General features: G+C 69.6%; 52 protein-coding genes, 2 tRNA genes and 1 pseudogene (1 of these 55 cut by a window edge). 13 read left to right on the top strand and 42 right to left on the bottom strand.

What is annotated here, in order from left to right:
- The 3 genes from ACWDOP_RS07120 to ACWDOP_RS07110 all read right to left on the bottom strand — a co-directional run.
- Positions 1 to 1308 carry the 5' portion of an ethanolamine ammonia-lyase subunit EutB gene (locus ACWDOP_RS07120; protein WP_456344332.1) on the bottom strand. The gene continues 105 nt to the left of window position 1, outside the view, so 1308 of the gene's 1413 nt are visible here — the first part of the coding sequence; it begins with the start codon at positions 1306 to 1308; its stop codon lies beyond the left edge, outside the window.
- Positions 1305 to 2732, bottom strand: coding sequence for an ethanolamine permease (eat, locus tag ACWDOP_RS07115; protein ID WP_456344331.1), 1428 nt, complete (start codon positions 2730 to 2732; stop codon positions 1305 to 1307). Before eat ends, ACWDOP_RS07120 begins: the two co-directional genes overlap by 4 nt.
- Positions 2733 to 2843: 111 nt before the next feature.
- On the bottom strand, positions 2844 to 3563 hold the full coding sequence (locus ACWDOP_RS07110) for a DUF6875 domain-containing protein (protein ID WP_456344330.1): 720 nt from the start codon (positions 3561 to 3563) through the stop codon (positions 2844 to 2846).
- A gap of 205 nt (positions 3564 to 3768) precedes the next feature.
- Here ACWDOP_RS07110 and ACWDOP_RS07105 point away from each other — a divergent pair, with 205 nt between their 5' ends.
- Entirely contained in the window at positions 3769 to 4203 is a 435-nt protein-coding gene (locus ACWDOP_RS07105; protein WP_454203462.1) for an XRE family transcriptional regulator, read from the top strand.
- Between the two features lie 9 nt (positions 4204 to 4212).
- Here ACWDOP_RS07105 and ACWDOP_RS07100 read toward each other — a convergent pair whose 3' ends face one another.
- The 6 genes from ACWDOP_RS07100 to cynS all read right to left on the bottom strand — a co-directional run bounded on the left by ACWDOP_RS07100 (position 4213) and on the right by cynS (position 9306).
- A complete protein-coding gene (locus tag ACWDOP_RS07100; protein ID WP_456344329.1) occupies positions 4213 to 5232 on the bottom strand; it encodes a hypothetical protein in 1020 nt (339 codons plus the stop codon).
- Between the two features lie 4 nt (positions 5233 to 5236).
- A complete protein-coding gene (locus ACWDOP_RS07095; protein WP_456344328.1) occupies positions 5237 to 5707 on the bottom strand; it encodes a hypothetical protein in 471 nt (156 codons plus the stop codon).
- Between the two features lie 113 nt (positions 5708 to 5820).
- Complete coding sequence (locus ACWDOP_RS07090) at positions 5821 to 6639, bottom strand: ABC transporter ATP-binding protein (RefSeq protein WP_454203465.1); 819 nt, start codon at positions 6637 to 6639, stop codon at positions 5821 to 5823.
- Between the two features lie 30 nt (positions 6640 to 6669).
- Positions 6670 to 7560, bottom strand: a complete 891-nt coding sequence (locus ACWDOP_RS07085; RefSeq protein ID WP_456344327.1) for an ABC transporter permease — start codon at positions 7558 to 7560, stop codon at positions 6670 to 6672.
- On the bottom strand, positions 7557 to 8807 hold the full coding sequence (locus ACWDOP_RS07080; protein ID WP_456344326.1) for an ABC transporter substrate-binding protein: 1251 nt from the start codon (positions 8805 to 8807) through the stop codon (positions 7557 to 7559). Before ACWDOP_RS07080 ends, ACWDOP_RS07085 begins: the two co-directional genes overlap by 4 nt.
- A 46-nt stretch (positions 8808 to 8853) precedes the next feature.
- Positions 8854 to 9306: a cyanase gene (gene cynS, locus ACWDOP_RS07075; RefSeq protein ID WP_456344325.1), complete on the bottom strand. Its 453-nt coding sequence runs from the start codon at positions 9304 to 9306 to the stop codon at positions 8854 to 8856.
- Between the two features lie 216 nt (positions 9307 to 9522).
- On the opposite strand from cynS, the gene ACWDOP_RS07070 reads away from it, so the two are divergent.
- The gene (locus ACWDOP_RS07070) at positions 9523 to 10266 is read left to right on the top strand and encodes a helix-turn-helix domain-containing protein (RefSeq protein ID WP_456344324.1); all 744 of its coding nucleotides are present in this window, start codon (positions 9523 to 9525) and stop codon (positions 10264 to 10266) included.
- Positions 10267 to 10318: 52 nt separating this feature from the next.
- Here the strand turns inward: ACWDOP_RS07070 and ACWDOP_RS07065 are convergent, their stop codons facing one another.
- From ACWDOP_RS07065 to ACWDOP_RS06980, 18 genes are all read right to left on the bottom strand, one after another.
- Positions 10319 to 12943, bottom strand: coding sequence for a DUF4132 domain-containing protein (locus ACWDOP_RS07065; RefSeq protein ID WP_456344323.1), 2625 nt, complete (start codon positions 12941 to 12943; stop codon positions 10319 to 10321).
- 126 nt (positions 12944 to 13069) lie between these two features.
- On the bottom strand, positions 13070 to 14236 hold the full coding sequence (locus ACWDOP_RS07060; RefSeq protein WP_456344322.1) for a glycosyltransferase: 1167 nt from the start codon (positions 14234 to 14236) through the stop codon (positions 13070 to 13072).
- Positions 14233 to 15597 carry a glutamate-1-semialdehyde 2,1-aminomutase gene (locus tag ACWDOP_RS07055; RefSeq protein ID WP_456344488.1) on the bottom strand — a complete coding sequence of 455 codons (1365 nt, stop codon included), beginning with the start codon at positions 15595 to 15597 and terminating at the stop codon, positions 14233 to 14235. The genes ACWDOP_RS07060 and ACWDOP_RS07055 overlap by 4 nt, the downstream gene beginning before the upstream one ends.
- A 26-nt stretch (positions 15598 to 15623) precedes the next feature.
- A complete protein-coding gene (locus ACWDOP_RS07050) occupies positions 15624 to 16181 on the bottom strand; it encodes a YdcF family protein (protein WP_456344321.1) in 558 nt (185 codons plus the stop codon).
- Positions 16178 to 17455 carry a GNAT family N-acetyltransferase gene (locus ACWDOP_RS07045; protein WP_456344320.1) on the bottom strand — a complete coding sequence of 426 codons (1278 nt, stop codon included), beginning with the start codon at positions 17453 to 17455 and terminating at the stop codon, positions 16178 to 16180. Before ACWDOP_RS07045 ends, ACWDOP_RS07050 begins: the two co-directional genes overlap by 4 nt.
- Before the next feature lie 7 nt (positions 17456 to 17462).
- Positions 17463 to 18794 carry a glycosyl hydrolase family 28-related protein gene (locus ACWDOP_RS07040; RefSeq protein WP_456344319.1) on the bottom strand — a complete coding sequence of 444 codons (1332 nt, stop codon included), beginning with the start codon at positions 18792 to 18794 and terminating at the stop codon, positions 17463 to 17465.
- A complete protein-coding gene (locus tag ACWDOP_RS07035) occupies positions 18791 to 20083 on the bottom strand; it encodes a Wzz/FepE/Etk N-terminal domain-containing protein (protein ID WP_456344318.1) in 1293 nt (430 codons plus the stop codon). Before ACWDOP_RS07035 ends, ACWDOP_RS07040 begins: the two co-directional genes overlap by 4 nt.
- A 3-nt stretch (positions 20084 to 20086) precedes the next feature.
- Positions 20087 to 21466, bottom strand: a complete 1380-nt coding sequence (locus ACWDOP_RS07030) for a hypothetical protein (protein ID WP_456344317.1) — start codon at positions 21464 to 21466, stop codon at positions 20087 to 20089.
- Between the two features lie 21 nt (positions 21467 to 21487).
- Entirely contained in the window at positions 21488 to 22492 is a 1005-nt protein-coding gene (locus ACWDOP_RS07025) for a CgeB family protein (RefSeq protein ID WP_454203478.1), read from the bottom strand.
- Positions 22489 to 23754 carry an oligosaccharide flippase family protein gene (locus ACWDOP_RS07020; RefSeq protein WP_456344487.1) on the bottom strand — a complete coding sequence of 422 codons (1266 nt, stop codon included), beginning with the start codon at positions 23752 to 23754 and terminating at the stop codon, positions 22489 to 22491. The genes ACWDOP_RS07025 and ACWDOP_RS07020 overlap by 4 nt, the downstream gene beginning before the upstream one ends.
- A 95-nt stretch (positions 23755 to 23849) precedes the next feature.
- Positions 23850 to 25022, bottom strand: coding sequence for a glycosyltransferase family 4 protein (locus ACWDOP_RS07015; RefSeq protein ID WP_456344316.1), 1173 nt, complete (start codon positions 25020 to 25022; stop codon positions 23850 to 23852).
- Entirely contained in the window at positions 25019 to 26086 is a 1068-nt protein-coding gene (locus tag ACWDOP_RS07010; protein WP_456344486.1) for a glycosyltransferase family 4 protein, read from the bottom strand. The genes ACWDOP_RS07015 and ACWDOP_RS07010 overlap by 4 nt, the downstream gene beginning before the upstream one ends.
- Positions 26087 to 26109: 23 nt before the next feature.
- The gene (locus ACWDOP_RS07005) at positions 26110 to 26946 is read right to left on the bottom strand and encodes a glycosyltransferase (RefSeq protein WP_456344315.1); all 837 of its coding nucleotides are present in this window, start codon (positions 26944 to 26946) and stop codon (positions 26110 to 26112) included.
- A 355-nt stretch (positions 26947 to 27301) separates the two neighbouring features.
- On the bottom strand, positions 27302 to 28444 hold the full coding sequence (locus tag ACWDOP_RS07000; RefSeq protein ID WP_456344485.1) for a class I SAM-dependent methyltransferase: 1143 nt from the start codon (positions 28442 to 28444) through the stop codon (positions 27302 to 27304).
- Between the two features lie 70 nt (positions 28445 to 28514).
- Positions 28515 to 29537, bottom strand: coding sequence for an NAD-dependent epimerase/dehydratase family protein (locus ACWDOP_RS06995; protein ID WP_456344314.1), 1023 nt, complete (start codon positions 29535 to 29537; stop codon positions 28515 to 28517).
- A gap of 2 nt (positions 29538 to 29539) precedes the next feature.
- Positions 29540 to 30190 (bottom strand): PIG-L deacetylase family protein, encoded by a 651-nt coding sequence (locus tag ACWDOP_RS06990; protein ID WP_456344313.1) that lies wholly within the window; start codon positions 30188 to 30190, stop codon positions 29540 to 29542.
- Positions 30187 to 30966 carry a glucose-1-phosphate cytidylyltransferase gene (locus ACWDOP_RS06985; protein WP_454203484.1) on the bottom strand — a complete coding sequence of 260 codons (780 nt, stop codon included), beginning with the start codon at positions 30964 to 30966 and terminating at the stop codon, positions 30187 to 30189. Before ACWDOP_RS06985 ends, ACWDOP_RS06990 begins: the two co-directional genes overlap by 4 nt.
- Positions 30963 to 32231, bottom strand: a complete 1269-nt coding sequence (locus ACWDOP_RS06980) for a class I SAM-dependent methyltransferase (RefSeq protein ID WP_456344312.1) — start codon at positions 32229 to 32231, stop codon at positions 30963 to 30965. Before ACWDOP_RS06980 ends, ACWDOP_RS06985 begins: the two co-directional genes overlap by 4 nt.
- Positions 32232 to 32657: 426 nt before the next feature.
- Between ACWDOP_RS06980 and ACWDOP_RS06975 the strand changes: the two genes are divergently transcribed.
- Positions 32658 to 34163 carry a sugar transferase gene (locus ACWDOP_RS06975; protein ID WP_456344311.1) on the top strand — a complete coding sequence of 502 codons (1506 nt, stop codon included), beginning with the start codon at positions 32658 to 32660 and terminating at the stop codon, positions 34161 to 34163.
- A gap of 199 nt (positions 34164 to 34362) precedes the next feature.
- Here the strand turns inward: ACWDOP_RS06975 and ACWDOP_RS06970 are convergent, their stop codons facing one another.
- Positions 34363 to 36006, bottom strand: a complete 1644-nt coding sequence (locus ACWDOP_RS06970) for an MFS transporter (protein WP_456344310.1) — start codon at positions 36004 to 36006, stop codon at positions 34363 to 34365.
- Between the two features lie 115 nt (positions 36007 to 36121).
- On the opposite strand from ACWDOP_RS06970, the gene ACWDOP_RS06965 reads away from it, so the two are divergent.
- Positions 36122 to 36625: a MarR family winged helix-turn-helix transcriptional regulator gene (locus ACWDOP_RS06965; RefSeq protein ID WP_456344309.1), complete on the top strand. Its 504-nt coding sequence runs from the start codon at positions 36122 to 36124 to the stop codon at positions 36623 to 36625.
- A 3-nt stretch (positions 36626 to 36628) separates the two neighbouring features.
- Here the strand turns inward: ACWDOP_RS06965 and ACWDOP_RS06960 are convergent, their stop codons facing one another.
- Positions 36629 to 37480 (bottom strand): alpha/beta fold hydrolase, encoded by an 852-nt coding sequence (locus ACWDOP_RS06960; RefSeq protein ID WP_456344308.1) that lies wholly within the window; start codon positions 37478 to 37480, stop codon positions 36629 to 36631.
- Positions 37481 to 37586: 106 nt separating this feature from the next.
- Here ACWDOP_RS06960 and ACWDOP_RS06955 point away from each other — a divergent pair, with 106 nt between their 5' ends.
- Positions 37587 to 38777: a PucR family transcriptional regulator gene (locus tag ACWDOP_RS06955; protein ID WP_456344307.1), complete on the top strand. Its 1191-nt coding sequence runs from the start codon at positions 37587 to 37589 to the stop codon at positions 38775 to 38777.
- Between the two features lie 91 nt (positions 38778 to 38868).
- On the opposite strand, the gene ACWDOP_RS06950 is transcribed toward ACWDOP_RS06955, so the two are convergent.
- From ACWDOP_RS06950 to ACWDOP_RS06930, 5 genes are all read right to left on the bottom strand, one after another.
- Positions 38869 to 39237 (bottom strand): VOC family protein, encoded by a 369-nt coding sequence (locus ACWDOP_RS06950; RefSeq protein WP_454203489.1) that lies wholly within the window; start codon positions 39235 to 39237, stop codon positions 38869 to 38871.
- Positions 39238 to 39307: 70 nt separating this feature from the next.
- Positions 39308 to 39748, bottom strand: a complete 441-nt coding sequence (locus ACWDOP_RS06945; RefSeq protein ID WP_456344306.1) for a hypothetical protein — start codon at positions 39746 to 39748, stop codon at positions 39308 to 39310.
- Positions 39749 to 40011: 263 nt separating this feature from the next.
- Positions 40012 to 41472, bottom strand: coding sequence for an MFS transporter (locus ACWDOP_RS06940; protein WP_456344305.1), 1461 nt, complete (start codon positions 41470 to 41472; stop codon positions 40012 to 40014).
- Positions 41473 to 41571: 99 nt separating this feature from the next.
- Positions 41572 to 42408, bottom strand: coding sequence for an SDR family oxidoreductase (locus tag ACWDOP_RS06935; protein WP_456344304.1), 837 nt, complete (start codon positions 42406 to 42408; stop codon positions 41572 to 41574).
- A 401-nt stretch (positions 42409 to 42809) separates the two neighbouring features.
- Positions 42810 to 42883: transfer RNA gene (locus ACWDOP_RS06930), tRNA-Met, on the bottom strand.
- Positions 42884 to 42969: 86 nt separating this feature from the next.
- On the opposite strand from ACWDOP_RS06930, the gene ACWDOP_RS06925 reads away from it, so the two are divergent.
- The 3 genes from ACWDOP_RS06925 to ACWDOP_RS06915 all read left to right on the top strand — a co-directional run bounded on the left by ACWDOP_RS06925 (position 42970) and on the right by ACWDOP_RS06915 (position 45898).
- Positions 42970 to 43974, top strand: coding sequence for an AraC family transcriptional regulator (locus ACWDOP_RS06925; protein ID WP_456344303.1), 1005 nt, complete (start codon positions 42970 to 42972; stop codon positions 43972 to 43974).
- Positions 43975 to 44122: 148 nt separating this feature from the next.
- Positions 44123 to 45244, top strand: coding sequence for an acyl-CoA dehydrogenase family protein (locus ACWDOP_RS06920; RefSeq protein ID WP_456344484.1), 1122 nt, complete (start codon positions 44123 to 44125; stop codon positions 45242 to 45244).
- Between the two features lie 159 nt (positions 45245 to 45403).
- Entirely contained in the window at positions 45404 to 45898 is a 495-nt protein-coding gene (locus tag ACWDOP_RS06915) for a Uma2 family endonuclease (protein WP_456344302.1), read from the top strand.
- A gap of 33 nt (positions 45899 to 45931) precedes the next feature.
- Here ACWDOP_RS06915 and ACWDOP_RS06910 read toward each other — a convergent pair whose 3' ends face one another.
- Entirely contained in the window at positions 45932 to 46486 is a 555-nt protein-coding gene (locus tag ACWDOP_RS06910; protein WP_456344301.1) for a potassium channel family protein, read from the bottom strand.
- A 72-nt stretch (positions 46487 to 46558) separates the two neighbouring features.
- Positions 46559 to 47737, bottom strand: a complete 1179-nt coding sequence (locus ACWDOP_RS06905; protein WP_456344300.1) for a Ca2+-dependent phosphoinositide-specific phospholipase C — start codon at positions 47735 to 47737, stop codon at positions 46559 to 46561.
- Between the two features lie 150 nt (positions 47738 to 47887).
- Here ACWDOP_RS06905 and ACWDOP_RS06900 point away from each other — a divergent pair, with 150 nt between their 5' ends.
- Positions 47888 to 48550 (top strand): SDR family oxidoreductase, encoded by a 663-nt coding sequence (locus ACWDOP_RS06900; protein ID WP_456344299.1) that lies wholly within the window; start codon positions 47888 to 47890, stop codon positions 48548 to 48550.
- A gap of 31 nt (positions 48551 to 48581) precedes the next feature.
- Complete coding sequence (locus ACWDOP_RS06895; RefSeq protein WP_456344298.1) at positions 48582 to 48722, top strand: hypothetical protein; 141 nt, start codon at positions 48582 to 48584, stop codon at positions 48720 to 48722.
- Between the two features lie 35 nt (positions 48723 to 48757).
- Here ACWDOP_RS06895 and ACWDOP_RS06890 read toward each other — a convergent pair whose 3' ends face one another.
- The 3 genes from ACWDOP_RS06890 to ACWDOP_RS06880 form a co-directional block, all read right to left on the bottom strand.
- Positions 48758 to 49291 (bottom strand): DUF779 domain-containing protein, encoded by a 534-nt coding sequence (locus ACWDOP_RS06890; protein ID WP_456344297.1) that lies wholly within the window; start codon positions 49289 to 49291, stop codon positions 48758 to 48760.
- Complete coding sequence (gene exaC, locus ACWDOP_RS06885; RefSeq protein ID WP_456344296.1) at positions 49291 to 50814, bottom strand: acetaldehyde dehydrogenase ExaC; 1524 nt, start codon at positions 50812 to 50814, stop codon at positions 49291 to 49293. Before exaC ends, ACWDOP_RS06890 begins: the two co-directional genes overlap by 1 nt.
- Positions 50815 to 50908: 94 nt before the next feature.
- The gene (locus tag ACWDOP_RS06880) at positions 50909 to 52138 is read right to left on the bottom strand and encodes a transcriptional regulator (protein ID WP_456344483.1); all 1230 of its coding nucleotides are present in this window, start codon (positions 52136 to 52138) and stop codon (positions 50909 to 50911) included.
- Between the two features lie 355 nt (positions 52139 to 52493).
- Between ACWDOP_RS06880 and ACWDOP_RS06875 the strand changes: the two genes are divergently transcribed.
- Positions 52494 to 52685: a hypothetical protein gene (locus ACWDOP_RS06875; RefSeq protein WP_456344295.1), complete on the top strand. Its 192-nt coding sequence runs from the start codon at positions 52494 to 52496 to the stop codon at positions 52683 to 52685.
- A gap of 11 nt (positions 52686 to 52696) precedes the next feature.
- On the opposite strand, the gene ACWDOP_RS06870 is transcribed toward ACWDOP_RS06875, so the two are convergent.
- Together ACWDOP_RS06870 and ACWDOP_RS06865 are read right to left on the bottom strand one after the other, a co-directional pair.
- Positions 52697 to 53782, bottom strand: a complete 1086-nt coding sequence (locus ACWDOP_RS06870) for an FAD-dependent monooxygenase (RefSeq protein ID WP_456344294.1) — start codon at positions 53780 to 53782, stop codon at positions 52697 to 52699.
- 563 nt (positions 53783 to 54345) lie between these two features.
- Positions 54346 to 54419 (bottom strand) — tRNA-Met (locus tag ACWDOP_RS06865).
- Positions 54420 to 54965: 546 nt separating this feature from the next.
- On the opposite strand from ACWDOP_RS06865, the gene ACWDOP_RS06860 reads away from it, so the two are divergent.
- Positions 54966 to 55502 carry a transglycosylase family protein gene (locus tag ACWDOP_RS06860; RefSeq protein WP_454203513.1) on the top strand — a complete coding sequence of 179 codons (537 nt, stop codon included), beginning with the start codon at positions 54966 to 54968 and terminating at the stop codon, positions 55500 to 55502.
- Between the two features lie 139 nt (positions 55503 to 55641).
- Here ACWDOP_RS06860 and ACWDOP_RS06855 read toward each other — a convergent pair whose 3' ends face one another.
- Positions 55642 to 56052, bottom strand: a complete 411-nt coding sequence (locus tag ACWDOP_RS06855; protein WP_456344293.1) for a hypothetical protein — start codon at positions 56050 to 56052, stop codon at positions 55642 to 55644.
- Between the two features lie 25 nt (positions 56053 to 56077).
- On the opposite strand from ACWDOP_RS06855, the pseudogene ACWDOP_RS06850 reads away from it, so the two are divergent.
- A pseudogene (locus ACWDOP_RS06850) lies at positions 56078 to 56167 on the top strand (cysteine dioxygenase); the annotation flags it as partial.

The following is a 56167-nucleotide window of genomic DNA, read 5'->3' as shown; positions in this document are numbered from 1 at the left end:
TTCCGGAGCGGGCCCGAGCCCCAGCACCTTTCGCGCGTAGAGCGCGTCGTGGTACGCCAGGCTCTGATAGCCGAGCATGACGTCGTCCGCGCCGGGCACCGCGATGACGAACGCGCAGCCCGCCGCGCCCAGCAGCGTGAGCAGGGTGTCCATGTCGTCCTGGTCCGCCTCGGCGTGATTGGTGTAGCAGACGTCCACGCCCATCGGCAGGCCGAGCAGCTTGCCGCAGAAGTGATCCTCCAGCCCCGCTCGAATGATCTGCTTGCCGTCGTAGAGGTATTCGGGCCCGATGAATCCGACCACCGTGTTGACCAGTAGCGGATCCAGGTCCCGGGCCACGGCGTACGCCCGGGCCTCGAGAGTCTGCTGATCCACCGGCAGCCCGCCGGCGCCCAGGTGCGCGCCCGCCGAGAGCGCCGATCCCTGACCGGTTTCCAGGTACATGACGTTGTTCCCGACGGTGCCGCGGCGCAGTGAGCGACCCGCCTCGTTGGCCTCGCGCAGCAGGGCGATGTCGACGCCGAAGCCGGAATTCGCGCCCTCGGTCCCCGCGACGGACTGGAACACCAGGTCCACCGGCGCCCCGGCTTCGATCAGTCCGACGGTCGTGGTGACGTGGGAGAGCACGCACGACTGGGTGGGGATGTCGAAGCGCTGCCGCACCTCGTCGAGCAGGTACAGCAGATCCGCTGTGGCCCTTGGTGAATCGGTCGCCGGGTTGATGCCGATCACGGCGTCCCCGCAGCCGAGTAGCAGCCCGTCCAGCACCGCCGCCGCGATGCCGCGCGGGTCGTCGGTGGGATGGTTGGGCTGCAATCGCGTGGCCAGCGTGCCGGGCCGCCCGATCGTGGTGCGGAACCCGGCCCGCACCTCGACGGCCCTGGCGACGGCGATCAGATCCTGATTGCGCATGAGTTTGCTGACGGCGGCGACCATTTCGGGCGTGAGCCCCGGTGCGACGGCGGCCAGGGTCGCGGCCGCGGCGGGGGTGGCGGCCACCGTCAGCAACCAGTCCCGCAGCCCGCCGACCGTGAGGTGCGAAATCGCCTGGAAAGCTGCGCGATCGTGGGTGTCGATGATGAGCCGGGTGACCTCGTCGGTTTCGTACGGCACCACGGTGTCGTTCAGGAACGTGGTCAGCGGCACCTCGGCCAGCGCCCACTGCGCCGCCGCGCGTTCGGCGTCCGAACCCGCCGCGCAGCCGGCGAGTTCGTCACCGCTGCGCCGCGGCGTGGCCTTGGCCAGCAGGTCCACCAGGCCGCCGAAGGTGTAGGACGTGCCGCCGATCATCTGGTGGTAGCGCGTCATTCGAGCTCCCGCTCGGCGCGGGCGAGGACGGCGAACTCCTCGTCGGGCGAGTTGGCCACCAGGCGATGGCGGCTGTACAGGCCGAAGTACAGCAGGAAAGCGCAGAAGGCCGCGAGGGTCCACCCGGCCGCGACCGGGTCGACCAGGAACGTCGCCACCACCGACACGCACGCGACGAGCAGTGCGAAACCGGTGGTCACCACACCGCCGGGCGTCCGATACGGCCGGTGCATCCCGGGCTCCCGCACCCGAAGCACGATGTGGCTCACCATCATCAGCACGTAGCTCAGGGCGGCGCCGAAGACCGCCATGTTCAACAGCATCGCGCCCTCGCCGGTCAGCGACAGGCCGAAGCCGACGACGCCCGGCACCACCAGCGCGAGCATCGGGGCCTTGCGGCGATTGGTCACCGACAGCGAGGTGGGCAGGTACCCGGCGCGCGAGAGCGCGAAGGTCTGCCGCGAGTAGGCGTAGACGATGGAGAAGAAGCTCGCGACCAGACCCGCCAGGCCGATGTAGTTGACCGCGGTGGCGGCCCCGCCATCGCCCAGCGCCTCGACGAGCGGGTTGCCCGATGCCGAAAGCTTTTCCGCGCCGAGGGCTCCCGTGGACAGCAGCAGCACCGCGCCACCGGTCACCAGCAGGACCAGCATGGCCGCGATGATGCCCTTGGGCACGTTCTTCTCCGGTTCGCGCGCCTCCTCGGCCGCGAGCGGCACCCCTTCGACGGCGAGGAAGAACCAGATGGCGAACGGGATGGCGGCCCAGATGCCGAACGCGCCGAAGGGCAGGAACGAGGAGCTGCCCAGCGCGTCGGGGTCCGCCGGAATGTCGGTGAGATTGGCGATCTCGAACTCGCCCCACGCCGCGACGGCGAAGATCACCAGACCGGCCAGGGCCACCACCGTGATGGCGCACATGACCTTGAGCGCCTCCCCCGCGCCGGCCAAGTGAATGCCGATGAACAGCGCGTACACCGCGAGGTAGACCCACCAGCCGTCGGTGATCCCGAACAGGTTCAGCGACTCCACGTAGCCGCCGATGAAGGTGGCGATGGCGGCGGGCGCGATCGCGTACTCGATGAGAATGGCCGCGCCCGTGGCGAATCCGCCCCACGGACCGAGCGCCCGGCGCGCGAAGGTGTACCCGCCGCCCGCCGCGGGCAGGGCCGCGGACAGTTCGGCCATCCCCAGCACCATGGCCAGATACATGCCCGCGATCAGCACGGTGGCGATCAGCAGCCCGCCGAACCCGCCCTCCGCGAGCCCGAAGTTCCATCCCGAGTAGTCCCCGGAGATCACGTAGCTGACGCCGAGCCCGGCGAGCAGTACCCACCCGGCGGTTCCCTTGCGCAGCGTTCTCTTGGCCAGATAGTCGTCCGAGGCGGCGTCACCGTCGAGGTCGGTCCGGGTCACAGCAGTCATAGAGAGACTCGCACTCCTCACGCACTGATCTGGGCAAATGCCCAGGAAGGTCTACTCGCCCAAGTCTCCCGATCGATGTTGCTGAATTGTCACCGGTGTCTTCCGGCGGGATTACCGTGGGTTACGTCCCGGCCCGATGCGCTGCGGGACGGGCGGCGGGCCGGAGCGCACCGGCGGCCGTCCGTGTACCGCGACCGGTTCCGCCTGCCGCCCGCGTGCGTGCCGCCGAGCGGCGATCGCGTACAGCTCGCGCAGTTGCGGACCGACCCGTCCGCCGTCCCGGTACCACCCCGCGAAGCGCCGCTGATACTGCTCGAACCAGATCGGATCGTCGTGCAGGAAGAGAATGTCGTGCACCGCCATCCGGCGGACGGCGAACACCGGCAGCGGCGCGCGGTTCACCGGGAAGACCGGGTTGCGGATACCGGGCTCGGTGCACGCGGGGTGGAACTGCCCGAGCATGTAACCGCGCACCGCGGCACGGGTTTTGGCGCGGCGACGGCCGTCGTCGATGCGCGACCACGCCGCCTCCGGGAATCCGGTGACCGGCACCACGAGCGTGCGCAGGTCACCGGGGCGGCCGTCGAGCGCACCCGCGTGGAAGTGATCGACGACGGCGTCGAGGAGCCCGGTCAGGCGATAGCTCGTCGGCGGCCCGTGCCAGCGATGCTGTCGAATCGACAGCGCGTTGGCCTTGATGGCCGGAACGACGAAGGGGCACACGGGGCCCGGGCGACCCAGCAGCGGATGCGGACGCCCCAGGTGATCCCGCAGCCAGCGGGAAACCGCTTGGGCGACAGCGGGATCGGGGTCGGACAGCGAGTACTTCATCCGGTACTTCCTCGGGTCGTCGGGTACCGCGGCGCTGCGTATGCCAAAGCATAGGAATGATTCTGTGGCATATCTGGGCGTAGTCGTGGAATGTGCAGCGAGTCACAGGGTGGGACCCGCAGCTATCGATGCGATTTGAGCAGCGGAAGTATGCTGTAGCATGGGCGCTCGCGGAGATACGGCGCCGAAAATCGGGGGGTCTGACATGAACGAAGGAGCGGCCTTCTCGGAGCGGCTCGAGTACCTGTTCCATACGATGCCCAACGCCAGGGGACACCGCTATACCGCCGACGAGATCGCGCGCCGCGCCACCGAACTCGGCCATCCGATCTCGTCGGTGTATGTCTCCCAACTGCGTTCGGGCCTGAAGCAGAATCCCTCGCTCAAACACGCCGCCGGGCTGGCCGCCGCGTTCGACGTGGACATCCGGTTCTTCACCGATGACGACGCGTGGCAGCGTGGACGACAGGAGATCGAGTACCTCCGCCTGGCGACCGCGCCCGATATCGAGGCACTGGCCTTCCGCGCCCTGGACCTGTCGCAGCAGTCGCTGGCCTCGCTGATCGACTACCTCAAGTTCCTGCGGGTCAAGGAGGGCCTGCCCGCCGATCCCCCGGACCTGCCCGAAGCCAAGGGGTGAGCGAGCGGTTCACCGCGAGCAGCGCGCCGGCGGCGCCCTGAACAACGCCGCGGCGGCCAGTTCGTAGGCGGCGTGATGGACGCCGTCATCGGGAACGAGCAGGCTGATCGTCTCGTGGTCCAGCGCCCGGGCGGCCGCCAGCGCCGGAGCGTCGCGCTGGAGCAACCGCAGGCCGTCACTGACCTCGACCAGCATCTCGGTGACCCGCGTCTCGGCGCGCCTGCTCATCCGCGTCCGGAATCGGATCTGCGGATAGCGCTCCAGCAACCAGGAGTGCAGGGGCGCGAGCTGTTCGAGATAGGACAGCGCGATCCGCGTGCTGCGCACCGTGCCCGACAGGACCGGGCCGATGGTGCCCGCGACCAGCAGCACCCCGCCCACGATCTGCAGGCCCGTGGTCACGCGCTGCGCCCACATCGGCGGCAGCCCGGGCCACACCGTGACCACCACGATCACCCACACCTCGTAGCCGATGAACAGCACCGTCACACCGGCCAGCGCCGCCAGCAGCGTGCGCCGCCAGGACTTTTCCCGGCGGAAGGCGCGGGCGGCGGCGCGCGCCAGCGGCAGCAGCGCGTGAATCACCATGAGCCCCTGGATGACCCAGTAGAGCCGCATCCCCGGACTGCCGCCGATCTCGTACCCGAAACCGAAGCCGTCGGGCTGCTGGGACGAGGTCGCGAACAGGACCGCGAGCACGACCAGGACGACGGCGTAGGCCACCCGGGTCGCCAGCACCCGCCGCCGGTTCGATTCGGGACCGGTCGCGAGGTAGTCGAGCCAGTACAGCGTGGACAGGGCCAGCGCGCCCAGGATGCACAGGTGGCTCAGGAAATACGCGGAGTTGACGCGCACCGCCGCGAACAGCGCCTGCGGGCTCGGGGTGATGAGCAGATAGCCGAGACAGAACAATCCCAGCACGGCGATCGGAACCAGTTGTCCCCGTGCGCCCTGCGGGGGCAACTGCCAGATGGCCGCGAGCATGCCGACGAAAATGAGAGCGCCCATGGCCGCGCTGAACTGCGTCACCGGACTACTCGATTCGGATGCGCGGAAAGCCCAGCGCGGTGAGGATTTTCGCCTGCTGGCTGGTATCACCGCTCCACAGGATCGTGCGCAGTGTCCGCCGCGCGAACGCCTCGGCCTCGCGCTCGCTGCGCATGTCGTAGGAGGATCGGTGCCGCACGCGGGCGAAATGCCCGGCGGCGCCGGGCCCGATCACCGAACACAGCGCCAACCCGGTCTCGACCCGATACTCGAGGGCGCTGTGGCCGTACAGGATATGCCCGGCCTCGTGCAGCACCGTGTTGATCCGCGCTATCGCCGGCAGCGCCGCGTCGTACTCGATGAGATCCCCCGCCGCGGTCCGGATCCATCGCCCCGCCACCGCGGGCGGCAGTGTGGTGCTGGCGACGATCCGAACCGGAGTTCCACTGGCCTCGAACAGAATTCGACTGAAGCCGGCCAGGGTGAACGGCTGCAACTGGGCGGTGTGGCGCTGCACCGCGGTCAACGTCCGACGTCGCGCTCGCCGGGTCATGCTCGCCGTAGCCCACCACCGCTCATGCGCTCGGACAGTACCGGTTCCCACCGGAGGGTGTCCAAACGAACTCGGTTCTACGCCACCGCATCCGGCGCGGGCGCGGTGAGCGAGTCGAGCAGGGCGCCGCGGAGTTCGTAGAAGGCGGGGTCACGGTTGAGATCGGCGGGATTGCGCGGACGCGGGAAGGGCACCGCGATGTCCCGGGTGATCGTGGCGGTGGGGCCGTGGGACATGACGAGAATGCGATCGGACAGCACGATCGCTTCGTCGACGTCGTGGGTGACCATCACGACGGTGCGGCGTTCGGATTCCCACAGGCGCAGCAGTTCGCCCTGCAGGTCGACCCGGGTCAACGCGTCCAGGGCGCCGAAGGGCTCGTCGAGCAGCAGCACCTCCGGCCGCAGGGCGAAGGCCCGGGCGATCCCGACCCGCTGCTGCATGCCGCCGGACAGCTCGGCCGGCTTCTTGTCCTTGTGCGCGGTGAGCTTCACCAGGTCGAGGTAGTGGTCCGCCAGCGCCGCGCGCTCGGACTTCGGCAGTTCGGCGCGGGCGCAGTTCAGCGCGAACAGCACGTTCTCGCGCGCGGTCAGCCACGGCAGCAGCACGTGCTGCTGGAAGACCATGCCGCGATCGTGGCCGGGTCCGGTGATGGGTCTGCGCGATAGCCAGAGCAGACCGGCGTCCGGCGCGGTGAGGCCCGCGATCATGGACAGCACCGTGGACTTGCCGCAGCCGGACGGCCCGATCAGGGTCACGAACTCCCCCGCGGCGATCGAGACCGTGGTCGGCGCGATCACCTGGTGCCAGCCGGTCTTGCCCGGGTACCACTTCTCGACCGCTTCGAGCGCGAGCGCACCCGAGCGATGCCGTTCCGAATCAGGCTGTGCGGTCATATCTTTCACTCTTTCCTCGGTATCGCGGGGTCAGCCGCGCGGAATCCGGGTCGCGGCCCACACCACGAGCCGGTCGAGCACGAACCCGACCGCGCCGATGAGCAGGATCGCGACGACGATCGCGGGCACCGACAGCCGGTTCCACTGGTTCCAGACGAAGTAGCCCATCCCGCGACTGCCGACCAGCATCTCCGCGGCGATGATCACCAGCCAGCCGGTGGACAGGGACAGCCGCAGGCCGATGAGAATCGACGGCAGCGCGGCGGGCAGTTGAATGCTCCGGATCACCTGCACGCGTGAGGCTTCCAGGGTTCTGGCCAGCTGCATGTAGAGCGGGTTCACCTGCTGCACGCCGTCGATGGTGTTGAGCAGGATCGGCCACAGCGAGGCCATCACGATGACGAAGATCGCGGTGTGCTCCGAGTCGCGCAGCAGCGCCAGCCCCAGCGGCAGCCAGGCCAGCGGGGACACCGGCCGCAGCACCTGCACGAACGGCTCGGTGGCCCAGCGGATTCGGGTGGAGTTGCCGAGCAGGAAGCCCAGCGGGATAGCGATCACCGCGGCGATGAGGAACCCGGTGAGCACCCGCTGCAGACTCGCGGCCAGATGCCAGAAGATTCCCACGCTGGCGGGGCCGGTCACGTAGAACGGGTCACGCAGGATCGCCACCAGCTGATCCCAGGTGCCGCCGGGGGTCGGGGCCAGTCCATCGATGCCCTGGTCGGCGGTCGCGACCGACCAGATTCCCACTCCGACAATGGATATCACCAGGAACAGCAGCACCGATCCGGCCACCTTGGCGCGGAAGGCGAGCCGATCGGCGGCGACCTTCGCGGCCACGCTCGGCGGGGTGGTCGCGCTCTTCGCGCGGGTCACGGGTTCCTCCGCGACGACGGCGGGCGGGTCTTGGGCTCGGGTCATAGTGTCGATACCTGCTTTTCGATCCAGGGCGAGGGATTGTCGGGGTCGAAGCGACGGCCGTTGATGGTGAGCCCCGCCGCCGGGGCGGGCGGGTTCGCGCCGAGGGCGGTGAAGGCCGCGCGCGAGGCCGGCTCGTCGAACACCGAGCGCACCGTCTCGCGATACTGCTGCGGCGTGGTCCAGCGGCCGGTGTCCGCGAGCCCCCAGCGCTGGAACTGGGTGAGCATCCAGATCCCGAACGCCTCCTGCGGATAGGGCTCGAATCGGACGCGGTCGGGAACGTCGCGGTTGCCGCCGGCGCCGTCCGCGAACCGGCCGGTGAGAATGGACTCGAGGAGTTTCGGCTGCTGGTTGAGGAACTGTTCGGGAGCCATGGAATGCGCGGCCGCCGAGCGGTTCTCGGCCCGATCGCTCCAGAGCGCCGCGTCGTGGATGGCCCGCGTGATGGCCTGGTAGGTGACCGGGTGCTGTTGCGCGAACGCGTCGTTCACGCCGAAACCGCAGCAGGGATGCCCGTTCCACAGATCCCGGGTGAGGGTGAACAGGAAGCCGGTCCCCGTCGCGACGGCCCGCTGGTTGAAGGGGTCGGGTCCGAGGAAGCCGTCGATTCCGCCGGTGATCAGGTTGGCGACCATGTCCGGCGGGCGCAGCACCCGCAGTTCGACGTCGGCGTCCGGATCGAGCCCGCCGCCGCTGAGGTAGTCCCGCAACAGCAGGTTGTGCACCGAGTAGTCGAACGGCACGCCCAGGCGCATGCCCGCGAAGTCGGCCGGCCCCCGCACCTTCCCGATGTGTCTGCGGTGCAGCGTGATCGCCTGACCGTTGGTATTGGTGATCAGCGGCAGCCGGGTGCGCATGCGCCCGGACGCGAGCCCCTGGTCGATGGCCAGCGGCATCGGCGCGAGCATGTGCGTCGCGTCGATCTCACCGGTGGCGTAGGCGGCCCAGACCTCGGCCCAGCCGGAGAACTTCTTCAGGGTGACGTTCAGACCGTGTTTGGCGTAGACCCCGAGGGCCTTCGCGTTGACGATCGGCGAGGAGCACGTGATGGGGATGAAACCCACCGTGATGTCCGGCTTTTCGATGCCGGGCAGCGGTCCGATCGCGGCGCCGGGCACGGTGGTGCCGGTGGCCGGCGCGGCGGCGGGCGGTTTCGGCGCGATCGGCGCGCAGCCCGCGGCCGCGAACGCGCCGACGAGGGTGGCCCCGGCGCCGAGGAAGCGCCGGCGGGGCAGGGGGCTCGGCATGGTTCGACTCCGATTCGAGGGGATTCCGGCGATGTCGCGAGGCCGGTCAGAACCGGTAGTCGAGGAATTTCCCGTCCAGCGTCACGACCACGCGGTCGCCGTCGGGATCGGGCCTGCGTTCGACCGTCAGCTGGAAATTGATGGCGCTCATGATGCCGTCGCCGAATTCCTCGTGGATCATTTCCTTGATCGCCGGGCCATAGACGTTCAGCGCCTCGTAGAAACGGTAGATCGTCGGGTCGGAGGGCACCGGATTCTCGAATGTGCCGCGATAGGGCTGGGTTTGCAGGGATTCGACGACATCGTCACCGAGTTCGAGCAGCGCGGCGACGGCGCGGGCGTCCGATTCGGGCATGGGATGCTGGCCGTATAGGGCGGCAATGGTCCAGGCCAGCGGTTTACCGATCGCGCCGGCGAGTTCACGCCAGCTCAGCTTCATCCTGATCCGCTGCGAGACAATAAGTTTCGTGGCCTCGGTTTTGTCCATGATGGGGGTCATCCCGGCTCCTTCGCTGCGCGCTGTCCGATGTGCTTCGCGTATTCAGTCGACCATTTCTCCCTGGGCGCGCAGAAGCGAAAATGACGCAGGGGTGCGGGCAATTCGCGCAGGATTTCGCGACGGACGCCGAATTTACCGCGGCGTAACGGCGGGCGGTGGGGCCGTAACACGCGCGGTCCTACACTGGCGTCTTTCAGCACGGAAGCGCGATGGCAGATGAGTACAGCCGGAATCGCCGTGGCACGGCAGGTGATCCAGTCGATGGATCAGGCCGCCTGGGTCGTCGACCCGGCCGGGCGGATCGTGATGATCAACGGGTCGGCGCTGTCCGCGTTCGGCTACCGCAGCGACGACGACGTGGTGGGCGGGTGCAGCCACGCGGCGTTCCACCACACCCAGGTCGACGGCGAGCCCTACGACCGGTCGAGCTGCCCGATCCTGCGCGCCTCGCGCGGTGTCCACCCGGCGGGAACGGGTGCGGAATGGATGATCCGCCGCACCGGCGTCGCCCTGCCGGTGTCCTGGTCGGCGTCGAAACTGTGCCTCGACGCGGCGCCGCTGACCCTGATCGCCCTCACTGTGCTGGACCGGCATTCGACCGGCGAGCAGGGTCCCGACCACATCGTTCGCGAGCGCGCCTCGGTGCTGCAGCGACGCGCGCTGCACGGGAAGGCGTGCGACCTGATCGCGATACACGCCGCCGATCCCGGGCTCTCCCCCGCCGTCCTGGCCCGCACCCTGCACGTGTCCCTGCGCCACCTGCAGACCGCGTTCGCCGAATCGGGTACGACACCCGCGCACGCGATTCGCGTCGCCCGCCTGACCCGGGCCGCGGCGCTGCTGGAGGCGGGCCGGACCGTCGCGGACGTCGTCGAACTGTCCGGCTTCACCGACCCCTCCACGTTCCGCCGCGCCTATCGCCGGCATTTCGGGACCGGGACGTCACCGCGCGACGCCTGAGGCCGCACGGTGAACTCGGTGCCCGAGGGTTGTCGACGGCGGAGCCGGAAACCTATCCGGCCCTGAGGGTTTCCAGCTCGCGGACCAGCTCCGAGGCGGTGACGGGATCGAGGGCGCTGCCGGTCGATTCGACGGCGGTGACGGTGTGGGTCGCGTGGCGCATCAGGTCACGCCATTCGAGGCTCGGCGAGATCCACAGCTGGGCCGTGTCGCCGCCGGGCAGCGGCCGCACCATGCGGTCGATGGCGCCGTCGGAGGTTTCCCGTATCCAGCCGAGGTGTGTCAGCGCCAGCAGCCGGCCCGGGGAGGTCGCCACGCCGTGGTAGTCGCGCAGCGCGGCCGCGAGCGCGCCCGGTTGCCAGGTCGGCCGATCGAGCTGCGAAAAGGGTTGCAGCATAGCGTAATCGGCGAAGAGCTCGGTCCACTCGGCGAGCGTCCCACCCAGGTGGAGCGGGTGCGCGATGCCGACCTCGGCGGCATCGTCGACGGTGAACGGGTCGTCGTTGACATCGGCGAAGGTGAGATCCTCGGCGATCCGGAACGACTGCCGGACGGCGCCGTCGGCGTCGACGGTCACCCACACCAGTCGGCGGGCGAGCTGCCGCAGCAGCGGATGGTCGACGAACAGCTCCCGATGCGCCCGCGCCGACCACCGGCGGCCCTCGATCATCGCTCGCTCCAGCCGCCGGATCTGTTCCTGGGCAACCTTCTTCGTGCCCGCGTTCAGCAGCGTGAACCGGTCGTGGGCCGCACCGGCAACCGCGCGATCGTCCTGGGCGGCGGGCTTGGGCAGCGTCTTGCGGCGCGGGCCTCGCGCCCAGGAGCCGTCGTCGGTCCGGCGACCGTCGTGGACCACCGGTTTCAGGTGTTCGTCCAGATCGATGACGAATCCGCGGGATCCGTAGTCCAGGACGAGACTGCCGTCCGCGCCGAGCCCGAAGTCGGGGACGGCGCGGTCGGCCAGCTCGTCGGTACTGATCCGGTGCTGCGCCGCGACGGCGTCGAGCTTGGCGCGCGCGGTCTTCCGGAAGCCCCGCTGCCTGGTGCGGAGTCCGATGTCGCGCAGGTGCCCGAGGGCGGCGGGCGTGCCGATGTCGGCCAGGACGTCGAGGGCGGCCACCGCGCGGGACACGGCCGAGTGCCGCGGCCACTGCAGGATCAGCGGGACCAGCAGCCGCGCCGCCTCGTCGTCGCCGAACAGCCCCACCGCGCGCAGGGTCCAGATGCCGCCCGCCGGGTACTCGGCGAACACCCACGCCTGGAACAGGCCCCACGCGAAGCCCGCCATCGACATCGGGTCGAGGATGGCCGACAGCTGTGCGATCGCGGCGGGATCCGGATTCCGTTTGGCCAGCAGGGCGCACACCGCCGCCACCGCGGACTCGGGCAGCGCCCGCGCGGTGTCGTTCGTCAGCAGCGGGGGCAGCACGGGCAGGAGCAACCAGGGCGGCGGCGCGGCCGGTGCGCGGCGCGGGCGCAGCACATCCGGCAGCTCAGCCGGATCGACGACCGCGAGATCCGGCAGCCCGACACCGAATTCCGCCGCCAGGTCCGGGTTTCGGTAGGCGTGCACGCGCAGCATGGTCGCCACCGCCGGAATCCGCGCGGCATCGGCCGCCAGCATCCGCATGGCACGGCGCGGAAAGCGTTGCGCGGCGGCCATCGCCGCGGTCGGGACGCCCCACCGATCCAGGTTCGCCAGCAGCAGTCCGAACGCCTCGTCGGTGGGCAGGTACGCGAGGATGTCGGCCAGGTCGCGCGTGTCCTCCCGGGACCAGCTCGTCACGTGATCCACGAAGGCGATGGACGCGATCGTTTCAGCTGCCTCCGGGCCGACGCGCGCGGCCATGCCGATATACCCGGCGGTGCGCACGCTACCGCGGTTGTCCGGCCGCAACTGTGCGATGAAGGTCTTCAGCTGCGGCGCGGTGGTGACAGCTGTCGCGAGGTTCGCGTAGATGGTGTGCGCCCAGTAGTCATCCGCCGACGGTGGGTCGGCGAGATCGGCGGAGACCCAGGACTCCGCGGTCGGCGCCAGGTAGCTGGAGGCGATACGAACCGCCCGAGCTCTCGGCACCGACCGTATCTCGGCGATTCTCGCGACAGCGGCCCGGTAGTGCTCGTCGGTGGCGGTAGCCAGATGCTCGCGTGCTCGCTCCAACGCGGACAGGGAATGCAAGTAGTAGAAATACCGCCCGGCCGACCACGGCGTCAGATCGTAGCCGCGACCGCCCTCGACGTCGCGGTACCCGCGGGTCATGGTGGCGACGATGAGCGCCGCCTCGGCGGCGAAGGCCACACCGCGGCGGGCCACCCACGCGTCGACCACCATGGCCCAGTGGTCGTCCGAGCCGGAGCTGTCCACGCGCGGCCGCCCGAGTTCGATCACGAGCGCCAATCCGGCCGCCCCGAGCGGCGTCGCCGTCGCCGGATCGGTCAGCGCCGCCACGGCGGCGGCGCTCGATGCTTTCGGAAACGAGGCTTCCAGCACCCGGCGCAGCGCGTCTCGTTCCACCTCGATCAGCGCCTCGTACCGATCGCCGGCCCCCGGATCGGGGGTGAACGCCCGATACGGCGCGAAGCCGCGAACCGGACTCACCACCTCGGTCCATGCCTCGGGAACCCGCCAGCGGTCCTCCCCGACTGCGTCATGATCGTGATCGATCCCGTTGGCCATCAACGCCCTCCCCGGTACTGCGAACCTTTGCGGGGATTCAAGCAAACGCGACCGACAACGGCTCTCGCCCTGCACGGTTCGGCATCACGACCGCCGATGCCGTCGCGGCCATGGCCGCCATCGTCATCAGCCCTGCGAGCCGGACGCGGCAACTCGCTCGGGTTCCAGCACATCCGCCACCACCGCGGCCACCTGCTCGCGAAATGCCGAGGGGCCGAACGACTCCGCGTGGGCGCGGACGACGGCCGGATCGTAGGTCGCGGAGTCGAACGCGGTCATCCGGTCGGCCAGTTGCCCGACCACCTCGTCGTCGGAACCGGGATCCACGTACTCGCCCGTCACGCCCGGGCGGACGGTGTCGAGCGCGCCGCCCTCGGACACCGCCAGGACCGGGGTGCCGCAGGCCATGGCCTCCACGGGGACGATGCCGAAATCCTCGATGCCGGGCATCAGCAGGGCGCGGCAGCGGCGGTACATGTCCACCAGGACCTCGTCCGGCGCGGCCCCGAGGAAGGTGGTCTCCGGGCCCGCGATGTCCTCCAGTTGTCTGCGAAAGCGGCCGTCGCCGACCACGACCAGGCGGCAGCCCGCCCGGCGCGCGGCGCGAATCGCGAGGTCCGGTCGTTTGTAGGGGACGAGCCGTCCGGCGAACAGGAAGAAGTCCTCGCGTTCGATGGCGGGGTCGAGGGCGAATCGGTCCAGTCGCACGGGCGGATTGACCACCGTCGCGGGCAGCCCCCACCAGTCCTGAACCCGCTCGGCGACCGCGTGCGAGTTGGCGATCACCCGGGTCAGGCGCGGGGCCGCGCGGAGTTCGGCGCGGCGCGCGAGGCCGCCGAGCCCGGCCAGGGCGAGCTGGCCCGCGCGACCGCCGCCCTCCTGCGCGCGCAAAGCCCTGTCCCAGGCCCAGCGGGCCGGGCTGTGCACGTACGCCACCACGGGCGCGTCCGTCGCGAGGGCCGCCTGGGTGGCGAAGGCGTGATGGCTCACGACCACCGCGTCGAACCGGCCCGATAGGGGCAGCCCCCGGAACGCGCGCGGCACGAAGGGCAGCAGGGGCGCGTGCGAGCGGCGGCCCGTCGCGGCGTGCGCGCGGGTCAGCCAGGTGTCCTCGATCTCCGTCCACGGCATCACCAGGTTGTCCGCGGGCGGCGCGGGTGACCGGCCCGCGTCGACGATGGGCGCGAAAACCTGTGCGCCGGGCCATGTTCTGGTGAACTCGGCGACCACCGCCTCCGAGCCGCCGTACTCGGTGAACCGCTCGTGCACGATGCCGATCCGCGGCGCGCTCATTCGGCGGCCTGCCCGATGCGGCGGGGTGCGGCGAAACGGCGGATCGCCGGCGCGGTCGGGCGGCCGCGCAGCAGCCCGTCGACCCCACCCCGCTCGAGCGCCCGGCGATAGACCGCCGCGGCGGCCCGGCAGGCCTCGATCGTTTCGTCGATGTCGGCGTCGGTGTGGGCCGCGGAGGTGACGAACGATTGCCCGAGCACTCCCCGATCGAGCATCTCCTGCATGAACAAGGTGCGAAACTCCTGTGCTGGTTGTCCGGAAGCGTCGGCCGTGCGGAATATCAGGCACGAGGGGCGGCCGACCACTCGAAGCTGTTCGGCGATACCGGCTTCGGCCGCGACGGCGTTGACGCCCGCGGCCAGCCGGCGGCCCGCGTGCTCCATCCGGCCGACGGGATCGGTGGTGGCGTAGGCGCGCACCACCGCGCGGAACGCGGCCAGTCCACCCGATTCCGGGCCGTGCGTGGTGGAGAGCAGGAACACCCGGGCCCGGTCGGTGCGCAGCCCACCGAGTTCCATGAATTCCCGTTTGCCCGCCAGCGCCGAGATCGGGAACCCGTTGCCCATCGCCTTGCCCCAGCACGAGAGGTCCGGGGTGACGCCGTACACGGCCTGGGCGCCGCCGGAGGACCAGCGGAATCCGGTGATGATCTCGTCGAAGATCAGCAGCGCGCCGTGCCGATCACACAGGGCGCGAACGCCTTCCAGGTACCCGGGCGGGGGTTCGGACAGCGCCGTCGCCGCCTCCATGATCACGCAGGACACCGCGTGCTCGGACAGCAGCGCCGCCAGCGCGTCCAGGTCGCCGTACTCGAAGCGAACGACGGTCCCGGTCTCGGGAATGCCGTCGTTCATCGCCGTGGTGCCGATGAACCAGTCGTCGGTGGAGAAGAACGGCTGATCGCACACCGCCACCGTGGTGCGGCCGGTCGCGGCCCGGGCCAGTCGCACCGCCGCGGTGGTGACGTCGGAGCCGTTCTTGGCGAACTTCACCATGTCCGCGCCCGGCACCAGACCCAGGAAGTCCTCGGCGGCGAGCAGTTCCAGCTCCGTGGGGCGGGAGAAGTTGACGCCGTCGGCGATCGCGGCCGAGACCGCCTCGACCACGGGCCGGTAGCCGTGGCCGAGCGTGACCGACCGCAGGCCCATGCCGTACTCGATGTACTCGTGGCCGTCCACGTCCCGGACCCGGCATCCGTTGCCGCGCACCAGCACCGGGGCCATCGACTCGGGGTACTGGTCGTCGCCGCGGGCGTAGGTGTGCGCGCCGCCCGGCACCAGCTCGTGCAGCCGGGCGCGGGCGGCCGCGCTGCCGGCGAGGTGCGGGTAGGACGGACTCGATACCTGCGGACCGGAGGACATGGCCATCGGGGGTGTGCCTTTCGGATTCAGCATCGGGGTTCGGCGAACGCCTTGAGATAGCCCGCGCTCTGGCGCAGATACATCCAGGACCAGAACCGCGCGCCGGTGGGCGTGGGGCTGGCGACCATGGTCAACTCGCCGTCGAAACACTTCGAGACGATGTACCTGGCCCGCGAGATGTGCGGGGTGAAGGTCACGACGATGATGTGCCGCCAGCCGAATTCCCGGGCGCGACGGCCTATCTCCTGCGCCTCCCCCTGCGTCGTCCAGGGGTCGGGCTCGAAACAGCTGACCTGGAAAGCGAATACGCCGTCGCAGTACTTCGCCATCTCCGGGTCGTCGGCGCCGGTCGAGCGGGAGATCAGCAGTTGCGGGGCGTATCCGCGCCGCGCGAGATCGAGGCCGAGATCGAAGCGCTCGTAGGGCGTCCCGCCCAGCACCACGATCGCGTCGGCGGGCCGGAGCGGGTCGAGTTGCGGGTGGACGTACACCGGCAGGCCGGCCACGGCGACCGCCCCGCACACCGTCAGGGCGGCCACCAGCCGGCCGGCCCACCGCCGTCGGCGCCGTCCGGGCGCGCTCATGCCGGAACCGACCGCCGGCGCGACCCGGCCTCGACGGTGACCGCCCACAGTTCGTGATCGCCGCGCCGCCCGCCGGGGCCGATGATGTCGCGCAGCGTGCCCTCGAGCGCCATCCCGGTCCGCGCCGCGGCGGCAGACCCCACGCCCGGCGGCGTCGTCAGGGACAGTCGCAGCACGCCGAACCGCCGGACGGCGGTGTCGATCAGGCACCGCAGCGCGGTCGCGGCGATGTCGGCGTCCGGGTCCGGGACGGCGAGGTGAACATCCAGGCGCGCACTGCGATTGAACCGATCCAGGCCGTATAGCCCGGCCCGGCCGACCGGAACCCCGCCGACCTCGATCACCAGGATCAGCCCCGCGTCCGAGGTCGCGCCGGACCACCCGCACAGCTGCTCGGCCAGTTCGTGACGGATCGAACGCCGTTTCGGCACATCCGGTCTCACGATGTCGAGCAGGGTGCGGCTGCGCAGGACGACACCCGGCCGCGCCGCCGTGGTGATCAGTTCGGGTGCGCCCCTGCGCATCCGGCGCAGACAGCGCCGCAACCACCCGACGCCGAAGCGCAGCACCCCGGCAGCCACCGCCGCGGGACCGGGCGCGCGCTCCGGATCGAGGGCGCCCCGGGCGCGCGGTTCCGCGTCCATCCACGCGTACTTCTCGATCGACCGGGCCGCGTACCCGCCCGGCGGGGCGCCCGCCGCCGTCGCGACCCAGAGCTCGTGATCCCGGCGCGCACCGCCGACGTCGAAGTATCGCGCCATGGTCGCCTCGCGGACCATCCCGCAGACCGCGGCCCCGCGCAGCACCGCCGCGTTGTCCGTCGAGATCGGCGCCACGATCCGTTCCAGGCCCAGCCGCGTGAGCCCGAAGTCGATCAGCATGCCCGCCGCCACCGTGGAGACCCCGCGCCGCGAGCGCTCCGAGTCCAGCCAGAAGCCCATTTCCGCGCTGCGCGTTCGCCGGTCGATCGCGGTCAGCTCGATCTGACCGGCGAAACAGCCGTCGACCTCGATCACCAGCGCCAGCCGCCGCCCGAGCCGGGTGTACACCGCGGCATCGAGGAACTCGCGCACCCACATCCGTTCGGTGTGCCTGGCCCGCCAGCCGAGTGGCGAAGTGCCCCAGTAGGGTTCGATCAGCCGTTGATCCCGGAGCCGGATCTGCCGCCAGCGCGCGAAGTCGGCCGCCCGCGGCGGGCGCAGCACGATGGTTCCGCCCGGCAGCACGACCGGGCCGATCCTGGTGCGCGACAACGCTGCGCGGCTACTGATCATCGGCGGGTCACCGCACCGGTCGCTGCTTGCCGAGTGGGGCCGTGGTGAGCGCGCCGGTGGGCGAGACGACCAGTCGCCAGTAGCCCCCTTCCGGATCCTTCAGCACCACACCGCCGTCCGCGCGATCGGAGAACCAGGCGCCGCTGGACAATATGGCGGATAGCGGCGCGCCGTCGGGCGCCTGCGCCCGGAAGACGTCGGCGTCCCCGGTCGCCTGCGCGATCAACGTCCCCTGGACGGCGGGCACGTTCGCGCTGCCCCGGCCGATCACCTGCCAGCCCGTCGGGTAGGTCGCGGGGGCGAGGTCGGCGGCCGCGCTCGAGATCAGGTTGATCGCGGTGCCCTCCGGGCAGCCCGCCGGGTCGATCCGCAGTTCGATGGGTGTCGATCGCGGATCCGGATCGAAGCGGACGTTCGCCAGATAGGGCTGGCGGCAATGGATTAGGTCCAGGCACACGCTGCGCGCGGCCACCTTGCAATTGACCATGCCGAACTGGGACGGTCCGCCCACCCCGGCCTGCCCGATCGACAGCGCGGTATCCGAACCCTCGAACCAGACGTTGGTCAGCCACCAGTCGTTCGACGCGCCGTCGACCCGCAGGTGCCGGTCGGTGGTGCGGGGGTCGTTGTCGGAGACGAACTCCACGTTGGTCAGCGCCAGGCCCGCGTTGTGGTCGTTGCCGGTGCCCAGCACCCCGACGCGGTTGCTGGTGAACTTGGACGAGGTCACGTAGTTCTGGATGCAGGAGGTCACCAGCCCGTACCCGAAATTGTTGATGTCGCAGTTCAGGAAGGCGGTGCCGCCGGTGTTCTGGTCCAGCACCACCCCGCGCTGCTCGGCGTACCGGGGGTAGTTGTCGCCCAGGTGATTTCCGCGAATCACGACCGAGTCGAACGAGCACCGGAAGCACTGCGACAGCGACACCGCGGTGGCCGCCGGCCCGGTGACGTAGATGCCGAGCCAGGCGAAGCGCACCCGCTGGCGGTGCTTCAGGGAGATCAGGGTGGTGTCGGTCTCGCACAGGATGGTGGTGGCGTCGCCGCCGTCGCCGTAGATCATGGCGAAGTCCGAGAGTTCGGGCCAGCGGGTGACCCGGTAGGTGCCCGCGGGCAGATAGAGCACCAGCGGCTCATCGCCGGTCCGGCACGCCGCGGCGATGGCGGCGGTGTCGTCCGCGGTGCCGTCGCCGACCGCCCCGAAGTCCCGGACGTTGCGCACCGTGCCGCCGGACGTTCCCGGGCCGGGCCCGGCCGCGGCGCACGCGGCGGTCGGCAGCGTGACCGCCGCGCCGAGGGCCGCGGCCAGCATGCGGCGCCGATGCACTCCCTCGCCCGTCACCTGCGCAGCCCGCCCGTCAGTCGCTCCGACCAGCCGCCGCGCGCGGCGATGGCGATCACCCGCGGACCGCCGGCGCCCACCGAGGCCAGGGCGGTCACCGCGTCGTAGACCTCGCCCGAGGTGGTGTGGCCGAGTTCGACGATGCCGATGGTGCGCGCGCTGCGCGCGCCCAGGGTCAGCGCGTCCGGGGCGGCGAGCACCGGCGCCACGTCGATGAGGACATCGTCGAACATGTTCTCCAGCTCGGCCAGCAGCTTGTCGAACTGCTCCGAGGCGAGCAGATCGGACATGCCCTGATCGGCCGCGCCCAGCGGAATCACCCAGATGCCGCGGTCGGACCAGGACAGCACGCCGTCGACGGCCGCGCGGCCGCCGCGCAGCATGTCGGCCAGCCCCACCCCGTTGTTCTCCGGCATCAGACCGGAGCTGCCCCGGCGAGTGGTGTCCGCGTCGATCAGCAGCACGTGCCGCCCGGCGTCGGCCAGCGAACGCGCCAGGCCCACCGCGATCGCCGGCTCGGACTTCTTCGAGAAGCTGGTCACCATCGCCGTTTTCCCCGGGCTGCCCGCCACGTCCTTGGCCAGGCGCGCCCGCACCTGGCGCAGGTCGGTCTCGGTTCCCGGACCCTCGCGTTCGACGGTGCCGAGCACCGGAACCAGTTCCGCCAGTTCGGCTTTCGAGCGCACCCGGCGATCGAGGCGTTCGAGCAGCAGGGCGCCGGCGCCGCCCAGCAGCAATCCGGCCAGGATGCCGACCATCACGATCCGCGAGGACTGCGGTGAGCTGGCCGCGGACGGCAGCTCCGCGCGGTCCACCACGGCGACCCGGGCGGCCGGGGCCGCGGTCTGCTCGATGGTCTCCAATTCGTCCACCAGTGCCCGGAACTGGGCGACCACCTCGTCGGCCAGATTGCGGGCGCCGGTGGCGGTCGGGGCGGTGACCGTGACGCGCAGCATCGCGGTGGCGGGCGGCGAGGCTACCGTGACCCGTTGCCGCAGTTCCTCCGCCGAGCCCTTCAGACCGAGCTGACCGATCACCCGATCGAGCACCTTGGTGCTGGTGGCGAGTTCGAGATACGACCGAACCCGTTGCTGGGCGGCCAATCCGCCCTGATACGAGTCGTTGACCGAGGTGCCGGTCGCCATCGACACGTAGACGCTGCTGGACGCGGTGTAGGTCACCTCCGCGGTCCGCAGGTACCCGATCGACCCCAGCAACCCGAGCAGCAGCGCGACGACGATGACGCCCCAGCGTCGTCTGCCGACTCGCGCGTAATCCACAAGTCCCATAACTCAATTCCTTCGCTTGTCCGCGACAGCGGGTTCGATCGGGCGTACCGGCGCCGGCGCGCCACTCGGCCCGGGTTTTCGGCGCAGCTCCCCCACCGCGAGGTACACCAGCCAGATCAGCACCGCGGCCTGCAGGAACTTGCCCAGGGTCTCGGCGGTGCCCAGCACGCCCCGTTCGAAGATGACCGGGAATTCGATCAGCGCGGTTCCGAAGATCACCGGAATCAGCATGCGCGAGTACAGCGTTCGCTCCCAGACGAGCAGCAGCGCGAAGGTGCACAGCATCCCCAGCGTGACGCCGAGGTACCCGCCCAGCACGTACCCCTCGTTCACGTTGCCCTCGGCCAGGGACACCGACACCTGACTCATGTCGACCGACGTACCGCGCACGTGATTCGCCCACTCGGTCCCCGATTGCGCCTTCTCCGCGCCGAGCAGCTGGGTCGGAACCATGCTCACCAGCAGGTGATTCACCACCTGATCGGCGCTGAGCCACGCGTTCGGGCCGGTGTAGTAGACGTCGGTGGCGGCCTCGAGCAGATCGAAGCGGCGCAGCAGACTCAGGAAGGGCTGCACCACCGGCGGGTAGCCCGAATCGGTGAGCGCCGCTTCGGCTTTCGAATAGTCGGTCGCCTTGAGCGACTGCAGCCAGCCGAACGCGCCGATGCCGGCGAGCGAGACCGCGGCGATGGAGACCACTTTCGTCCGCGTCCAGCCCTCGAGGCCGAACCGCACCGCGATCGCGAGCGCCGCGCCGAGCACGGGCGTCTTGGACTGGATCGCGGTGGTCCACCACAGTTCCCCGAGCATCAGCACCCCGACCACCAGGAGGGTGTGGCGCGGGTTCGCAAACCGCGCGAACACGATCAGGCCCAGGGCCCCGACCGTGGCCAGCATCGTCAGCAAACTCAGTACGGGACTGGCACTCTCGACCTCACCCGCCTTGCCGGTGACGCCGGTGGCGACGCTCGCCAGCCGGGCCGTGGTGCCCAGCAGATACAGCACGCACAGCGTCGGCAGGAAGTTCGGATCCCGGGTGATCACCACGGTGCGCGCGGGACGCGACCGGCGCCGCGCCCAGAGCGCGAAGACGACGACGAGCCCCGCGTACACCCACATCCCGTACACGACCGGCCGCAGTACCAGCGCGAGCCCCACGTCGTAGCCGATGCGCGCCAGCCGCGGATCGGCCACGTTGTCACCGAAACTGGGCTCGGGCCGGACCACGAGCAGCACCAGCGGCCGGGCCACGTAGGACATCGTCCAGTAGACGGCCTGCGCCACCAGCAGCACCTGGGCGACGCCGCCCACCCGCCCGGCCGCCACCACGATGGTGAGCAGCGCCAGCGCGATGAGCGCGATCGTGACGGTCGCGCTCAGCACGAGAAGTCCTGTCCCACGGTGCTATCCGATCGCATCGATGATCTCCCGCGCACGATCGGCGTAGCGATGCCCACCCCGGGTGATGGTCCGGTAACCCGCCTCGGCCACGCGCGCCGCGGCCTCGGGGTTCGCCGCGCACCAGTCCAGGATCTCGTCGAGTTCGTCGCGATCGGAGAACAGGAACGCCTCGGTCCGGTCGGCCAGCAGTTCGGCGTGCTCGCCGGTCCGCTCACCGACGAAGAGCCCGCCCGCCGCGGGCACCTCGAACGTGCGGCAGGTGTGCGTATCCCGGTTGTCGGAGTTCAGGAAGACCAGATTGGCGGTGATGGAGGCGACCGCGATGGAGAACTGCTCACCGTAGACCGGGCCCGAGAGTTTGGCCCGGGTGCTGCGCAACTGCCGAACCTGTTGCCAGCCCGGGCCGCTCACCATCATCTGGGCGCCGTGGGCGCGGGCCAGGGACACCACGCTGTCGCGCCGGTCCGGACGGCACGCGCCGATGAATCCGGTCAGGAACTGGCGCGACCCGCGACGGGCGCAGCGGTGGTGCCATGCCGGGTCGTACGCGCTGCGGACGAACAGGGTCTCGCGCGCGCCGCGGTCGATCAGCTCGGGCACGTTGTGCCGTTTGGTGGTGACGACCAGATCCCACTGCGACTCGAGCGCGAGGTATTCCGGGGTGGTGTTGACCGGGTTCGAGACGTCGTCCGGGCTGTAGTGCACGTGCAGCGGCGCGGGCGTCGCCAGCAGCCGGCTCTGATCGAGATGCACGCCCTTGAACACGAAGACCATGTCGGGATGCAGTTCGGCGGCGGCACGTTCGATCCGGGCGTGCACCTGGTCGACCACCTGCGGCGCGCGCCGGTGAGCCACCTTGGAGTAGACCCAGGACGGGGACAGTCGCGGCGGAAGCGTCACGGGGGTGGAGTCGACGACCAGAACCTCGTGACCCGCGTGCCGAAAACCCTCGGCGAGCGACCGGGCGTTGCTGCCGAGCCAGTCGTCTCCGACGAACAGAATCCTCATCGTCTTTCCTTCCGAACCACCGGCAGCAATGTCGTCACCTGGGTGGCGTTCGCCAGATCGCGCACGAACAGCCAGCGCATCCGCACGATGTACCAGCACGCGACGGCGAACTCGGCGACGACGATCCCCCAGACCAGCGCCCACAGCGAATGCGACACCGCCGCGACGCCCAGCGCGATGGCGGCCACGGCGGTCCCGATGAGCCCGCCGGCCAGCACGCCCGCGGAGTCCTGCCGGACCGGCAGCACGGCGGTCGTGATGAACGAGGTCACCGTCGTCGCGGGCAGGATCAGCACCTCGGCGCGCAGCACGGGTACCGCCGCGGCGAACTCGTCGCCGAAGATCAGGTGAATGAGAACGGGCGCCGCCACCCAGGCCATGCCCGCCACCAGGATCGCCACCCCGACGCAGGCGGCGAGTGTCCAGCTCGAATCGCGCCAGAACCCGCGGTGCGTCCGTCGCGCCATGCGCGGCAGCAACGCGAAACCGATGGGGTCCAACAGCGATTGGACCGCGCGCACCAGCCGGTCGGCGGCGGAGAAGAGTCCGAGCGAGGCCGCGTTGAGCACCACGCCGTACGCCGCCGCCGCGCCCTGGCCGTAGCTGGTCACCAGCAGCCGGGAGGTCAGCACCGGCCCGCCGATCCGCAGCAGCGCGCGCACCTTGCGCGGGCGGCCCGGCGGCCCGAACCGGCGCCAGGTGTCGATCCAGGTCAGGCCGACGCTCAGCACCGCGGACGCCAGCAGGCAGAGCATGGCCATCGACGCGCTCGGAAAGTGCGGCAGCACCAGGATCAGCATGAGCAGGTAGCCGACGCGGGCCACGCCCTGGTACACGACCGAGGCGCCGAATCGGCCCTGCCCGATCAGGACCCAGTCCTCGGACAGCGACCAGAAGCCGCCGACGAACAGGCCCAGGAAGATCATGTGCAGCTGCCCGGGCGCCCCCGCCGCCAGGCTGCCCGCCAGCGCCACCGCGAGCACGCCCAGGATCGCGCCGCGAATCACCAGATAGGTGCCCCGAAGTTCGTTGACGTGCACGACATTCGGGCGCGGGCCCTGGACGCGCGCGGAGATGTACGAGGTGATGCCCAGGTCGACGAGCAGCGAGCCGATGAAGTAGGCGGCCATGCCGACCGCGAGCGTCCCGAGCCCCTCGGCGCCCAGCACCCGCGCGATCAGCGGCAGCGTCGCCACCGTGACCAGGTACTGGCCGTACTTGCCGATGCTGACCAGTCCGATATCGCGCAGCACGCCGAAGATCTCGCGGCCGGATCCCGCCTCCGCGACCGCGGGGGCCGCCTTGCGATGGCGGCCCTGGTATCCGCGAGCTCCGCGCTCCCGGCTCGACGGCGGGGTCACGAGACCGGACTCCGCTGCGCGGCCCCGGATGTCACCGCGGTCAGCACCCCCGCGACCGCGGCGGCGGTCGCGTCGATGCCGAATTCCCGTGCGCGCGTGCGCGCCGACTGCCCGAGCCGGACGCGCAGTGCGCGATCGCCGATCAGCCGATCCAGGGCGTCGGCGAGCTCGGCGCTGTCGCCGCCCTCGACCAGCAGTCCGTCCACGCCCGGCCGCACGATCTCCGCGGGGCCGCCGGCGCGGGCGGCGATCACCGCGCAGCCCGCCTGCATACCCTCGACGACCACCTGCCCGAACGGTTCGGCCAGCACCGAGCAGTGCACCAGGATGTCCGCGTCGCGCATGTACGCCGCGGGGTCCTCGACGTGGCCGATGAACTCCACCGGCAGCGCGAGTTCGCCGGCCAGGGCCACGAGTTCGTCGCGGTAGGACTCTTCCCCGAAGAACGTTCCGCCCACGATGATCACCGCGCGGGGCCGCTGCCGGGCCCGGGCCACGGCGCGCAGCAGCACGTCCTGGCCCTTCCACGGGCTCAGCCGGCCCACGACCGCCACCGTGGCGTCCGCGGGCGCGCGCTGCGGTGCGCGATCGTGCGGCGCGGCGGCCGGTTCGACGCCCGGGTAGGCCACGACAGCGGCCCGGCGCCAGGTGATCAGCGAGTGCAGCGTCGCGCGGCTGTTGGCGATCACCCCGGCCGCGAGCAGCCAGCCCAGCAGCCGGATCAGGATCGCGAGCACGCGCCCGAAGTATTCGCTCGACACCAGATCGTGCACCTGCCACACCAGGGGAATCCGGGCACGGCGCGCGGCGACCGCGCCCATCAGCAGCGCCTTGGTGCTCTCGGCGACCAGGACGTCGGCCCGGCGCTCGCGCAGGACCCCGCCCAGGGTCCAGCCGAGCTTCAGCAGGTCGAGGCCACCGGCGAGCAGCCGGCCCGCGCCGCTCCCGGCGATGGTCATCGACCGGCTGTCGAAGGTGTTGTGCTGCACCGTGACCGGAATGCCGCGGGCGCGCAGGCGATCGACGATCGGCCCGTTCTCGGTCACCAGCATCTCGACCTCGAACGCGGGCGCGTCCGGCCGATCGCGTAGCGCCGAGAGCAGCCGCAGCGTCGCGAGTTCGGCGCCGGACGGCGCCGCGGTGTGGGAGAGGAATACCGCCCTGATCATCGCGCCAGCTCCGCGTACAGCGCGAGGTGCCGCGTCGCCGCCGCATCCCAGGAGAACGTTTCGGCGTGTGCCCGGCACCGGGCGGCGTCCGGGATCGCACCCGCCAGCGCGGCGACGATGCGCGCGGCCAGCGACTCCACGTCGCCGGCGGGGACGATGAGCGTCGGGTCGAGCCCGCGCACCGAATCCGGCAGTCCCCCACAGTCGGTCACGATCGGGGCGCGGCCGGCGGCCAGCGATTCCAGCGCGATGAGGCCGAAGCCCTCCAGCGCGACCGAGGGCACCACCGTCAGCTCCGCCCGGGCATAGAGTTCGGCCAGGCGCTCGTCGGCGGCCCAGCCCTCGAACGCGACGGTGCCCGCGATGTCGCTGTGCCCGGCCAGTTCCCGGAGTTCGGGCTCCGCGCTGCCCGTTCCGACGATGACCAGGCGCGCGGCGGGGCAGGCGGCGAGCACGGCCGGCCAGGCGCGCAGCAGCCGGTCGATACCCATCCGGCGTTCGAGCCTGCGCACACACAGCACCGTCCGGGTGCCCGTGCGTTCCGCGGCGGGGCGGGGCCGGAACCGATCGAGATCCACGCCCGGCGGAATCACCGCGATCCGGTCGGCCCGCACCCGGTAGTCCGAGACGAGCAGCTCCCGAAACTGTTCGGACAGCACCACGAATCGGTCCGCCCCGAGCCCGCGCAGGCGTTCGATGGCGTACTTCGCGCGCGCGGCGAGTTCGCCGGATCCGGCCAGCCTGCTCTCCGCGGCCCACGGTCCGTGGAAGTGAATCACCAGCGGGTGCCTGCCGCGCGGGCCGATCGCGGGCCGGCCGTAGAGCGCGAAATGCCGGTCCAGCACGGTGCCGCGCGGTACCCGGGAGCCGTCGAGGAACGCGGTCGCCGCCCGGTGGGCCGTGGAACCGCCGGTCGCGCCCCAGGATCGGCCGCCCGGCGGCGGATCGCCGAAGGCGCTCGCCGAGACCACCGCGTCCGGCCGGGGCGCCAGGGCCTGGAACAGATCGGTGAAGTACCGGTTCAACCCGCCGGGGGCGGAGGCGAACCACTCGGATCCGCTCATGTGCACCCGGATTCGCGTGTCGCTCATCCGCGCTCCCCCACCAGGTTGCGCGCGCTCAGCGCGGTGCGGATGCGGAGCCGGTTCAGCGCGGCCCGCGCCAGTCGCCAGTCCCCGGCCAGCACGTCCGTGTGGGTGAGGTGGCGCGGGAGGTCCCGGGCGAGGCGGTGATGGAACCGGAGGGTCTCGGTGAGCTTGCTGATCGTGGAGGTGCGACTGCACATGTTGAACGGCGAATCACGCCAGGCGGCAGCGATATCGGGGATTCCGTAGAAGGTCCCGAACTGACCGACGCGCGCGAAGAGGTCGACGTCCATGGGAAAGACGAGGTCGCCGCGAATCCCGCCGACCCGATCGAAGTGCTCGCGCCGGAACATCGCGGCGGCGGTGGGGCCGAACTCGGCGGGGCCGTGCCGGACGATGGTGCGGACCAGTTCGCGCGCCGTCCGCGGGCCGTGCAGACCGGGCAGCCCGAGACCGCTCTCGACCAGCCCGCCGTTCGCGTCGATCACCTGAAACCTGGCCGAGCTGAGGGCGACCCCGGGATCGGCCATGACCTCGAGCTGGGCCGCGAGCGCGCCCGGCAGGATGATGTCGTCGGCGCACACGACCTTGACCAGTTTCCCCTTGGAGAGCCGGATCGCCCGGTTCCAATTGTCGCCGATGGACAGGGTCTCGGCGTTGCGGACGACGCGCAGCCGGGAATCGTCGAATGACGCGACGATATCGGCTGTCTCGTCCGAACTCGCGTTATCCAGGAGCAGCAGCTCGAAATCGACGTTCTGATCCAGAACCGAGCGCAGCGTCGTTTCCACGGTGCGCCCGGCATTGTAGGCGGGGACGCACACGGACAGGCTGACCACGTTTACTCCTCCGCGGGGCGCTCGAATGCGCGCCGGGAATTGCGCGAACGCGAATCGGAACTGTCTCGCGGCGAACGACTTTCGCGATCGGCAATTCGGCCGACCGCGTCCACGTCGGCGATCATCGAACTCCCGTTCACCGGAAAAGCCCCGGCTACCAGCGCTGATTCAACACGAACCCGTGTGGCGCGGTAGCGATGCGAACCACCCCGCGCATGCACAACATTCCTCATCAGTAGACAATCCGCCCGCGATCCATTGCGCCGAAGGAACGCCCGGCTGTTCGACGGTATAGACCCACTCCAGCGCAGGGGAACTTCGCAAACCTTTTCGTGACCGATGTCACATTCCCTGGTCATCGCGAATACCCTGACAGCGCAGTTCCATTCACGATGTCGTGCGCTTCGGCGCCGTCGAGAATCCACCTGCCATTCAATTCCGGGTACTGCTCGGTAACCTCGGCGAGGAGATCCGGAACGGTCAGCAGCACCCGATCCGGATCGGCCGCGACGAGGTCGGCCGGTGCGATGATCGGGATATCGGTACCCGGCATTCGCCGGCCCCATTTCGCGGCCGACGCGTCCGCCACACCGGCGAGCAGACCGCGATGCAGGCCCGCGCGGCAGAACAGGGCGACTGCCCGCGACGCCGCGCCGTACGCGTACACGGTTCGGCCGCGGGCGGATTCGGTGTCCAGCCGGCGGCGCAGCGCCAGCGCCTGCTCGTCGGCCGCGCGCTGGAGCCCGCGGACCGCGTCCGGCCCTGTCGAGGCCGCCTCGGCGGCCGCCACGCGCAGCACCGACTCGGCGGGTTCGGCGATACCGGCGACGGCGGCGAGCAGGACCGTGCCGCCGTAGAGATCGAACTCCCACGCGTGCACCGCGCTCAGCCCCGCGTCGCGCAGGAGCCGGCGCAGCACCGGCAGGGTGTAGTAGCCGAAATGACCGTGGCGCAGGGCATTCCACTGCCCGAGTCGGACGATCGCGCTCAGCGAGTGGTACTGCAGCAGCAGCACGCCGTCCGGGGCCAGCGCCGCGGCGCGGCGGGCGAACGCGGCGCGCTGGTCCGGCTCGTGCATGATGCCGAAGCAGTCGATCACGAGATCCGCGGGGGCATCGGTGATCTCGAAATCGCGGTCGCCGAGCAGCGGCAGCCAGCTGCCACCGTGCGGACTACCGAATTCCCGTGCCGTCGAACCCCGCAGCAGTCCCGACGCCGCCACGCGCGCCACCGCGTCGGCGGCCTGCTCCCGTAGCGCCCGCGGCTCGATGCCGCGCGGCTCGCGGGTGACGGTGTCGTCCGCGGCGAGCTGCGCCAGACCGCAGTCCCCGCACCGGAGCATGGCCAGCGGATGCGCGGTCTCGGCGGGATCGACCGGGGCGCTCGCCGGCGGAAAATCATCCGCGGCGGCGACCGCGCCGAGATCGAGCACGACGTCGAGTTCGCTTCCCGCGCAACCGCGGCAGCGCGCCGATCCCCTCGGCCCCGACGCCGTCACGGCGGCATCACCCGGCCGGACGGCGGCATCACCCGGCCGCACGCCGGAATCGGTCGGCCGCACGGCGGGATCACTCGATCACCCGCCGCAGGTCGTCGCCGAGCACGCCCCGCTCGCGCAGCGCGCGCAACCGGGACAGCCGGACGAAGCCGTCGAAGAAGTCGTCCTTGGTCAGATCCCGCGCCCGGTACTCCCGGTACAGCTCCTGGGCGCCCTCCGAAATGCCTATGCGCGCTTCGAATCCCAGCCGTTCGCGGGCGGCCGAGAAGTCGACCCGGTACGAGCGCGGATCCGCGCCGTGCTCGCCGGTGATCACCAGCCGGGCGGTGGGCACCACCTCGACCACCGCCGCGGCGATCTGCGCCACCGTCACGTTGTTCGCCTCGGTGCCGATGTTGTACGCCCGGCAGTGAATCGCGTCGATCGGGGCGACCAGGCAGGTCGCGAAGGCATCGGCGATGTCGAGGGCGTGCACGAGCGGCCGCCACGGCGTGCCGTCCGAGAGCACCCGCACCTCGTCGGTCAGCACGGCGTAGCCGACCAGGTTGTTGAGCACGATGTCCGCGCGCAACCGGGGCGAGAAACCGAACGCCGTCGCGTTGCGCAGGAACACCGGGGAGAAGCCGTCGTCCGCCAGCGCGGCGACGTCGTCCTCGACCCGGACCTTGCTCTCGGCGTACGGGGTCAGGGGGCGCAGCGGGGCGCTCTCGCTCACCGGCGCGTCACCCGCGGCGCCGTACACCGAACAGGTCGACGCGTACAGGAACCGGCGCACGCCCGCCGCTTTGGCGAGCACGGCCAGGCGCACCGACGCGTGGTGATTGATGTCGTGGGTGATCTGCGGCACCAGCGCGCCCAGCGGATCGTTGGACAGCGCCGCCAGATGGATCACCGCGTCGAATCCGGCGAGATGCTCCGCCCGGATGTCGCGCAGGTCGAGCCGGAGCCCGGGCGGATCCTGCGGGGCCGCACCGAGAACGCAGTCGGCGAACAGGCCGGCGTCCAGGCCGACGACCTCGTGACCCGCTTCGAGCAGCCGGGGCACCATGACCGTGCCCAGGTAGCCCTGGTGACCGGTGACCAGCACCCGCATCGTTACGCACCTCCGAAGGTGATGGTGGCCTTGTCCAGTACAAAGCCCTCGGCATATGGTGCGCGGCACTGGATTCCGCGCAGTCTGGCCAGTCCCAGGAATGCCTCGTCGTCGAACCAGTCCCGGTTCGCCTGGGAGGGATAGCACTCCGCCAGCAGCCGGGCCTTCGCCGCGGCGACCTCCGGATCCAGCGGATGCAGCACCGTCGGGCGCGGGGTGTCGGTCTCCCACTTGAGAATCTCGTAGCCCAGCACGAGGTGGTCGCGGAACTCCGTGGGGACCAGTTCGGCGAGCAGCCGATGGTCCTGGTGCGCATCGCCGCGCTGCGGCGCGAACACGACGTCGGGATTCGTGGTGCACCGAAAGTCGTTCAGCGCGTTCTTGACTCGATCCCAGTGCGCCGGGGCGCGGCCGTCGGGGATGTCCAGAACCGTGAGGGTCACCTCGGCGGCGGGGCAGAACGCGCGCAGGGCGGCGCGCTCCTCGGCGGCCCGGGCGGTGTCACCGCCGGAGAGCACCAGGGCATGGATACGCAGGCCGGGGTTGCGCCCGGCGACGGTGAGCAGGGTGCCGCCCATGCCGATCGCGATGTCGTCGCAATGCGCGCCCAGCACCGCGATCTCGGCCAGCGGGCCGGAGTCGAGGGTGATCATGCCGAGTTCTCCCAGACCATCCAGGGGCGATTGCCGTCCCGGTACCCGGCGTCGAGTTCGGCGCGTTCCTTGAAGGTGTCGGCGGGCTTCCAGAATCCCGCGTGCTGATACCCGAACAACCGGCCCTGATCGGCGAGCACGGCACAGGCGTCCTCGACCAGATCACCGCCCGGCGGCAGCAGATCGAAGACCTCCTGGCTGAGCACGAAGTAGCCGCCGTTCTCCCACACCGGCAGCTGCGACACCGGGGTGATGGTCTTGACCGCACCGTCCGGGCTCAGATCCACGCAGTGGAACGACGACTGCGGCGGCACCGCCATCAACGCCGCCGCGGCGCCGGAAAGCCGGAACTGCTCGATCATTTCGTCCAGCGGGGCATCGGTCAGCACGTCGGAGTAGTTGGCGAGGAAGTACTCCTCACCGTCCAGGTGCGGTCGCACGCGGCGCAGCCGCTCCCCGATCGCCGACTCGACGCCGGTGTCGACGAAGGTGATCGTCCAGTCGCTGATGTCGGAGTGGAGCAGCTCGACCTCGCCGCCGCGCAGCACGAAATCGTTGGACATCGCCTCGCGGTAGGTGAGGAAGTAGTCCTTGATGTGCTGCGCGCCGTAGCCCAGGCACAGGATGAAATCGCGGTGCCCGAAGTGCGCGTAGTACCGCATCACGTGCCAGATGAGCGGGCGCGGGCCGACCATCTGCATCGGCTTGGGGATCATGTCGCCCGAGCCGCCGCGCATGCGCATGCCGTAACCGCCGCAGAACAGCACAACCTTCATGACACTCTGCTCTCGATCTCCGTCGGGTTCACCACGCGGTCTTCCAGATCTACGACACGCAGCCTCGGCAGCGGATAGACCAGGACGCCGCCCCAGTCTCCGACGTACCGCAGCTGCTCGGTGAGTTCGGTTTCCAGGTTCCAGGGCAGCACCACCACGACATCGGGGCGATCGGCCGCGATCCGGTCCGGCGCATGGATGGGAATGCGGGCGCCCGGGGTGAATTTGCCGTGCTTGTACGGGCTGCGATCCACGATGTACTCGATGAGGTCGGCGCGGATCCCGCAGTAGTTGAGCAGGGTGTTGCCCTTGCCCGGTGCGCCGTAGCCGACCACCCGCCTGCCGAGGGCGCGCTGTTCCAGGAGGAAGGCGAGCAGGTCCGCGCGGACCGTTTCCGCGGCCGCGCGCATGCCGGCATAGCCGTCGGCCGTGTGGAGACCGGCCTCGGCTTCCTCGGCCAGCACCGCGGCGACGCGATCCGAGACCGGATGCGCGGAATCGGCTGTGGCCCAGACGCGCAGCGATCCACCGTGGGTGCCGAGCAGTTCGACGTCGATGACGTGCAGGCCCGCCGTCCGCAGCGCTCGCCGGGCCGAAGCCAGGGTGTAGTACTGGAAATGCTCGTGGTAGATGGTGTCGAACTGCCCGTGCCGCACCAGGTTCAGCGCGTGGTGCACCTCGATGGACACCGTGCCGGTGTCGGCCACCAGCCGGCGCAGCGCCCGGGCGAAGCCGAGGATGTCGGGGATGTGGGCGAAGACGTTGTTGGCGACGACGAGATCGGCCGGACCGTGTTCGGAACGGATCCGCTCCGCCAGGTCCTCGTCGAGAAACGCTGTGACGGTTGGCACATTCTTGGCCAGCGCGGCCGCGCCGACGTTGACCGACGGCTCGATCCCCAGGCACCGCAGGCCACGGGCGACCGCGTGCTGCAGCAGATAGCCGTCGTTGCTGGCGACCTCCACGACGAACGAATCCCGGCCCAGCCCAAGGCGTTCGGTCGCGGCGGACACGAACTCGGCGGCGTGCCGGACCCAACTGTCCGAGTACGAGGAGAAGTAGGCGTATTCGGTGAATGTCTCTTCGGGGGTTATCAGCGCGGGCAGTTGCAGCAGCAGGCACTCGTCACACAAACGGAGATGCAGCGGATACGTCACCTCGGGCAGGTCGAGATCGCCGCGCGAAAGGAACTTTTCGCACGGCGGCGTGGCGCCGAGATCCAGCACACTCGATATTCGTTCAGAATTGCACAGACGGCAACGCATACAGCTCCACACCATCGATTCCAACAGACCGATGACATCCGGCCGCACGTTCCACATCTCATTGCTTCGCGATCACGTTACAACCAGATTCGGTGTGATCCCGACACAGCCCCGGCGTGATTCCGCTTCTCGTCGGCTACTATCGCAGCGATACGCTCGACCGTCGGCCCCGCACGCGGGCCGCCAGGCTTGGGGGGCACGCCGCACACCGACCCGAACATTAGTTATTCGAATTCGCTATCACAATGTGCGATAGGGATTCTCACCGACCGTAACGGCCCTCGACACCATCACGACATGGACAACTGACCATGAACTGACGGCAGTTACCGTCCCGGTCACCGGCACCGACCACCCCCCGAACCCTCGACCACCGTCGTGCATCGAAGCGCGACAGGCCCTCTTGTGTATGACAGGTACATCATCATGGGTATAGAACTCCGTGCCCCGCTCGACACCTTTGACGCAACGCCGAATTCGCTACGCCCGGGCGAGCGCGATCAATGGCGAACCCGATACTCGCGGGAATTGCTGGCGATCGACTTCTTCATGGTGTGTTTCGCTGTCGTTCTCACGCACGTAATCGAATTGGGCCGCACTCCCGATGCGCCGATCGAGTGGTGGCCGAGCACGGAGTCCCCCGGTACCGCGATCTCCGCGGGTATAGCGCTCGCCTGGCTCGCGCTGCTCAACTGGAATGGCGCCCGCTCGCCGCGCGTGATCGATACCGGCAGTGGCGAGTACCGGAAATTGCTGTCGTCGGCGCTGCATCTTTTCGGCCCGCTCGCGATCGTGGCGCTGGTGCTCGAACTGGACGCCGCGCGGACGTACCTGGCGATCACCCTGCCGCTGGGGCTCATCGGCCTGATACTGGGCCGGCTGGTCTGGCGGCTGCGGTCCGCGCGGCGGCGGACGCCGCACGCGCAGCAGCGATCGGTGCTGATCGTGGGCAGTGCCGATGCCGCCCGGACCATGGCGGCGGCGTTCTCGCGCAGCCGCCCGGTCCGCTATCGCGTCGTGGGCGTCTGCACGCCGGACCGGCTCCCGGAGGCGGACGCGGCCATCGAGATCGACGGCCGTTCGATACCCATCGTCGGCGATGATCGATCGGTGGTGCGCGCGGCCCGGCGGGTGGGAGCGGACACCGTCGCGGTCATGGCGACCAATCACCTGGGGCCCAGTGATATTCGCCGAATGGCGTGGGATCTCGATCTGGCCGGCGTGGAATTGATCGTCGCGCCCGGTGTGATCGATATCTCCAAGACGCGCATGACGAGCCACCTTCTCGAAGGCATGCCGATGCTGCATATCGATGGGCCGCAATACGACCGCGCCATGTCGCTGCACAAAGCCGCGTTCGACACCTGTTTCGCGATCGTGGCGCTGATCCTCGTCGCGCCGCTCATGCTCGTGATCGCCGCCGCGGTCAAACTCACCAGCAAGGGTCCGATCTTCTATCTGTCGGAACGAATCGGCGTGGACGGCAAGCCGTTTCGAATGATCAAGTTCCGCAGCATGTACGCCGACGCCGAACGCCAGGCGCCCGCGCTGATCACCGGCAACGGCGGCAACCCGCTGTTCTTCAAGCTGAAGAACGACCCGCGGATCACCCCGGTGGGCCAGTTCATCCGCAAGTACAGCCTGGACGAGCTGCCCCAGTTCCTGAACGTGCTCCGCCGGGACATGAGCGTCGTCGGCCCGCGCCCCCAGGTGCGCCGGGAAGTGCGCTCCTACAACGGGGTAACGCGCCGCCGCCTGCTGGTCATGCCCGGGATCACCGGCCTGTGGCAGGTGAGCGGCCGCTCCGACCTGGCGCCGGAGCAGTCGGTCGAGCTCGATCTGTTCTACGTCGAGAACTGGTCGATGCTGTTGGACATGAGCATCATCGGTAAGACGATCACCACCGTCGCCCGGGGCGAAGGGGCGTACTGATCGGGCCTCATCCGTATTTCGCGATCCGTCTCGCGGCCGCATTTCGCATGTGAGGGCACACGGGCGCAGATACGCTGCGGTTGCACGATCCTGTGCAGCGCACATGGAGGGTGTGAGCGATACCGAGCGCCGTGGGCCGGAACCTGTTGGCTCCGGCCCACTTTCACGACCAGGCACGATGCCCGGGCCGGCGGGCCGCTCAGGCCGCGGTCGGCAGCCGATTCGGCTCGCGTTCCCGCCCCGCTGATTTCGGGATCAGGACGGTCGCGACCAAGCCCAGCAGGACGAATCCCGCTGCGAGATAACCGCCCAGCTCGACGGCGTCGGTCATCGCGGTGCGGCCCGCGGCGGCGATCGGCGCGGTATCCGGTTGGGCCGCATACCCTCTGATCGCCGCGCCCGCGCTCGCGGTGATCGTCTGCGCGTGCCGCTCGGCGTCGATCGTGGCGACGCCGTCCGCGGTGAGGCGGTCGGTGACCTGCGACCCGAGTGTGGTGAAGAAGGCCGTGGTCAGTAGCGCGATCCCGAGCGCGGAGCCGAGCTGGCGGAACGCGCTCTGGATGCCGGAGGCCTGGCCGTTGTCGTTGTCCGGGATATCGGCCAGCACCACATTGGTGACCTGGGCGGTCGCGAAGCCGACACCGATGCCGTACAGGCACAGGATCAGCGCGAGCGACCACCAGGAGTTGTCCGGCGAGGCGAACAGGGCCAGCGCGCCCAGGCCGACGACCTCGAAGGCCAGGCCGAGGCGGACCAGATTGAGCGGCGAGACGTTCTTGTCGGCCAGGCCGAAGCTCACGCCGCTGGCGATGAAGCTGCCGATGGCGATCGGTACCAGCGCCAGCCCCGCCTGCACCGCGCTGTAACCGAGGGTGAACTGCAGCCACAGCGGCAGCACCGCGACGATGCCGAACTCACCGAGCCCGATGATCAGGGTCGCGATGTTGCCGTTGCGGAAGGACGCCAACCGGAACAGGCTCAGGTCCATCAGGGCCTTGTCGGCGTCGCCGGTCCGGCGCAGGGCCGCCTGCCGCCAGAGGAATCCGGCGAGCGCGAGCACACTCAGCACGAGCGCGACCAGCACCGGCGACGGGCCGCTGTCCCAGATGAATCCGCCGATTTCCAGCGCGTGCGTGGTGCTGATCCAGCCGTAGACACGGCCCTCGACCAACCCGAAGGCCAACAGGCCCAGGCCGAGCACCGACAGCACCGACCCCGGGATGTCGAGCCGTCCGGGCGTCCGGGGCGAACGGTCGACGCAGGCGAGCACACCGATCACGATCACCACGACGAGCGGGACATTGATTCCGAAAGCCCAGCGCCATGACACATGCTCGGCCAGCCAGCCGCCCAGCAGCGGACCCAGCGCGGCCGCCGCGCCGATCGTGGAACCCCAGACGGCGAACGCCTGACCCCGGGCTTTGCCGGTGAAAGTGGCGTTGAGCAGCGCCAGCGAGGTAGGCAGGATCATCGCCGCGCCCGCGCCCTGCAGGAACCGCGCGACGACGAGCAGCCCACCGCCGGGTGCGAGCCCGGCCAGGATGCTGGTGACGCCGAAGACGACCACGCCGGCGACGAACACCCGCCGCGCACCGATGATGTCGGCGATACGGCCGACCACCAGCAGCAGCGCCGCGAACACGATCGCGTAGGACTCCTGAATCCATTGCGCCGCTGTGGAACCCGTGTTCAGGTCCTCGATGATCGACGGGATGATCACGTTCACGATCGTGGTGTCGACCACGATCAGCGCGACACCGAGGGCGATGGCGAGCAGGCCGAGCCAGCGCAGCGGTGACACTTTCACCTCCGACCCCGGCTCGACTGTTCCTGTCTCGTCCATCGAACACCTACTTCCATCGTGGAATTATTCCATGGTGAAAGTACTCAGCGCCGGAGTAGGTTGTCAAACGGTGTCACCGGCGTCGCTCCGGTGCGAGAAAGGTGGACGGGGACAGATGAATCACCCGGTTGCGCGGGAACAGCAGGACCGGCTGACCGAGGGACTGCGCGTCTACGGCGCGAACTATCGGGAGTTCAGCAGGCGGTTCGCGGCGTGGCTCGGCCTGCACTCCACCGACGCCGAAGCGCTCATCGAGATCCTCGCCGCCGACGAACGCGGCGCGGCCCTGTCGCCCGCTCGCCTGAGCGAACGCATCGCGCTGTCCCAGCCCGCCACGACGGCGCTGCTGAACCGGCTCGAACGGGCCGGACACGTGGTGCGCACGCGCGAGCACGACGATCGGCGCGTCATCACCCTGCGCGGCAGCGCGGAAGTGCACGAGCTCGCGGACGAGTTCTTCCGCCCGCTCGGCGAGCAGGTCGCCGCCGTCCTGGCCCGGCATTCCCCCGAGCAGCTCCGGCGGTTCGAGGACTTCCTGACCGAGCTGACGGCGGCGATGAACAGCCGTCTCGCCGAGCCGCTTCCGCCTTCGCCGGCGCGAGATACGCCGGGCGACTGACGATTACGGACTCGGGGTGCGGGTGATCCAGGCGATCAGGTCGGATTCCACCTCGTCCCGGTCGATCTCGTTGAGGATCTCGTGCCGGGCGCCCGGGTACACGCGGTAGGTGATGTCGGTCAGACCGGCGTCACGGTATCGATCGATCAGCAGATCGCTCAGCCGTAGATCGTCGTTGAGCGGATCCTCCGCGCCGACCATCACGTAGACCGGCAGGTCGCCGGGAACGGTGGTCGGCTTCGAAAGGCGGTCGGCGGCAACCGTTGCCAGCAGCGCCATGTTCGCGGGGTCGACCTCGAACCCGCACCACGGATGGGCGATGTACGCGTCGACCTGTGCGGTGTCCCGGCTGATCCAGTCGGCCGGTGTACGGGTGGGCTGGAAGCGAGCGTTGAACAGCCCCAGCAGATCACCGCCGGCCTCGGCGATCCTGGCGAACAGCCCGTCGACCGCCGTGGTGCCGCACAGCACGACATCGTCGACCAGACCCGAGTGGTCCAGGATGTACTGCTGGACCGCGAACGACCCGAGGCTGTGCCCGAACAGGACCACGGGAATCCCGGGATGTTCGGCACGCAACAGCCCGGTGAGCCGGACGAGGTCCTCGACCAGCAGGTTCCACCCGTTCGCACCGAGGTCGCCGGGCGTACCCGCGATGCTGTGGCCGTGCCCGCGATGATCCGAGGCGTAGACCGCGTACCCGGCGTCGGCGAGCCGCTCGGCGAGATGGCTGTAGCGGGCCGCGTACTCGCCCATGCCGTGTGCGATCTGCACGATCCCGACCGGCTTGCGGTCGGCGGGCAGCCAGTCGCGGACGTGGATGACGGTGCCGTCGGTGCTGGTGAAGGTGAACACGCCGAAATCGTCGCATCGACGCGCTCGCGCGCCCATGGACGCGGGAACAACATCGCCGGTCCGGAGACTGTCCCCCGCGACAAACGCGAACCGGTAACCTGCGCGGATGCCCCGTTCCACGCCGCCGACGGCAATCGTCGAACTCGCCGGCCTGCTGCTGGAGAACATCGACGACCTCGGGGTGCGGCTGGCCCGGCGGTTCCTCGTCGAACTCGACACCTACCGCAACGAGGCGCAGGTTCCCTTCGCGACCATCCGGACCTCCTGCACGCGCAACCTCACCCTGATGCTGCGCCACTTCACCACCGCCGCGCCGGTGGACCCGGAACCGCCGAAGGAGACCGGGCGACTCCGGGCGCGGCAGGGTGTGCCGCTGGCCGAAACCCTGCACGCCTTCCGCATCGGATTCGAATTCCTCTGGTCCGAACTGGTTTCCGCCGCGCGAGGCCACCCCGAGGTCACCGACGCGATGCTCGTCGACCTCGCCGCCGAGGTCTGGGCGCTCTCGGGTGAGTACTCCGTCGCGGTCGCGGCCGCCTACCGGGAGACCACCACCGAACTGGTGCTGCAGCGCGAACACGAACGCTCCGTGCTCGTCGAGGCCCTGTTCACGGGCTTGATCGCCGACCCGGCCACCCTCGGCGAAGCGACCCGGATCCTCGGCCTGCCGCCGACCGGCCGCTATGTCGTCGTCGCCGCGGCGGCGCCGGTCACCGGCCGCGAGGCCCTGCCCGGCATCGAAATCGCCCTGCGCGCAGCGCATATCACTTCCGCCTGGCGGTTGCTGCCCGACCAGCAGATCGGGGTGCTCGCCCTGCCCGAATCCCGAGAACCCGCGGCACTGAAGGCATTACGCGCCCATCACACCCGGGTGGGGATCAGCCCGCCCTACGACGCGCTGCCCGACACACCGCGGGCGCTGCACTTCGCCCGCCTGGCCCTCACCGGTCTGCGCGACCGCCCGCGCGGCGTCGCCCGCTTCGACGACGACCCCCTGGCGATGCTGATCGCCGCCGCGCCGCTCGAAGCCGAACGCCTGACCCGGGTGGCCCTCGGCCCCCTGCTCGCCCTGCCCCGCGAGGAACGCGAACGGCTCCTACATACGCTCCGCACGTGGTACGACGCGAACGGCTCCGCCGCCGACACCGGCCGCGAGTTGTTCCTGCACCCGAACTCGGTTCGCTATCGCCTGCGCCGCGTCGAGGAGGTGACCGGCCGCTCCCTCGCCGATCCCCGGGCGATCCTGGAGCTGGGGGTAGCATTGCGCGCCGCACAGCACGCGGATCCCGTTCTGTAACAGAGATATTCGCCGGGTGCCACGAAATCACCCGCACTCCGCGGGCGTCGCATCACCCGGCGCCCGGCGAGTTGCGGGCCGTGGTCCGGCGTCAGGACTGTTTCGGCAGTTCCTGTACTGCCCACCGGTTGCCGTCCGGGTCGGCGAAGTAGGTGAACAGCCCCCACCCCTCGTCCTTGACCGGGGTGGCGTCGACCCCCGCCGCGATGAGCTGCTGATAGGCCTGTTCCGCACTGGCCACCACCACCTGCATCCCCTCCACGCTTCCCGGCGCGGCCGAGGTCAGCCCCTCCCCGAGACAGATGGAGCACCCCGACCCCGGCGGGGTGAGCTGCACGAAACGGATACCTGGGCTGGGGGTGTGGTCGTAGTCGGCGTTGAAGCCGATCCCGACGTAGAAGGCTTTGGCGCGATCGACGTCGGAGACCGGCAGGGCGACGAGTTCGATTTTCCAATCCATGGGTTCGAGGATCCCACCGGAAGTGGAACAAATCAGGCAGATCGGCAGGCGCGCCTTCGACGGGGTCCGACTACGCGCTGCCGGTGCCCGAGCAGTTGCCCGGCTTCGCCGGCACGCTCGTCGTCCCGTCGGCGAGCGGCACCACGGTGACGACGATCGTCTTGCTGCTGCCCTCGTACGTGGCGGTGAGGGTGTGTTCACCGACAACGCTCGGGGTCCAGTTCACGGACGCGGAACTCGCGTACGACGGTTTGGCCGTGCCGACGCAGGCCCCGTTGTCCTCGAACACGACCCCGCCGGGAACGAAGGGCAGCATCGACACCGAACCCAGGGCGCCGCCGGTGGCCGTCGCGGTCAGCGCGTAGGTCCCGCCGACGTAGAGGGTTCCGTTGCTGAACCCGATCACCAGGTCGACCACTTCCGCCGCCGAGGCCGGCGCGGCGGTCAACGCCACGGTCGCTCCGGCCGCCATCAAACACTGTGCGCCCCAGACGATTCGACGACCATTCATGGTTCCTCCACTCACGTAGACACTCCATTCGCCATCCCGGAGAACCCGGTTCCACGAACACTATCGTTCGCAAGTGACCCGGTGATACCGCCGCCGTGCCCCTAGTTTCGGGGGCACCCGAACTACGCCCGGCAACTGCGCTATTCGATATCGCGACAACGGAATACGGCTCTGGAACAGCTGTTCCAGAGCCGTATTCGCTGGTAGCGGGACAGGATTCGAACCTTCGACGTTCGAGCTATGAACCCCGAGGGGGTGATGGATCAGTGCGGTTGGGACGCCGCGTGTTTGGGGAGGCCGAAGACCACGGCGAAGGAGGCGAACGTCAGCAGGATGGTCACCGCCGTGACGGAACGGATTGCGGTGAGGGCGGTTTCGGGGGTGTCGCCGAGGGCGAAGGTGCTGAAGAAGATGGTGCCCAGGACCGCCACGCCTAGGGCGGCCGCGCCCTGCTGGAAAGACTCCAGCAGGCCGGAGGCGGAACCTACCTCGTGGTCCTCGAGGTCGCCCACGATGATGCCGAAGAGGGGGACGAAGATGACGCCCATGCCGAGGCCGTAGAGCAGTAGGGCGGCCGACAGGGCCGGCGGGCTCGGGGCCGTGGTCGCGCCGAACTGGAAGAACAGGGCGATGAGGCCGAGGAGCATGCCGGTCAGGCCGAGGTGCAGGACCTTGCGGCCGAGCCTGGGGGCCAGGACCGCGCTGACGCCGGAGCCGAGGAACGCGCCGACCGCCCAGGGGGCCATGGTCAGGCTGGCGCGCAGGGCGCCGTAGCCCAGGCCCAGCTGCAGGAACAGGCCCACCGCGAGGGAGAAACCGCCGACGCCGCCGAAGAACACGGTGACGAAACCGATGCCGGACGAGTACGACCGCTTGGCGAACACGCTCAGCTCCACCAGGACGGTGCGTCCGGCGCGGGAGCGGCGAACCTGATCGAGGGCGAACAGGCCGAGCACCGGAATCGAGGCGGCGAGCATGGCCGACAGCCACCACGGCCAGCCCAGTTCCCGGCCTTCCACCAGCGGGTAGAGCAGCATGCCCATGCCGAGTCCCGCGACGATCGCGCCGCGCAGATCCAGGGTCAGCCCGGGCATCGGAGCGGCGGCGGGCAGGATCCACACGCCCAGTCCCAGGGCCACCGCGCCGAGCGGCAGGTTCATCAGGAAGATCGCGCGCCACCCGGTGCCGAACAGATCGGCGTCGACGAGCAGTCCGGCCACGATCGGCCCCGCGATGGTGGCGATACCGATGAGCGGGCCGAAAGCCGCGTAGGCCCTGCCGAATTCGCGGCCGAACAGATCGCGGATCAGGCCGAAGCACTGCGGCACCATGACGGCGGCGAACAGGCCCTGTGCCACCCGGCCGATGAGCAGGGCATCGATCGAACCCGCGACACCGCACACCAGGGAGGTGAACAGAAATCCGGTCAATCCGATGAGCAGCACGCGCTTTCGGCCGTACATGTCACCGAGCCGCCCGCCGGTGAGCAGGCCGATCGCCATGGCCAGGGTGTACCCGGCGCTGAGCCACTGCACCGTGGCGGCCGAACCGCCGAGATCACCGCGAATCGCCGGCGCGGCGACGGTGACGATGGTGGCGTCGAGCAGATTCAGCAGCGTGGCGGACAGGATCGCCACCAGCCCGAGCCAGCGGCGCGGCAGCGGAGCGGCGGAAGTGGTTGTGGACGTGGATATTTCGACGGCGGGTTCGGTCGTGATGGTCACTGGTGTCTCCGGGGCTGAGATGGCGAACGGGTGCGAGGCGCGGTGCGGGGGCCGACCCCCGCACCGCGAAAAGCGTTGGCGCGGTGACTACTCGGCAGATCAGGAGAAGTCGGCGAGGTGGTCGCCGACCCACTCGGCGTATCCGCGCGGGGCGTGCCCGGTCAGCTCGGCGACGAGCTCGTTGACCGGCGCGGGCTTTCCGACCGTGGCGGCCATCAGATCGAAGAGCGCGTTGATGAACTCGGCGTCCATGAACTGCGCCATCTGCGCGCGCACCGGCGCGTCGTCCAACTCTTCGAAGACCAGCGGCCGATTCAGCGCCCGCCCGAGGATTTCGACCTGCTCGACCTGGGTGAGCGACTCCGGCCCGGTGAGCTCGTACACCCGCCCGGCGTGCCCGCCCGGCAGCACCGCCGCGACCACGTCGGCCACGTCGTTCTCGTGGATCGGGGCCGCCGCGGCCCGCCCGTACGCCGCGCGGATCACGTCGCCGCCCGCGAGCTGCATGGCGAAGGACAGCGAGTTGATGGCGGGGAAGAACAGTCGCAGGAACGTCGATTCGATCCCCGACGCCACGATCGCCCGTTCAACCTCGTGGTGGTAGGCCGCGATGACATCGGGCTGCCGCTCCGCGCCGTCCACCACAGCGCCCGAGGACAGGAACACGATGCGCCGGACCCCCGCGGTCCGCGCCGCGGCCAGCAGCGGGGTCACATCCATCTGGTACGGCAGCACCAGGAAGATCGCCTCGACACCCGAAAGCGGTTCCGCAAGAGCGGCTTCGGAGGCGAGGTCCCCCGCGACCACCTCGACGCCCGCGGGCATTCCCGCGGTCTCCGGCCGGCGGGTCAGCGCGCGCACCGGCAGCCCCGCGGCCAGCAGTGCGTCCACGGCCTGACGGCCGAAGTGAGCGGTGGCGCCGATAACCAAGTACATGAGCTTTTCCCTTCACAGCCGCGATCCGGTCGATCGCATGGCACGACTCTAACAGAACGGAATGATCTATTCCATTTCAATTTCGAACGTCGCCCGAAATTGACTCTGAGCTGCACTGATCGATCGAGACGCGCGGTCGTGTGGCGAAATCTGGAGCTACTCGGCCGCTGCGGGGGGCACCGGAACTGCCGCGAAGCGGGCGCGGGACGGCTGCCCGACGACCTTGTCTCACTGGCCATCCGACGATCGGGAGGTGTGCCTTGAAAACACCGTCCGCTTCATGCCGGGACGCCACGAAACCCCCGCTACGACACCGCATCCATGACATCGAAGTGGGTCGGCAATGCCGGCAGAACGCGAAAACGGCCCGGAACCAAGTGGTTCCGGGCCGTTCTGCCTAGTAGCGGGGACAGGATTTGAACCTGCGACCTCTGGGTTATGAGCCCAGCGAGCTACCGAGCTGCTCCACCCCGCGTCGGTGAAAAGAACACTACACACCGGGGGCCCGATATCCCAAAACGCGGCGCGCCGGGGGCCTGACCTGGTTGGTACCTTCTGGGGGTGCCGCCTTCACACGCCCGCAACACGCTGCCTATCCAGCGGGTGCGCGCCATCGTGGAGCTGGCCGAGCGGCGGGGGTGGGACGTCGGGGGAATACTCGACGACGTCGGGATCTCGCCGATCCTGCTGGCGGAGGGCAAGTCCCGTGTCACCGCGGACCAGGCCACGGCGCTGGTGCAGCGGCTGTGGCGGGACACCGACGACGAACTGCTGGGGCTCGGGCTGGCGCCGGTGCCGCGCGGGACGTTGCGGTTGGTGTGTTTCGCGTTGATGGGGGCGCCCTCGCTCGGCGAGGGGATTCGGCGGTTCGAGAGTTTCCGGCGGTCGCTGCCGGGGATTCCGCCGTTGGCGCTCACCGTCTCCGGGGACGAGGCGCGGGTCGGGTTCGATCTCGGCGGCATCGTCCACCCGGTCGGGCTGATCATCGACACCATGCTGACCATCACCCACCGCTATCTCAGCTGGGCCGGCGGGCGGCGACTGCCGCTGTTGCGCGTCGAGGTGCCGTACGCGGAGGATCCCGAAATCGATGACTACGACTCGATTTTCGGGGCGCCGGTGCGCTTCGGCGCGGCCGCGCCCGCACTGGTTTTCGACGTGGCGCTGCTGGACGTGCCCGTCGACCGCAGCCAGGACGAACTGGCGTCGTTCCTGCGCAACGCGCCCGCGGGGGTGCTGGGCACGCGCGACTACTCGGTCTCGCTCGCCGCTCAGGTGCGGCGCGCCCTCGAACGCGGGCTCTCCGGACCCTGGCCGAGCGCGGACGACATCGCCGCCGAACTCGCCATGAGCCCGCAGACCCTGCGCCGCAGGTTGCACGACGAACACACCTCGGTCACTCGGATCCGCGAGCAGATCCTGCGCGACGCCGCCATCGCGAGCCTGGTGCGCGGGGACGAGACCGTCACCGCGCTGGCCCGGCGGCTCGGGTTCTCCGAGGCCAGCGCGTTCTCGCGGGCCTTCCGGCGCTGGACCGGCAGCCCGCCCGGGTCGTACCAGCACTAGCGCGCACACCCCCACTGGACGCTCGAGCACTACGGTCAAGAATTCGAGCGAGCCGGTCATTGGCGCGACGGCAATACCGTCCTACCGTTCGATCAGAGCCGACACGAACAGAGGAGTTCAACTCGTGGCCCTGCATCGCTCGCCGTGGATGGACGAGGACCTGGACGCGCTCGCCGATCTGGCGCGCCGCTTCTTCGAAAAGGATTGCGCCCCCAACGAGGACCGGTGGGGACGGCAGCACCACGTCGACCGTGAGCTCTGGAACCGCGCCGGCGAGCTCGGCCTGCTGTGCCTGAGCATCCCCGAGGAGTACGGCGGTGGTGGCGGCACCTTCGCGCACGAGGCCGTCGTGCTGGCCGAGCAGGTGCGCGGGCTCGCGCCCAGCCTCGGCAACCCCGTGCACAGCGGCATCGTCGCGCACTACCTGCTCGCGTATGGCACCGAGGAGCAGAAGCGCGAATGGCTGCCCAAGATGGCCTCCGGCGAGATCGTCGGCGCCATCGCCATGACCGAGCCCGGCACCGGCTCGGACCTGCAGTCCATCAAGACCAAGGCGGTCAAGGACGGCGACGACTACGTCATCAACGGCGCCAAGACCTTCATCACCAACGGCTACCTGGCCGACCTGGTGATCGTGGCCTGCAAGACCGGTGAGGGCAAGGGCGCGGACGCGGTGTCGCTGGTCCTGGTCGAGACCGCGCGCGAGGGCTTCCGGCGCGGGCGCAACCTGGAGAAGATCGGCCAGCACGGGCAGGACACCTGCGAGCTGTTCTTCGACAACGTCCGGGTGCCGCAGACGCACCTGCTCGGCACCGTGGAAGGCATGGGCTTCATCCAGCTCATGCAGCAGCTGCCGCAGGAACGCCTGATCCTGGCCGTCATCGCCGCGGCCGCGATCGAGAAGACCGTCGAGGTCACCCTGGCCTACACCAAGGAGCGGGAGGCCTTCGGCAAGCCGGTCTTCGCCTTCCAGAACACCCAGTTCACCCTCGCCGAGTGCGACACGATCAAGACCATCGCCTGGAGCTTCACCGACGACTGCGTCGCCAAGCACCTGCGCGGCGAGCTCGACGTGCCCACCGCCGCCAAGGCCAAGTGGTGGCTGACAGAGCAGCAGTGCAAGGTCGCCGACGAGTGCCTGCAGCTGTTCGGCGGCTACGGCTACATGGCCGAGTACCCGATCTCCCGGATGTACGCCGACGCCCGCATCCAGAAGATCTACGGCGGCACGAACGAGATCATGAAACTGATCATCGGGCGGACGCTGTAGGTCGACGCGACCGGCTCACGGCCCGGGACCACACGGTGGTTCCGGGGCCGTTCCACGTCGAAGGGGGCCGACCCCATCGAGGCGGAACGGGAGTCATCCGCTCGACTCGGTTCGGACCTACCTTGGTCATGACGGACAGGACCGGGAGGAGCAACGACGATGAGCCTGCATCACCAGCTAGTGGAAGTGGCGGCTGGAATGGACGTGCCGGAAGGATTTCGTGCAGATGCGAAAGGCGACGTGATCGTCGTGTCTCCGCAGCGGCCCGAACACTGGAATCTCATCCTGGAGATCGCAGTTCGCGTCCGGCTGGCGGATCCGACGCTTCTCACGACCTCGAATGTGAAGATCGCGCGCACCGGGGACAACGACAAAGCCCCCGATGTAGCGATATTCCGCAAAGACGCCGAGCTGCACGCACGCAACGCGCTGGCGTTCTTCGAGGTGGTCTCACCGAGCAGCGTCGAGGCCGACTACATCGACAAGACCGCCATCTATGCCGCGGCCGCCGTCGCCGAGTACCTGATCGTCGATCCGGCCCGCGAGACATGGACACTGCTCACGAACCCCGTCGACGGCGCGTATCAGGTCACAACCACGAAGCCGATCGCGACACCGGTGCGGGTAGCCGGCATCGAGTTCGAATTGGGATGACGGCGAACTGTCGCGCTGCCGATCAGAATCTGATCATCGGGCGGACCCCCCGGCGGAACGCAATTGCCGCTTCCGGACCCGGGCCGAGGCCGTGATCAGGCGCAGGGCCATGCCGAGCAGAAGCAGGTTGCCCAGCATCTGAACCAGGACGAAACCCTTGGACAGCTGCGTCACCGCGACGATGTCGCCGAAACCGACCGTCGCGAAGACCGTCACGGTGAAGTAGAGGGCGTCGAGTTTGGTCAGGGCCGCACCGAAACTCGCGGAATCGGCCAGGGACAGTAGGTAGTAGATCGTCGCGAAGGCGATCAGGTAGGCGCCGAAGACCGTGGCGAGGGCCTCGGCGGCCTGCTCGAACGGGCGATCCACCCGCAGAATGCGATTCACCTGCCAGGCGCACAGCGCGAACACCAGCGCCAGGCCGACGACCAGCAGCACCACCGCCGGGACGTCGTCGAGCTGATCGAACGGCAGCACGAAGTACGCGACGGTGAAGGCCGTCAGGACCAGGGCCGGGCGCAGCATCACACGGTAGATCGGCCGGCGCCCCGACCCCGAATTTCTGCTCTCACCAGGCTGTTTCGACATGGGGTGATGCTACGGCGGCGAGCGCCCGCGCCGTGGTACCCGGAATCGCGGGTGTCGAGGCCGCGTTCGGGGTCAGCAGTTGCGAGAGCGCACGGTGAACGCTGCGGGCACGTGCGTCCAATCGAACGTCGTCGCGCTGGGATGGATCGTCTCGGCCAGGAACTGCACCCGCTGGGCCACGGCGGCAGGATCGGCGTCGGCCGCCAGGGCCGGGGGCACGCTGTCGGCCCCGGTCGCCACCGTCAGATAGCGATTGGCGCAGTAGGACGGCAGATTTGGATCGCCGAGCCAATCGGCGGCCTGATCATCGAAGATCACGAACCAGGGGCGCAGGCGCGCTTCGTATCTCGTGCGCGGATCACCGTTACCGGCGGCCGAGGACATGGCGGGGAACATCATGGCCTGATCCGCCTGCCCGGCGGCGGCCAGCCTATCGAGATGGTTCGCGTACTCCTGTTCGGTCGGCACGTTGTCGAGTTCGTAGTCCGCCAGGGTGTTCTCGACGGTGCCGGTGATCGGATAGAGAATGAACTTGCCGCGCAGCTGATTCCAGGTGGGCCAGCCCGTGGTGGTGACCGCCTCGTCCAGGGTCTCGTGGGCGGAACCGAGGAGATCCGCGGGCGCGAACACCCTGTTCCGTCCGAGGTGATCGGCGACGAGGCTGTCCAACTGGGCGGGGCCCATGCCCGCGCGACCGCGGAAGCCCCACTTCAACTCGATCTTGAGATAGACCGGGTCGTGGCCGGGATTGCTGTCGCTCCACGCCCGCAGCGCGTCCAGGCAGCGGCTGAAATCGCCGCTGCCCCCGGCGGATCCGGAACCACCGGCGCTGCCGGACAGCGCCGAACTCCCGGACAGCGCCCCACTCCCGGAGCTGCCCGCGCCGGCCGAGCCCGGCGCGGACGCGCAGTTGTTGTCGTTCGCCAGCGGGTTGGTATGGCTGACGATCCATCCGCGCTCACCGCCGTAGGTGGTGTAGACGTCGAGTTCCAGCAGCCGCGCGCCGGTGTTCAGGACGTCCGCGATCGACGCGCCCTTGGTCCGCTCGTAGGCGTTGTGCAGGCCCGACACCGCGACCTCGTTCAGCGGTACGGCGTCGAAAGCCGAACTGTCCGCGCGGGTGGTCACCGGGGCCGCCAGCGCCGAGCCGGTGCAGACGATCGCGGCGATCGCGGCGGCGGCCAATGCCGTTCCCGCCGTTCGCCTCTCCCGTGGTTGTCGGCGAACCAGCTCGGGCGTAACGGCTTTCATACGGTCTCCTACACGGCGGGGTCGGCGTCGGTCCTCCCCCGCGCGGTAGTAAACATGATCAACGTCCGCGCCGTTGGTCGATTGACCAGATTGCGTGCGCCCGGCTGTCGCGAGGGCCCGGACCGCCGCGCGCGGCCTAGACTCGCGCCCATGCGCATCGCCATCATCGGAGGACACGGGCAGATCGCCCTGCAGCTCAGCCGGATCCTGAGCGAGCGGGGCCACACGGTACGGGGCGTCGTACGCAATCCCGCGCACGGCGCGGACATCGAGGCCGCGGGCGGCGAACCACTCGTGCTCGACCTCGAGCGGTCCGACGCCGAGACGCTGGCGACCGCCCTCGCGGGCACCGACGCCGTGGTGTTCGCCGCGGGCGCGGGCCCCGGCAGCGGCCCCGACCGCAAGTACACCGTCGACCGCGACGGCTCGATCCTGCTCGCCGACGCCGCCGTGCGCGCGGGCATCGGGCGCTTCCTCCAGATCTCCACCATGGGCGCGGGCAAACCGCCGGCGGGCGGCGACGAGTCCTGGATCGCCTACATCGACGCGAAAACCCAAGCGGAGGACGACCTTCGCGGCCGCGACCTGGCATGGACGATCCTGCGCCCGGGACGACTGACCGACGAACCGCCCACCGGACAGGTCCTGCTCGCGGACAGCGTTCCGGCGGGCAGCATTCCGCGCGCCGACGTCGCCGCCGTGCTCGCCGAACTGCTGATCACCGGCGCCGGATCGCAGCGCACCCTCGAATTGATCAGCGGCACAGCCGGTATCGACAAGGCGGTGGCGGAGGCCGACGGACGGCGCGGGTGATCAATCGACCCGGAAGTCCGCCATCATCGCGATGTCCGGCGACGCACCGCTCACGGCGGTGGTGGTGCTCGGGCTCGACTCCCACGAACTGGTCGCGGAGATCTACTCGGTGACCGGTCCCGAGAAGCTGACGCGGGTGCGGGCGACCGCGCCGATCCGGCCGTGCGACTGAACGTCGTTCACCCGCGAAGCCGGCGCGGTCCCGCGCTAGGGCGTCGGCGCCCCCGGGATCGGGCAGGCGTCGACCGCCTGCGCCACGACCTGGGGTTCGGCCGCGAGCTCGGGCCGCGCGCCCAGCTCGTAGTCCGCACCGGTGATGACCCCCGCGCCCGCCAGCCCGTCGAGCTCCGCCGCGTCGAAAACCCTTCCCCGGCTGAGGAATCGGTACCCCTCGGGAGCTTCAAGGCTGAAGCCCGAGCCGCGGCCCGGCACCATGTCCAGCACCAGCTGGGTGTGCTGCCAGGCCGCGAACTGCGGACCCGAGATCCACACCGCGACAGCGTCTTCCGGATCGGGAGCGGTGGTCGCCACGTCCCCGGCCGACAGGTTCAGATCCAGTATTCCCAGCAGGACGTCTCGATCGCCGATGACGAATTCGCCTGCCGGATAACACATCGGGGCCGAGCCGTCGCAGCAGCCACCGGACTGGTGCAGCATGAGCGGGCCGTGCGCGGCGCGGAGGCGACGGAGCAGATCCATCGCCGCCGCGGTGGCGCGCACCCGCCGGGGCGGAGTGGGCATCAGAAGAAGCCCTGGGCCTTCCCGGCGTAGCTGACCAGCAGGTTCTTGGTCTGCTGGTAGTGGTCGAGCATCATGCGGTGGTTCTCGCGGCCGATGCCGGACTGCTTGTATCCGCCGAACGCCGCGTGCGCGGGGTACTGGTGGTAGGTGTTGGTCCACACCCGCCCGGCCTGGATGTCGCGGCCCGCGCGGTAGGCGACGCCGCCGTCGCGGGACCAGACGCCCGCGCCGAGGCCGTAGAGGGTGTCGTTCGCGATCTTGATGGCGTCGTCGTAGTCGGCGAACGAGGTCACCGACACGACCGGGCCGAAGATCTCCTCCTGGAAGATGCGCATCGCGTTGTCGCCGGTGAACACCGTGGGCTGCACGTAGTAGCCGCCGGACAGGTCGCCGCCGAGGTCCGCGCGCTCGCCGCCGGTGAGCAGCGTGGCGCCCTCACCCTTGCCGATCTCGATGTACGACAGGATCTTCTCTAGCTGATCGTTGCTGGCCTGCGCGCCGATCATGGTCTCGGTGTCCAGCGGATCACCCTGGCGCACCGCCTTGGTGCGCACCACTGCCGCACTCAGGAACTCGTCGTAGATGTCCGCCTGGATGAGCGCGCGCGACGGGCAGGTGCAGACCTCGCCCTGGTTGAGCGCGAACATGGCGAAGCCCTCGAGGGCGCTGTCCTGGAAATCGTCGTTGGCGGCCAGCACGTCGGAGAAGAAGATGTTCGGGCTCTTGCCGCCCAGTTCCAGGGTGACCGGGATCAGGTTCTGCGAGGCGTACTGCATGATGAGCCGGCCGGTGGTGGTCTCACCGGTGAAGGCGATCTTCTTGATGCGCGGGCTGGACGCGAGGGGCTTGCCCGCCTCGACGCCGAAGCCGTTGACGATGTTCACCACCCCGGGCGGCAGCAGATCGCCGATGACGCTCATCAGGAACAGGATCGAGGCCGGGGTCTGCTCGGCGGGCTTGAGCACCACCGCGTTTCCGGCGGCCAGCGCGGGGGCGAGCTTCCAGATGGCCATCAGGATCGGGAAGTTCCACGGAATGATCTGCCCGACAACGCCGAGCGGCTCGTGGAAGTGGTAGGCGACGGTGTCGCTGTTGATCTCGGAGATCGAACCCTCTTGGGCGCGAACGGCTCCCGCGAAGTAGCGCAGGTGATCGATCGCGAGGGGGATGTCCGCGGCCATGGTCTCGCGAATGGGCTTGCCGTTGTCCCAGCTCTCGGCCAGGGCGATGGCCTCGAGCTGTTCTTCCATCCGGTCGGCGATCCGGTTGAGGATGACCGAGCGCTCGGCGACCGAGGTCTTACCCCAGGCCGGGGCGGCGGCGTGCGCGGCGTCCAGGGCGAGTTCGATGTCCTCCGCCGTGCCGCGCGCGACCTCGCAGAAGGTCTGGCCGGTGACCGGGGTCGGGCTCTCGAAGTACTGCCCCTTGACGGGCGCGACCCATTCGCCGCCGATCCAGTTCTCGTAGCGGGACTGGAAGGACATGGCGGCCCCGTCGGTGCCGGGGCGGGCGAAGACAGTCATCGAAGGCTCCTGGATCTGCTGACGATAGTGCGGGGTCAGGTGTGATCCAGAACGCTACGAGCGGGCATGTTGCAGCACCGTTGCAAGAAATTGGTCAGATGCCCAGCTTGCGGTCCAGGAGCGCCAATTGCGCTTCCACCTGCGCGTACATCGGCGAATTCCGGTCCAGCGAGGTGAGATAGGCACACCAGGCGGCGATATCGTCGCGACCGTCCGCCGACGCGGTCCAGCGCGCGAGCAGGCGGCGATCACCCACCGCCAGCAGGGTCGCCCGCACCCGGGCGTGCAGTCCGGCCCGCACGTCGGCGATGCCCGGCGCGAGCGAACGCGGCAGCACCGCACCCGGATACGCCCGCAGCGCCGCCGCGGCATCGCCCCGGGCCAGGGCCCGGCGCACCGCGCCGATGTCGGTGTCCACCGGCGCGAGCAACCGGTACGGCCGCGAGCCGAGCACGCTGGCGCCCACTATCTTTCGCACCCGCGACAGCTCCGCGCGAACCGTCACCGGATCGAGTTCGGACTCGTCCAGGAGCATCGCCAGATGGTCCGCGCTCAATCCCTCGGGATGCTCGGCCAGCAGCACGAGGATCTCGGCGTGCCGCTGGGACAGGCGAATTCGCTCACCGTCCACCGTCAGCACCGGCCGGCCCGGGCCGAGCACCTGCAGCCGCGCCGAGGCCGGTTCCGGCGACGGGAGCGCACCGAGCAACCGCAGCCGCAACTCCGACTCCGCCGCGACCACGGTCGCCCGGATCAGCGACAGCACCTCCGGCGCGGCGACCCGCGGGCCGCCGGTGATGTCGATCGCGCCGATGATCTCCCCGCTCAGCGGATCGTGCACCGGCGCGGCCGTACAGCTGAACTCGTGCACCACCCGGCTGAAATGCTCGGCCCCGAAGATCTGCACGTGATGATCCAGCGCCAGCGCGGTCCCCGGGGCGTTGGTCCCGACCCGGTCCTCACTCCAGTCCGCGCCCTCCACGAAGTTCATGCCGGTGGCCTGGTCCTTGACCTTCGGATCGCCCTCGACCCACAGCAGCCTGCCCTGCGCGTCACTGATCGCCACCAGCAGACCGGCCTCCGCGGCGTCCTCCACCAGCAGCTTCCGCACCACCGGCCGGATCAGCGAGGTGGGATGGGTTTCGCGATAACGCCGCAGATCCGGCCCCGCCAACTCGACCGCTCCGCCGAAACCGTCCGGGTCGACCCCGTTGCTCCGGCTGCGCCGCCACGAGTCCAGCACCACCGACCGCACCGAATCACCACACGGCCGAACCGTCGGCAGAGCGTTCCCCGCGAGGAAGGAACTGTGCGCGACGGACATCCGCGACGCCAACTGCTCGACGTCGTCGCCCGCCCGGACCGCGACCCACGGGCTGCCCTGCGCGAGTGTGCTCAATCGTCGTCCTTCACATCCGCCCCGTCCCCCACTGTAACGCCGGTCACGGTCATGATGGCCCGGTTACATCCCTTGGTTGCCGATGACCACCTCGCCGCCCGGGACCGTGCGACCGACCCGGGGCACATCACCGCGACCGTCCGTCCGCACGTGGGACGATTCACAAATTCGACAGGTCCGTACATCCGGACCGAGCGCACCACGTAACGTGCCGGGTAGGCGGAGTTGACCCGAGTCATTCGGATACGGCAACCCGGCGTGGCCCCGGGAAGTACCAACGATGACTTCTGTACAGCAATCCAATACGGTCGACCAGGGCGAGTTCAGTACCGCTCGTGCGGCCGAAAAAGCCGCTATCACCAGGCAGAACGCGTTGGCCAGCCGGACGGTCGCCAGTCATGCCCACGACGCCGAGGACTGCCGGTACCTGCTCGAGATGCTCGGGTTGGACGGGTCCGCGCCCGAGGAGTAAGCCGGGGCGCGTCAGCGCGCCGAGGCGCGGTGGGCGTCGGTCCAGCGCCGGCTTTCGTGCACCAGATCCCGTGCCGGGCGCAGTCGCAGATCCTGATAGTTCGCCAGCGCGGCCACGGCCCGGGAGCCGAGCACCCCGTCGCGCAGGCACTCGTCCAGTGCCAGGGCGTCCGCGGCGGCGGCCCGATGGCCCGTCGATATCGCCGGAGTCACCGTGTGCGCGGCGGCGCCCATGAGCCCGATCCTGCCGTTCGTGATCCGTTCGGGCAGATAGTCACCGGACGGCGTGCCGAACGCGGTGCCGCGCTCGAGGCAATCGACGATGGCCCCGCGCCAGGGATCGGGCCAGGTGCGACGGGCCGTGTCGATCAGCTCCGCGGACAGACCCGGCGGAAAGTGTTCCGGCTCCAGGCCGTGCAGAATCTTGCCCTCGCGCAGGCACCCGAGCTCCTCCAGCAGCGCCATGCGCGTGGGGTCGTGCCAGACGAACGCCGTGGTGCGCAGCCCTTTCGACGGCCGGAGACCGCTCAGACCCGGCAGCGCGACGGCCGTGAGCAGCTGATCGCCCGCCCGCAGCGGCTCCGCGCCCGGCAGTGACGTGCCCGCCGGCAGCGCGGTCTCGGCGATCCAGCCGCGCCAGGTCAGGAATCCGGTGTAGTCGGTGAGCACGTGGCCCGGGTCGACGGCCGCCCGGACCAGGCTGTGATCACCGTCCGCGCCGATCAGCACGTCGGCCTCGAACTCCTCCGAACCCGTTGCGGCGAACGCGAAATCATCGTCCTGATCCACCTTGGTGACATCCACGCCGAGCCGCAGATCGAGCCCGATGACCCGCCCGGCCACCTCGGCCAGCCACCCGTGCAGCGCGTTGCAGCCGACCGACGGGCGATGGCCGTAGATGTGCGCGAGCGCGTCCTCCGGCTCCTCCCCGGTGACCGCGCACAGCCCCAGATAGTCGGCGCCCAGTCCGGCGCGACCGTCGAAGGTGTCCCGCGACTCCAGCACCGTCGTCCGAATCCCCCTGCGCGCCAGGGCGATCGCGGCGGTGAGCCCGCCGATGCTGCCGCCGACCACGATCGCGCTTCCCTTGCCCCGCACGCACTGACCTCCTGGTCGCAGCACCACCCGCCCGGTCCCCCACCGCACCGGGCGGTAGTTGCCGGAAACCATACCGGCGGTGGGCGAAAAACCCGTCGAGCCCCGGGACGACATTCGTACGCTGAAAAGTTGCTACATCGCCACCGATCCGCGAAAAGTGCATCGAAAACGACACTCAATGAACAACGCGAACAGTCGGTTTCTGGCTAAGATCAGCCGCAGCACACTGTAAACGGCGGTCCAGGACGCGATCTCCGCACCGCCGGCACTCGGAGAAGAGGCTTCGTCGCATGAACTTTCAGAAGAGTCACGAAGACAAAGAGTTTGCCGGGATTTCGCGGAAGATGACTTCGGTAGCCGGCGCCGGCGGCCGCATCATTCTCGGACCGGTTCCGAACATCACGCGGGACATCGGGTCGATTCCCGACCACCCGGTCGCACCCATCCCCGACTGCCCGCGAGAACGGTAGGCCCCCGGCGACATCCGGCTCGGCGCCGACTCCCACGACAACCGCAAACGCGAAAGTGGCCCGGAACCATTCGGTTCCGGGCCACTTTCTTAGTAGCGGGGACAGGATTTGAACCTGCGACCTCTGGGTTATGAGCCCAGCGAGCTACCGAGCTGCTCCACCCCGCGTCGGTGAACACAACATTACACACGGCTGCGTAGATGGGGCAAATCGCTAGGTCAAAGGCCGTTTTCGGGTTGTGAAGAGATGATCAAGAGGTGACCCGGGGACCACACACCCCGGGCACGCGGGACGCCGATCCGGGCGTCGCGGCACACCCCGGGAGTGACAAACCGCACCCCGGCGCGCGTGCGCGCGCCCGTCCCCACCCGATACGCCCGAAAAACGTGACCGCCCCCGCAATAACGTCGTGATACACATCACATCACAGGCGTATAACAGACCGGTCGGGATACGAAAATGCAGCATAGCCAACCTGCATGAACCCTGTTTTCAGGGTTATTCGCTTCATGCAATTCTGGAGTTATCAAGACGTGATCTGCCGAGATTTACTCGTTATCGTCTGTCTCGGCCCGGATCAAACCTGAGATGGGCTCCGAACCGAACCGCTGCACGTCGGAAACCCTGTCCCGCGGTTAGGTGCCACGACCTCCTGGGGACAGGGACACGGACGATTCGTCGCCGGGTTGGCAGGCGCAGGGAGGGAAACCACCATGAAACAGAACCGGAAGATCAACTCCCGCGTCCTCGGCCTCGCGGCCGTGACCGGCGCACTTGTTGCCGTCCCGTTCGGCTTCTCCGCCACCGCGTCCGCTGCCCCCGCACACGACTGGGACGGCGTCGCCCAGTGTGAGAGCGGCGGCAACTGGGGCATCAACACCGGCAACGGCTACTACGGCGGACTGCAGTTCTCCCCCGGCACCTGGGCCGCCAACGGCGGCACCGGCATGGCCCACCACGCCAGCAAGGAAGAGCAGATCCGCGTCGCGGAGAACGTGCTCGCCACCCAGGGCGTCGGCGCCTGGCCGCACTGCGGCCGCTACCTGCGCGCGGGCGTCTCCGAGCCCGAGGTCGCCGCCGTTCCCGAGCCGGTCGCCCCCGCCCCGGTGACCGTCCCCAACGACAAGCAGGCCCTGATCGATCAGGCCAAGAACGTCGCCGGCGGCCTCGCCGAGCAGTTCGGCGTCCAGGGCCAGTACCACCAGATCCTGGATCAGAACGCCGCCCTCATCGAGTCCTGGGGTCGCTGAGATCAGACTTCCTTCCCCATACCGGAAGAAGTGAAAAGCGCTGCCGTCGAATTCGACGGCAGCGCTTTTCGTTGCCCGGAGGGCATCCGGGCCAGGTCATGGGCTCTCGCTCACCCGCGGATGAGCGAGAGCCCGGGTATCAGCTACCCGCCTTCTCGTAGGCGTCGACCGCGCGCTGCAGGTTCTCCAGCGCCTTACCCAATTCGCCCAGATCGCCGGAACGCTGCGCGTTGCCCACGGTCGCGAGCGCGTCGTCGATCTGCTTGATGGCCGCTTCCTTACCGGGTGCCGGGGCCGTACCGCCGTTGTTGTTCGGCGGCGTGGTCCCCTGATTGGGCGGGACGACCACCTGCCCCGGTTGATCGGTCGCCGCGCTGCCGCTGCCGGGCAGCACCTTGTCCAGGGCCTCCTTGACGGTCGCGCCCATGCCGACCTTGTCCTGGTAGCTGGCCAGCACCTTCACCAGCTGCGGGAAGGACGGCGCGTTCGAACCCGCCGAATTGCGTTCCAGATACCAGGGTTCGACGTAGAGGATGCCGCCGTCTCCCACGGGCAGGGTCAGCAGATTGCCGAACCGGCCACGAGGGTCCGGGGCCGGTGACCAGGCCTCCTTCCCGCTGGGCTGGGTGCACGACGTCGTGCGTGCCCCCGACGCGGCCGCCGGC

It is taken from the genome of Nocardia sp. NPDC003693, assembly GCF_053981095.1.
This window is presented reverse-complemented; position numbering and strand designations above follow the sequence as displayed.

What these genes read in the sequence shown, in the direction of transcription:
- ACWDOP_RS06860 (WP_454203513.1), top strand. Translation starts at nt 54,966, where the DNA reads ATGAAACAGAACCGGAAGATCAACTCCCGCGTCCTCGGCCTCGCGGCC.
- ACWDOP_RS07070 (WP_456344324.1), top strand. Translation starts at nt 9,523, where the DNA reads ATGAGTACAGCCGGAATCGCCGTGGCACGGCAGGTGATCCAGTCGATG.
- ACWDOP_RS06990 (WP_456344313.1), bottom strand. Translation starts at nt 30,190, where the DNA reads ATGATCACCCTCGACTCCGGCCCGCTGGCCGAGATCGCGGTGCTGGGC.
- ACWDOP_RS06945 (WP_456344306.1), bottom strand. Translation starts at nt 39,748, where the DNA reads ATGAATGGTCGTCGAATCGTCTGGGGCGCACAGTGTTTGATGGCGGCC.
- ACWDOP_RS07015 (WP_456344316.1), bottom strand. Translation starts at nt 25,022, where the DNA reads ATGATCAGGGCGGTATTCCTCTCCCACACCGCGGCGCCGTCCGGCGCC.
- ACWDOP_RS07045 (WP_456344320.1), bottom strand. Translation starts at nt 17,455, where the DNA reads ATGATCAGTAGCCGCGCAGCGTTGTCGCGCACCAGGATCGGCCCGGTC.
- ACWDOP_RS06895 (WP_456344298.1), top strand. Translation starts at nt 48,582, where the DNA reads ATGTCCGGCGACGCACCGCTCACGGCGGTGGTGGTGCTCGGGCTCGAC.
- ACWDOP_RS07065 (WP_456344323.1), bottom strand. Translation starts at nt 12,943, where the DNA reads ATGGCCAACGGGATCGATCACGATCATGACGCAGTCGGGGAGGACCGC.
- cynS (WP_456344325.1), bottom strand. Translation starts at nt 9,306, where the DNA reads ATGACCCCCATCATGGACAAAACCGAGGCCACGAAACTTATTGTCTCG.
- ACWDOP_RS07080 (WP_456344326.1), bottom strand. Translation starts at nt 8,807, where the DNA reads ATGCCGAGCCCCCTGCCCCGCCGGCGCTTCCTCGGCGCCGGGGCCACC.
- exaC (WP_456344296.1), bottom strand. Translation starts at nt 50,814, where the DNA reads ATGACTGTCTTCGCCCGCCCCGGCACCGACGGGGCCGCCATGTCCTTC.
- ACWDOP_RS07050 (WP_456344321.1), bottom strand. Translation starts at nt 16,181, where the DNA reads ATGAGCGCGCCCGGACGGCGCCGACGGCGGTGGGCCGGCCGGCTGGTG.
- ACWDOP_RS06935 (WP_456344304.1), bottom strand. Translation starts at nt 42,408, where the DNA reads ATGTACTTGGTTATCGGCGCCACCGCTCACTTCGGCCGTCAGGCCGTG.
- ACWDOP_RS07035 (WP_456344318.1), bottom strand. Translation starts at nt 20,083, where the DNA reads ATGGGACTTGTGGATTACGCGCGAGTCGGCAGACGACGCTGGGGCGTC.
- ACWDOP_RS06900 (WP_456344299.1), top strand. Translation starts at nt 47,888, where the DNA reads ATGCGCATCGCCATCATCGGAGGACACGGGCAGATCGCCCTGCAGCTC.
- ACWDOP_RS06965 (WP_456344309.1), top strand. Translation starts at nt 36,122, where the DNA reads ATGAATCACCCGGTTGCGCGGGAACAGCAGGACCGGCTGACCGAGGGA.
- ACWDOP_RS06975 (WP_456344311.1), top strand. Translation starts at nt 32,658, where the DNA reads ATGGGTATAGAACTCCGTGCCCCGCTCGACACCTTTGACGCAACGCCG.
- ACWDOP_RS06950 (WP_454203489.1), bottom strand. Translation starts at nt 39,237, where the DNA reads ATGGATTGGAAAATCGAACTCGTCGCCCTGCCGGTCTCCGACGTCGAT.
- ACWDOP_RS06985 (WP_454203484.1), bottom strand. Translation starts at nt 30,966, where the DNA reads ATGAAGGTTGTGCTGTTCTGCGGCGGTTACGGCATGCGCATGCGCGGC.
- ACWDOP_RS06890 (WP_456344297.1), bottom strand. Translation starts at nt 49,291, where the DNA reads ATGCCCACTCCGCCCCGGCGGGTGCGCGCCACCGCGGCGGCGATGGAT.
- ACWDOP_RS06970 (WP_456344310.1), bottom strand. Translation starts at nt 36,006, where the DNA reads ATGGACGAGACAGGAACAGTCGAGCCGGGGTCGGAGGTGAAAGTGTCA.
- ACWDOP_RS07085 (WP_456344327.1), bottom strand. Translation starts at nt 7,560, where the DNA reads ATGACCCGAGCCCAAGACCCGCCCGCCGTCGTCGCGGAGGAACCCGTG.
- eat (WP_456344331.1), bottom strand. Translation starts at nt 2,732, where the DNA reads ATGACTGCTGTGACCCGGACCGACCTCGACGGTGACGCCGCCTCGGAC.
- ACWDOP_RS06920 (WP_456344484.1), top strand. Translation starts at nt 44,123, where the DNA reads ATGGACGAGGACCTGGACGCGCTCGCCGATCTGGCGCGCCGCTTCTTC.
- ACWDOP_RS06875 (WP_456344295.1), top strand. Translation starts at nt 52,494, where the DNA reads ATGACTTCTGTACAGCAATCCAATACGGTCGACCAGGGCGAGTTCAGT.
- ACWDOP_RS07110 (WP_456344330.1), bottom strand. Translation starts at nt 3,563, where the DNA reads ATGAAGTACTCGCTGTCCGACCCCGATCCCGCTGTCGCCCAAGCGGTT.
- ACWDOP_RS07060 (WP_456344322.1), bottom strand. Translation starts at nt 14,236, where the DNA reads ATGAGCGCGCCGCGGATCGGCATCGTGCACGAGCGGTTCACCGAGTAC.
- ACWDOP_RS07025 (WP_454203478.1), bottom strand. Translation starts at nt 22,492, where the DNA reads ATGAGGATTCTGTTCGTCGGAGACGACTGGCTCGGCAGCAACGCCCGG.
- ACWDOP_RS06915 (WP_456344302.1), top strand. Translation starts at nt 45,404, where the DNA reads ATGAGCCTGCATCACCAGCTAGTGGAAGTGGCGGCTGGAATGGACGTG.
- ACWDOP_RS06910 (WP_456344301.1), bottom strand. Translation starts at nt 46,486, where the DNA reads ATGTCGAAACAGCCTGGTGAGAGCAGAAATTCGGGGTCGGGGCGCCGG.
- ACWDOP_RS06880 (WP_456344483.1), bottom strand. Translation starts at nt 52,138, where the DNA reads ATGTCCGTCGCGCACAGTTCCTTCCTCGCGGGGAACGCTCTGCCGACG.
- ACWDOP_RS06955 (WP_456344307.1), top strand. Translation starts at nt 37,587, where the DNA reads ATGCCCCGTTCCACGCCGCCGACGGCAATCGTCGAACTCGCCGGCCTG.
- ACWDOP_RS07055 (WP_456344488.1), bottom strand. Translation starts at nt 15,597, where the DNA reads ATGTCCTCCGGTCCGCAGGTATCGAGTCCGTCCTACCCGCACCTCGCC.
- ACWDOP_RS07010 (WP_456344486.1), bottom strand. Translation starts at nt 26,086, where the DNA reads ATGAGCGGATCCGAGTGGTTCGCCTCCGCCCCCGGCGGGTTGAACCGG.
- ACWDOP_RS06980 (WP_456344312.1), bottom strand. Translation starts at nt 32,231, where the DNA reads ATGCGTTGCCGTCTGTGCAATTCTGAACGAATATCGAGTGTGCTGGAT.
- ACWDOP_RS07090 (WP_454203465.1), bottom strand. Translation starts at nt 6,639, where the DNA reads ATGACCGCACAGCCTGATTCGGAACGGCATCGCTCGGGTGCGCTCGCG.
- ACWDOP_RS06905 (WP_456344300.1), bottom strand. Translation starts at nt 47,737, where the DNA reads ATGAAAGCCGTTACGCCCGAGCTGGTTCGCCGACAACCACGGGAGAGG.
- ACWDOP_RS07105 (WP_454203462.1), top strand. Translation starts at nt 3,769, where the DNA reads ATGAACGAAGGAGCGGCCTTCTCGGAGCGGCTCGAGTACCTGTTCCAT.
- ACWDOP_RS06995 (WP_456344314.1), bottom strand. Translation starts at nt 29,537, where the DNA reads ATGCGGGTGCTGGTCACCGGTCACCAGGGCTACCTGGGCACGGTCATG.